This is a genomic window from Arthrobacter sp. MP_M4, assembly GCF_035984855.1.
In the GTDB taxonomy this organism is placed as follows: Bacteria; Actinomycetota; Actinomycetes; order Actinomycetales; family Micrococcaceae; genus Arthrobacter.
Map to the genome: position 1 here is coordinate 1 of NZ_JAXCHX010000013.1, position 57671 is coordinate 57671.

General features: G+C 65.7%; 51 protein-coding genes, 4 tRNA genes, 1 pseudogene and 1 riboswitch (1 of these 57 running past the window's edge). Of the genes and pseudogenes, 32 read left to right on the top strand and 24 right to left on the bottom strand.

The window, feature by feature from the left end; all coding sequences use genetic code 11:
* Positions 1–89: 89 nt before the first annotated feature.
* From RCH15_RS11030 to RCH15_RS11060, 7 genes are all read right to left on the bottom strand, one after another.
* Positions 90–935 (bottom strand): aldo/keto reductase, encoded by an 846-nt coding sequence (locus RCH15_RS11030; RefSeq protein WP_326960711.1) that lies wholly within the window; start codon positions 933–935, stop codon positions 90–92.
* Positions 936–1054: 119 nt separating this feature from the next.
* Complete coding sequence (locus tag RCH15_RS11035) at positions 1055–1510, bottom strand: hypothetical protein (RefSeq protein ID WP_326960712.1); 456 nt, start codon at positions 1508–1510, stop codon at positions 1055–1057.
* Between the two features lie 7 nt (positions 1511–1517).
* A complete protein-coding gene (locus RCH15_RS11040) occupies positions 1518–2096 on the bottom strand; it encodes a bacterial proteasome activator family protein (RefSeq protein ID WP_326960713.1) in 579 nt (192 codons plus the stop codon).
* A gap of 118 nt (positions 2097–2214) precedes the next feature.
* The gene (locus RCH15_RS11045) at positions 2215–2406 is read right to left on the bottom strand and encodes a YbdD/YjiX family protein (RefSeq protein ID WP_326960788.1); all 192 of its coding nucleotides are present in this window, start codon (positions 2404–2406) and stop codon (positions 2215–2217) included.
* Positions 2407–2420: 14 nt separating this feature from the next.
* Positions 2421–4721: a carbon starvation CstA family protein gene (locus RCH15_RS11050; protein ID WP_409017138.1), complete on the bottom strand. Its 2301-nt coding sequence runs from the start codon at positions 4719–4721 to the stop codon at positions 2421–2423.
* A 135-nt stretch (positions 4722–4856) separates the two neighbouring features.
* The gene (locus RCH15_RS11055) at positions 4857–5393 is read right to left on the bottom strand and encodes a PadR family transcriptional regulator (RefSeq protein WP_326960714.1); all 537 of its coding nucleotides are present in this window, start codon (positions 5391–5393) and stop codon (positions 4857–4859) included.
* A 145-nt stretch (positions 5394–5538) separates the two neighbouring features.
* A complete protein-coding gene (locus RCH15_RS11060) occupies positions 5539–6522 on the bottom strand; it encodes an NAD(P)H-quinone oxidoreductase (protein WP_326960715.1) in 984 nt (327 codons plus the stop codon).
* Positions 6523–6693: 171 nt separating this feature from the next.
* Here RCH15_RS11060 and RCH15_RS11065 point away from each other — a divergent pair.
* From RCH15_RS11065 to RCH15_RS11075, 3 genes are all read left to right on the top strand, one after another.
* Positions 6694–6781: transfer RNA gene (locus tag RCH15_RS11065), tRNA-Ser, on the top strand.
* A gap of 401 nt (positions 6782–7182) precedes the next feature.
* On the top strand, positions 7183–7971 hold the full coding sequence (locus RCH15_RS11070) for a VOC family protein (protein WP_326960716.1): 789 nt from the start codon (positions 7183–7185) through the stop codon (positions 7969–7971).
* 391 nt (positions 7972–8362) lie between these two features.
* Positions 8363–12946: an ExeM/NucH family extracellular endonuclease gene (locus tag RCH15_RS11075; RefSeq protein WP_326960717.1), complete on the top strand. Its 4584-nt coding sequence runs from the start codon at positions 8363–8365 to the stop codon at positions 12944–12946.
* Positions 12947–13043: 97 nt separating this feature from the next.
* On the opposite strand, the gene RCH15_RS11080 is transcribed toward RCH15_RS11075, so the two are convergent.
* Positions 13044–15044: an FAD/NAD(P)-binding protein gene (locus tag RCH15_RS11080; RefSeq protein WP_326960718.1), complete on the bottom strand. Its 2001-nt coding sequence runs from the start codon at positions 15042–15044 to the stop codon at positions 13044–13046.
* 118 nt (positions 15045–15162) lie between these two features.
* Between RCH15_RS11080 and RCH15_RS11085 the strand changes: the two genes are divergently transcribed.
* The 3 genes and pseudogenes from RCH15_RS11085 (at position 15163) to RCH15_RS11095 (ending at position 19562) form a co-directional block, all read left to right on the top strand.
* Complete coding sequence (locus RCH15_RS11085) at positions 15163–17427, top strand: prolyl oligopeptidase family serine peptidase (RefSeq protein WP_326960719.1); 2265 nt, start codon at positions 15163–15165, stop codon at positions 17425–17427.
* 142 nt (positions 17428–17569) lie between these two features.
* A tRNA-Ser gene (locus RCH15_RS11090) sits at positions 17570–17657 on the top strand.
* A gap of 244 nt (positions 17658–17901) precedes the next feature.
* A pseudogene (locus RCH15_RS11095) lies at positions 17902–19562 on the top strand (phytoene desaturase family protein).
* Positions 19563–19574: 12 nt separating this feature from the next.
* On the opposite strand, the gene RCH15_RS11100 reads toward RCH15_RS11095, so the two are convergent.
* Entirely contained in the window at positions 19575–21764 is a 2190-nt protein-coding gene (locus RCH15_RS11100) for a RecQ family ATP-dependent DNA helicase (RefSeq protein ID WP_326960720.1), read from the bottom strand.
* 139 nt (positions 21765–21903) lie between these two features.
* Between RCH15_RS11100 and RCH15_RS11105 the strand changes: the two genes are divergently transcribed.
* The 4 genes from RCH15_RS11105 to RCH15_RS11120 all read left to right on the top strand — a co-directional run bounded on the left by RCH15_RS11105 (position 21904) and on the right by RCH15_RS11120 (position 25613).
* Positions 21904–23322 carry a phosphomannomutase/phosphoglucomutase gene (locus tag RCH15_RS11105; RefSeq protein ID WP_326960721.1) on the top strand — a complete coding sequence of 473 codons (1419 nt, stop codon included), beginning with the start codon at positions 21904–21906 and terminating at the stop codon, positions 23320–23322.
* Between the two features lie 13 nt (positions 23323–23335).
* On the top strand, positions 23336–23824 hold the full coding sequence (locus RCH15_RS11110) for a hypothetical protein (protein ID WP_326960790.1): 489 nt from the start codon (positions 23336–23338) through the stop codon (positions 23822–23824).
* Positions 23825–23843: 19 nt separating this feature from the next.
* Positions 23844–24308, top strand: coding sequence for an RrF2 family transcriptional regulator (locus RCH15_RS11115; RefSeq protein WP_326960722.1), 465 nt, complete (start codon positions 23844–23846; stop codon positions 24306–24308).
* Between the two features lie 144 nt (positions 24309–24452).
* Positions 24453–25613: a globin domain-containing protein gene (locus RCH15_RS11120; RefSeq protein ID WP_326960723.1), complete on the top strand. Its 1161-nt coding sequence runs from the start codon at positions 24453–24455 to the stop codon at positions 25611–25613.
* A gap of 184 nt (positions 25614–25797) precedes the next feature.
* On the opposite strand, the gene RCH15_RS11125 is transcribed toward RCH15_RS11120, so the two are convergent.
* On the bottom strand, positions 25798–27630 hold the full coding sequence (locus tag RCH15_RS11125; protein WP_326960724.1) for a phosphoenolpyruvate carboxykinase (GTP): 1833 nt from the start codon (positions 27628–27630) through the stop codon (positions 25798–25800).
* Between the two features lie 274 nt (positions 27631–27904).
* On the opposite strand from RCH15_RS11125, the gene RCH15_RS11130 reads away from it, so the two are divergent.
* From RCH15_RS11130 to RCH15_RS11155, 6 genes are all read left to right on the top strand, one after another.
* Positions 27905–27978: transfer RNA gene (locus RCH15_RS11130), tRNA-Arg, on the top strand.
* A gap of 207 nt (positions 27979–28185) precedes the next feature.
* Entirely contained in the window at positions 28186–29643 is a 1458-nt protein-coding gene (locus RCH15_RS11135; RefSeq protein ID WP_326960725.1) for a dihydrolipoyl dehydrogenase family protein, read from the top strand.
* Between the two features lie 93 nt (positions 29644–29736).
* Positions 29737–30450 carry an ABC transporter ATP-binding protein gene (locus tag RCH15_RS11140; protein ID WP_326960726.1) on the top strand — a complete coding sequence of 238 codons (714 nt, stop codon included), beginning with the start codon at positions 29737–29739 and terminating at the stop codon, positions 30448–30450.
* Entirely contained in the window at positions 30447–32495 is a 2049-nt protein-coding gene (locus RCH15_RS11145) for a YhgE/Pip family protein (RefSeq protein ID WP_326960727.1), read from the top strand. The genes RCH15_RS11140 and RCH15_RS11145 overlap by 4 nt, the downstream gene beginning before the upstream one ends.
* Complete coding sequence (locus RCH15_RS11150; protein WP_326960728.1) at positions 32492–33109, top strand: TetR/AcrR family transcriptional regulator; 618 nt, start codon at positions 32492–32494, stop codon at positions 33107–33109. Before RCH15_RS11145 ends, RCH15_RS11150 begins: the two co-directional genes overlap by 4 nt.
* A gap of 24 nt (positions 33110–33133) precedes the next feature.
* Complete coding sequence (locus RCH15_RS11155) at positions 33134–33751, top strand: hypothetical protein (protein ID WP_326960729.1); 618 nt, start codon at positions 33134–33136, stop codon at positions 33749–33751.
* A gap of 4 nt (positions 33752–33755) precedes the next feature.
* Here RCH15_RS11155 and RCH15_RS11160 read toward each other — a convergent pair whose 3' ends face one another.
* From RCH15_RS11160 to RCH15_RS11170, 3 genes are all read right to left on the bottom strand, one after another.
* Positions 33756–34334: a hypothetical protein gene (locus RCH15_RS11160; protein WP_326960730.1), complete on the bottom strand. Its 579-nt coding sequence runs from the start codon at positions 34332–34334 to the stop codon at positions 33756–33758.
* A 96-nt stretch (positions 34335–34430) separates the two neighbouring features.
* The gene (locus RCH15_RS11165; RefSeq protein WP_326960731.1) at positions 34431–34958 is read right to left on the bottom strand and encodes a SixA phosphatase family protein; all 528 of its coding nucleotides are present in this window, start codon (positions 34956–34958) and stop codon (positions 34431–34433) included.
* A 106-nt stretch (positions 34959–35064) separates the two neighbouring features.
* A complete protein-coding gene (locus tag RCH15_RS11170) occupies positions 35065–35928 on the bottom strand; it encodes a winged helix-turn-helix domain-containing protein (RefSeq protein ID WP_326960732.1) in 864 nt (287 codons plus the stop codon).
* A gap of 620 nt (positions 35929–36548) precedes the next feature.
* Here RCH15_RS11170 and RCH15_RS11175 point away from each other — a divergent pair.
* The 3 genes from RCH15_RS11175 (at position 36549) to RCH15_RS11185 (ending at position 40013) form a co-directional block, all read left to right on the top strand.
* Positions 36549–37289 (top strand): response regulator transcription factor, encoded by a 741-nt coding sequence (locus RCH15_RS11175; protein WP_326960733.1) that lies wholly within the window; start codon positions 36549–36551, stop codon positions 37287–37289.
* Between the two features lie 3 nt (positions 37290–37292).
* Entirely contained in the window at positions 37293–38906 is a 1614-nt protein-coding gene (locus RCH15_RS11180; protein ID WP_326960734.1) for a sensor histidine kinase, read from the top strand.
* Between the two features lie 198 nt (positions 38907–39104).
* Positions 39105–39265: riboswitch (cyclic di-AMP (ydaO/yuaA leader) on the top strand.
* Positions 39264–40013, top strand: a complete 750-nt coding sequence (locus tag RCH15_RS11185; RefSeq protein ID WP_326960735.1) for a hypothetical protein — start codon at positions 39264–39266, stop codon at positions 40011–40013. It overlaps the preceding riboswitch by 2 nt.
* Positions 40014–40040: 27 nt before the next feature.
* Here the strand turns inward: RCH15_RS11185 and RCH15_RS11190 are convergent, their stop codons facing one another.
* From RCH15_RS11190 to RCH15_RS11200, 3 genes are all read right to left on the bottom strand, one after another.
* A complete protein-coding gene (locus RCH15_RS11190; RefSeq protein ID WP_326960736.1) occupies positions 40041–40421 on the bottom strand; it encodes a glyoxalase superfamily protein in 381 nt (126 codons plus the stop codon).
* Positions 40422–40515: 94 nt separating this feature from the next.
* Positions 40516–41151 (bottom strand): uracil phosphoribosyltransferase, encoded by a 636-nt coding sequence (gene upp / locus RCH15_RS11195; RefSeq protein ID WP_224048511.1) that lies wholly within the window; start codon positions 41149–41151, stop codon positions 40516–40518.
* A 12-nt stretch (positions 41152–41163) separates the two neighbouring features.
* Entirely contained in the window at positions 41164–42006 is an 843-nt protein-coding gene (locus RCH15_RS11200) for a phosphatase PAP2 family protein (protein ID WP_326960737.1), read from the bottom strand.
* Positions 42007–42093: 87 nt separating this feature from the next.
* Here RCH15_RS11200 and RCH15_RS11205 point away from each other — a divergent pair, with 87 nt between their 5' ends.
* Entirely contained in the window at positions 42094–42597 is a 504-nt protein-coding gene (locus RCH15_RS11205; protein WP_326960738.1) for a nucleoside deaminase, read from the top strand.
* 167 nt (positions 42598–42764) lie between these two features.
* Here RCH15_RS11205 and RCH15_RS11210 read toward each other — a convergent pair whose 3' ends face one another.
* Together RCH15_RS11210 and RCH15_RS11215 are read right to left on the bottom strand one after the other, a co-directional pair.
* On the bottom strand, positions 42765–43163 hold the full coding sequence (locus tag RCH15_RS11210) for a 6-pyruvoyl trahydropterin synthase family protein (RefSeq protein WP_326960739.1): 399 nt from the start codon (positions 43161–43163) through the stop codon (positions 42765–42767).
* Between the two features lie 4 nt (positions 43164–43167).
* Positions 43168–44208 (bottom strand): zinc-dependent alcohol dehydrogenase, encoded by a 1041-nt coding sequence (locus RCH15_RS11215; RefSeq protein ID WP_326960740.1) that lies wholly within the window; start codon positions 44206–44208, stop codon positions 43168–43170.
* 158 nt (positions 44209–44366) lie between these two features.
* On the opposite strand from RCH15_RS11215, the gene RCH15_RS11220 reads away from it, so the two are divergent.
* The 8 genes from RCH15_RS11220 (at position 44367) to RCH15_RS11255 (ending at position 48332) form a co-directional block, all read left to right on the top strand.
* A tRNA-Ser gene (locus tag RCH15_RS11220) sits at positions 44367–44454 on the top strand.
* 148 nt (positions 44455–44602) lie between these two features.
* Positions 44603–45046: a hypothetical protein gene (locus RCH15_RS11225; protein ID WP_326960741.1), complete on the top strand. Its 444-nt coding sequence runs from the start codon at positions 44603–44605 to the stop codon at positions 45044–45046.
* The gene (locus RCH15_RS11230) at positions 45043–45378 is read left to right on the top strand and encodes a hypothetical protein (protein ID WP_326960742.1); all 336 of its coding nucleotides are present in this window, start codon (positions 45043–45045) and stop codon (positions 45376–45378) included. Before RCH15_RS11225 ends, RCH15_RS11230 begins: the two co-directional genes overlap by 4 nt.
* A 128-nt stretch (positions 45379–45506) precedes the next feature.
* Complete coding sequence (locus tag RCH15_RS11235; RefSeq protein WP_326960743.1) at positions 45507–45926, top strand: hypothetical protein; 420 nt, start codon at positions 45507–45509, stop codon at positions 45924–45926.
* Between the two features lie 330 nt (positions 45927–46256).
* Positions 46257–46673 carry a hypothetical protein gene (locus RCH15_RS11240; protein WP_326960744.1) on the top strand — a complete coding sequence of 139 codons (417 nt, stop codon included), beginning with the start codon at positions 46257–46259 and terminating at the stop codon, positions 46671–46673.
* A 282-nt stretch (positions 46674–46955) separates the two neighbouring features.
* A complete protein-coding gene (locus tag RCH15_RS11245; RefSeq protein ID WP_326960745.1) occupies positions 46956–47204 on the top strand; it encodes a type II toxin-antitoxin system Phd/YefM family antitoxin in 249 nt (82 codons plus the stop codon).
* A gap of 168 nt (positions 47205–47372) precedes the next feature.
* The gene (locus RCH15_RS11250; protein ID WP_326960746.1) at positions 47373–47495 is read left to right on the top strand and encodes a hypothetical protein; all 123 of its coding nucleotides are present in this window, start codon (positions 47373–47375) and stop codon (positions 47493–47495) included.
* Positions 47496–48032: 537 nt separating this feature from the next.
* Entirely contained in the window at positions 48033–48332 is a 300-nt protein-coding gene (locus RCH15_RS11255) for a DUF4193 domain-containing protein (RefSeq protein ID WP_326960791.1), read from the top strand.
* Between the two features lie 123 nt (positions 48333–48455).
* Here the strand turns inward: RCH15_RS11255 and RCH15_RS11260 are convergent, their stop codons facing one another.
* From RCH15_RS11260 to RCH15_RS11275, 4 genes are all read right to left on the bottom strand, one after another.
* On the bottom strand, positions 48456–48683 hold the full coding sequence (locus tag RCH15_RS11260; RefSeq protein ID WP_326960747.1) for a helix-turn-helix domain-containing protein: 228 nt from the start codon (positions 48681–48683) through the stop codon (positions 48456–48458).
* The gene (locus RCH15_RS11265) at positions 48683–49294 is read right to left on the bottom strand and encodes a hypothetical protein (RefSeq protein WP_326960748.1); all 612 of its coding nucleotides are present in this window, start codon (positions 49292–49294) and stop codon (positions 48683–48685) included. The genes RCH15_RS11260 and RCH15_RS11265 overlap by 1 nt, the downstream gene beginning before the upstream one ends.
* Positions 49295–49936: 642 nt before the next feature.
* A complete protein-coding gene (locus RCH15_RS11270; protein ID WP_326960749.1) occupies positions 49937–50572 on the bottom strand; it encodes a hypothetical protein in 636 nt (211 codons plus the stop codon).
* Positions 50559–52631, bottom strand: a complete 2073-nt coding sequence (locus RCH15_RS11275; protein WP_326960750.1) for an alpha/beta hydrolase — start codon at positions 52629–52631, stop codon at positions 50559–50561. Before RCH15_RS11275 ends, RCH15_RS11270 begins: the two co-directional genes overlap by 14 nt.
* Before the next feature lie 463 nt (positions 52632–53094).
* Here RCH15_RS11275 and RCH15_RS11280 point away from each other — a divergent pair, with 463 nt between their 5' ends.
* Both RCH15_RS11280 and RCH15_RS11285 read left to right on the top strand, forming a co-directional pair.
* Positions 53095–53616: a hypothetical protein gene (locus tag RCH15_RS11280; protein WP_326960751.1), complete on the top strand. Its 522-nt coding sequence runs from the start codon at positions 53095–53097 to the stop codon at positions 53614–53616.
* Positions 53617–53962: 346 nt separating this feature from the next.
* Positions 53963–54487: a DUF3592 domain-containing protein gene (locus RCH15_RS11285; RefSeq protein ID WP_326960752.1), complete on the top strand. Its 525-nt coding sequence runs from the start codon at positions 53963–53965 to the stop codon at positions 54485–54487.
* Here RCH15_RS11285 and RCH15_RS11290 read toward each other — a convergent pair.
* Both RCH15_RS11290 and RCH15_RS11295 read right to left on the bottom strand, forming a co-directional pair.
* On the bottom strand, positions 54464–54685 hold the full coding sequence (locus RCH15_RS11290) for a three-helix bundle dimerization domain-containing protein (RefSeq protein WP_326960753.1): 222 nt from the start codon (positions 54683–54685) through the stop codon (positions 54464–54466). The genes RCH15_RS11285 and RCH15_RS11290 overlap by 24 nt on opposite strands.
* 120 nt (positions 54686–54805) lie before the next feature.
* Positions 54806–55009: a hypothetical protein gene (locus RCH15_RS11295; protein ID WP_326960754.1), complete on the bottom strand. Its 204-nt coding sequence runs from the start codon at positions 55007–55009 to the stop codon at positions 54806–54808.
* A 116-nt stretch (positions 55010–55125) separates the two neighbouring features.
* Here RCH15_RS11295 and RCH15_RS11300 point away from each other — a divergent pair, with 116 nt between their 5' ends.
* Entirely contained in the window at positions 55126–55944 is an 819-nt protein-coding gene (locus RCH15_RS11300) for a pyruvate, water dikinase regulatory protein (protein ID WP_326960755.1), read from the top strand.
* A 151-nt stretch (positions 55945–56095) separates the two neighbouring features.
* Positions 56096–57671: the 5' portion of a phosphoenolpyruvate synthase gene (ppsA, locus tag RCH15_RS11305; RefSeq protein WP_326960756.1), read on the top strand. Its footprint extends 848 nt past the window's final position; the window shows 1576 of its 2424 coding nt (coding positions 1–1576); it begins with the start codon at positions 56096–56098; its stop codon lies off the right edge, out of view.

Sequence of the window (57671 nt, forward strand, 5' to 3'; positions counted from 1 at the left end):
ACCCGTTACGACAAACTCGCACTGACCTACCGTGCCGGTGTTGTCCTCTACGCCGTCGTCATCTGGCTACGCCAATAAGGAGACACGCCCTAGGCGAAGTCGGAGACTGCCGGGTCCGCGCCGATGCGGCCGGCACCTTCCGCTGAGTTGTCGAGGCCGTTGATGGCCTGCACGTCGGTTTCGTCCAGGCTGACATCCAGCGCGGCGTAGTTCTCGCGGATTCGTGATTCAGTCACGGACTTGGGGATGACCACGTTGCCGACGGCCAGGTGCCAGGCGATGACCACCTGCGCCGGAGTGGCGTTGTGCTTGGCCGCAATCTGGCCGATGACAGCGCTTTCCAGCAGCTCGCCACCCTGGCCCAGGGGGGACCACGCCTGGGTGAGGATGCCCTTGGAGGCATTGAACTCGCGCAGGTCAGCCTGGTTGAAGAAGGGGTGCAGTTCCACCTGGTTGATGGCCGGTACCACGCCGGTCTCGTCGATCAGGCGTTGCAGTCCTTCCTTGGTGAAGTTGGAGACGCCGATGGTCTTGACCCGTCCCTGCTTCTGCAGCTCGATCAGGGCCTTCCAGGTGTCCACGTACTTGTCCTGCTTCGGCTGCATCCAGTGGATCAGGTACAGATCAAGGGTCTCCAAGCCCAGGCGCTCCATGGATTCGTCAAACGCCTTCAGCGTGGACTCATAGCCCTGGTCCGCGTTCCACAGTTTGGTGGTGATGAAGATTTCTTCAGGCTTGAGCCCGGAGCGCTTGATCGCCCGGCCCACCCCGGCTTCGTTGCCGTAGATCTTGGCGGTGTCGATGTGGCGGTATCCGGCTTCAAAAGCCTGGGCAACCACCTTTTCGGCGACGTCGTCTTCGACCTGCCACACTCCATAGCCCAGCTGGGGGATGGTGTTGCCGTCATTGAAAGTCAGTACCGGTGAAAAAGTCATATAACTATCCTTGCAACCGCTCCGGCATACCGCCAGTGCAAACGGCGCAGCTAAGCTAGGCGCTTAACCGGGAATTTTAGCCCCGCCCCCCGGACACCGAAGCCCCTGGCCGCAGCAAATTAGTCATTGACACCGGCCTCGGCGAGCCGGCGCTCCGCGTCGTTGACGTGCTCCACCACGGTCCGGGCACGGCGCCGCACCGATTCCGCCCCCGCCGGAACCGGGTTAAGCGCGAGTCGGAGCATAGCTGCTGCCTCGGCCGTAGTAGCCAGGGAATTCCCGGCCGTGGACAGGGCCCGGTGGACTCCGGCCAGGCGTCCCGGGATATCGAGGCCGTCGCTGGGCGATCGCCGCTGGGCCTCCGCGCAGATGGACCGGACCCGGCCCGAGAGCGCGGAGAGATCATCGGCAATGGCCACGAGCTCACCATAGAGTGCCTCGTCCTCCACTCCCTCAAGAATCTGGTGGTAGCGGTCGAGGCCCCGGATGAAGCGGTCGTGGGCGCGCCGCCAGAGACCCTTGCCGAGCTCAACGTCGTCTTTGCGGCCCTGGCGGGCAGCGCTGAAGAATCCCACAAGTGCCCTAAAGGTACTGGCCGGGACCGTGGTCCGGGTCCGCGAGGGCGGGAGACCGCGGCGTCTCCGCGCCGGGCCTGGGCACTTCGGCGCGTTGCGGCTCGCCGTTCTCTCCGATAATCACCCCGGGGGCGATCACCGTTCCGGGCGGCAGCTGGCGGAGCTGCGCCTGGGCCGCGGCGTGCTCCCGGGAGGCATGCTGGGCCGCGAGGGCAGTCTGGATGCCGTGGAAGAGGCCCTCCAGCCAACCGACCAGCTGGGCCTGGGCGATCCGCAGTTCCGCGTCCGACGGGGTGCCGTCCGCAGGAAAGGGGAGGGTGATCCGTTCCAGCTCCTCAACCAGTTCCGGCGCCAGACCGTCCTCGAGTTCCTTGATGGAGCGTTCGTGGATCTCCGCCAGCCGGATGCGCGCTGCGTCGTCGAGCGGGGCTGTCTTAACTTCATCAAGGAGCTGCTTCATCATGGTCCCGATCCGCATGACCTTCGCAGGCTGGTCCACGAGGTCCTGGAGCTGGCCGGACCTGGGCCGCGCGGTGCCTTCCAGGGGAACACCGCCGTCGGGTTCTGTTTGGTGCGGATCGCTCATGCGTTCATACTCTCACGTGCCCGGAACCACGTGCCGCACAACCGCAGAGGGCGCCGCGGGGCACTTTCGTACCCTGCGGCGCCCTCCGGTAAAGGCCGCGCCGATCAGCTCAAACTGATCAGCAGCACCTGCCCTGCGGATTGGCTTCCTGACGGTCCGTCTGGTCCCGCCAGAACTCCTTTTCAGTCATCGGCGCGGAACCGTGCCCGGCGCCGGCGTGGTGGGCCAGGTACTTTGCGTACGCATCCTCGCCCATCACCCCGCCCAGGTACCGGGCGAATCCCCGGAAGCCCGCCATGACGGCATTCATCGGACCCTCGCGCATCAGTGGTGGGCGGCCTTGGCGGTCCGCTTCTCCGCCGGCAGCTGGTCCCACTTTGACTTGAGCTCACGCTCCGCCGCGGTGGGGATCGGTCCGGCCGGAGCGAAGACGCGGGACGGCAGAGCAGGATCCTCATTGTCGCTGTTGACTACTCCGGCCTTGACGTTGCGGAACGCCTTGTACGTGGCGATGAGTGATGCGGCGATGACGATGATACTGAGCACCACGAAGATCACTGAGAGCCAGCCCTGGATAGCGGTATTGCGGATCACTGCCTCCATGGCCGGGACGGTCTTGGCTGTGCCGAAGGAGGTCTTGCCGTCCGCGAGCGCCTTGGAGAAGGCCGCGTTGTTGGCGAAGTAGCCGACCGCCGGAGTGGAAGAGAAGATCTTCTGGTAGCTGGCCGTGATGGTGACGACGGCCGCGAACGCCATCGGCAGGGCGATGATCCAGAGGTACTTGAAGGATCCCTTCTTGGCCGCAATGGCCATGCAGACGGAAAGGGCGATGGCGGCCAGCAGCTGGTTGGCGATTCCGAACAACGGGAACAGCGTGTTGATGCCACCCAGCGGGTCCGTGACGCCCATGATCAGCACAGCCCCCCAGGCCGCGACCATCACGGCGGTGGCGAGCCAGGCGCCGGGGCGCCAGGAGTGGTCCTTGAACCTGGGGACGAAGTTGCCAATCGAGTCCTGCAGCATGAAGCGCGCCACCCGGGTGCCGGCGTCGACCGCGGTCAGGATGAACAGGGCCTCGAACATGATGGCGAAGTGGTACCAGAAGCCCATCAACGCCGTGCCGCCGATGAATTGCTGCATGATGTGGGCAAGGCCAACGGCGAGGGTGGGCGCCCCGCCGGTGCGGGACACGACAGTGTTTTCGCCGACGTTCGCGGCCGTCTCGGACAGCAGGCTCGGGCTGATGTTGACGCCGGACAGTCCCAGGCTGTTGACCCAGGCGGCCGCCGTTTCCACCGTGGTGCCGGTGAGGGCGGCCGGGGCATTCATGGCGAAGTAAAGCCCGCGGTCAATGGAGATCGCTGCCACGAGGGCCATGATGGCCACGAAGGACTCCATCAGCATTCCGCCGTAGCCGATGTAGCGGGACTGGCGTTCCTTCTCGATCAGCTTCGGCGTCGTGCCGGAGGCGATCAGGGCGTGGAACCCGGAAAGAGCGCCGCAGGCGATGGTGACGAAGAGGAACGGGAACACGGCGCCAGGGAAGACCGGACCGTTGTCGCGGCTGGCGAATTCGCTGAAGGCCGGGACGGAGATTTCCGGCCGGACAACGATCACGGCGAGGGCCAGCATCACGATGACGCCGATCTTCATGAAGGTGGAGAGGTAGTCACGCGGAGCCAGCAGCAGCCAGACCGGCAGGATGGCGGCGATGAAACCGTAGATGATGAGGGCCCAGGCGATGGTGACCTTATCCAGGGTGAAGAAGGCGTCGCCCCACTCGGTGGCGGCGACGGCACCGCCGCCAATGATGGCCGCCATCAGCAGCACGAAGCCGATCAGGGAGACTTCCAGGATCTTGCCGGGGCGGAGGAAGCGCAGGTAGATGCCCATGAAGAGGGCAATCGGAATGGTCATGCCGACGGAGAAGACGCCCCACGGGCTCTCCGCCAGCGCGTTGACGACGACGAGGGCCAGGATGGCGACGATGATGACCATGATCAGCAGGGTGGCGATCAGCGCGGCGGTGCCGCCGATGACGCCGAGTTCCTCGCGGGCCATCTGGCCCAGCGAGCGCCCGCCGCGGCGCATGGAGAAGAACAGGACCACGTAGTCCTGGACGGCGCCGGCAAACACGACGCCGAAGATAATCCAGATGGTGCCCGGGAGGTAACCCATCTGGGCGGCGAGGATCGGGCCGACGAGGGGCCCGGCGCCGGCAATGGCGGCGAAGTGGTGGCCGAACAGGACGTTGCGGTCCGTCCGGACGTAGTCCTTGCCGTCGGCTTTGTACTCCGCAGGCGTGGCCCGGCGGTCATTGGGCTTGAGCAGATACCGCTCGATGACCTTCGAGTAGAAGCGGTAGCCGATCAGGTAGGTGCACACCGCGGCGAACACGAACCAGATGGCGTTGACCGTTTCGCCGCGGACGATTGCCAGCATGAACCAGGCAACGGCACCCAACAGGGAAATCGCCGCCCAGAGCGCAATTTTCGCGGGCGTCCATTTGCGGTCCTCGGCGTCGAGCACCGTCACATCCACCGCGGTGGGCGGAAGGGCCGGGTCCGGCGTGATGCCGTCGTCGACCAGTACATTCTTTGGCGTGCTATCCGGCATTGTGCCCATGTCTCCTCCTTGAGAAACCCCAGCGGGGCAAGTCCACGAACAGAAGTGCCCCAAGGCACCCTACCAAGCACGGCGATGCCTGGGTATGGCCTTGCGCCGGGCGGTCTGGAAGTGGCGACGAACGGCGCGGAAAATTCAGGCGGGCGGGCCGGTCAACTGCATGAGCCGTGCCTCGCAAAGGTCCAGCCAGCGCACCTCGGCCTCGGTTTGAAAAATCAGCGAATCCAGCACCAAAAGCCGGGCGGTGTCGGTCGGGTGCTGCTGGGACGCCATGTCACGCCGGGCCTTGGTGTACTCCTGCAGTGCCCGGATGGACACGGCACGCTGGGCGTGGATCGCGGCGCCGACGTTCACGCCGGGCAGCGTCAGCCCCAGGGCAAGTTTGATCGCCAGTTCATTGCGCGGCGGGCTGGCCCGCGGCACCGGGGAGCCGAACCAGCTGCCGACTTCTTCCCGGCCGGCGGTCGTGATGCTGTAGATCACGTGGCCTTCACCGTCCGCACCGTCCTTGCTGACCAGGCCGTCGCGTTCAAGGCGGTCGAGCGTGGTGTAGACCTGCCCGATGTTCAGTGGCCAGGATGATCCGGTGCGGTCTTCGAATTCGAGCCTGAGCTGGTAGCCATAGCGCGGCCGGTCCTGCAGGAGTGCCAGAAGGCTGTAACGGATGGACATGCTGCTCCCGGTGGGTGGCGGGACGCCAGCATACACGCGCCCCAGGACGCGTGTATACCGCGTATGGAATGACATTACCGCCACTCTCCATCGCCGGGTAATTTCGGTATGCCGCCGATGGACGACGTCGACGCCCCCGGGCGGACTACAGGGCGAGCAATACCTTGCCCACGTGGTCCCCTGAATCGAAGTAGGTGTGCGCGGCCGCGACCTGGTCCAGCGGAAACGTTTTGGCTACGAGCGGGCGGATCCGGCCGTCTGCCAGCATCGGCCAGACTGCGTCCCGGACGGCGTCCATGATCACGGCCTTCTCCTCCACGGGCCGGGGGCGCAAGGCAGTGGCAATGATTGCCGCGCGCTTGGCCAGGAGTTTGCCGAGGTCCAGCTCACCTGTGGCGCCGCCCTGCAACCCGATCACCACGAGGCGCCCATAGACTGCCAGGGCGTCCACGTTCTGCGCGAGGTATTTGGCGCCGACGACGTCGAGAATGACGTCGGCTCCCTTACCCCCGTTCTGTGCGCGCAGGCTTTCCGGGAAGTCTTCCTCGACGTAGTTGATCGCAATGTCCGCGCCGAGGAACGCCTTGGCGGTGCTGACCTTCTCCACGGTGCCCGCCGTGGTGGCCACCGTGGCACCGTAGGCCTTGGCCAGCTGGATGGCCATGGTGCCGATGCCGCCGGTGGCCCCGTGAATCAGGACCGTCTCCCCCGGCTGCAGCTGCGCCGTCATGATCAGGTTGGAGTACACCGTCGCCGCCACTTCCGGTAGCGATGCTGCCGTGACGAGGTCCACGCCATCGGGAATCCTCAGGACCTGACCCGCAGCAACGGCCACCTGCTGGGCGTAGCCGCCACCGGCCAGCAGGGCCACCACTTTGTCACCCACGGAGAACGGCTTGCTGACATTGGGGCCAAAGCCGGCGATCCGGCCGGAGACTTCCAGCCCGGGAACCTCCGAAGCGCCGGGCGGGGGCGGGTAGTATCCCTTCCGCTGCTGGACGTCGGCGCGGTTGAGGCCGGCGGCGACGACGTCGATCAGCACTTCACCGGGACCGGGCACCGGGGGCGGAACCTCGCGGACCTCCAGGACCTCGGGTCCGCCCGGCTTTGCGATGTAGACGGCCTTCATGGAGAACTCCCGATTTCTAGCGAACGTGTTACAGCCTGCGGCAGGGGGGCGCCTGTGGCACCCGGAATCTGCAACGCTTCCTTCCACAGTATGCGAAAGCAGGAACCCCGGTCCGCGGGCGCGGCCGCGGTTTTTGTCGCTGCCGACTGCCTATGAAACACTACTCGGTAGGGAAGGTTGTCCGAGCGGCCGATGGAGCTGGTCTTGAAAACCAGTGTGCGGTGACCCCGTACCAAGAGTTCGAATCTCTTACCTTCCGCGAATAATGCCCCCGGGTCAGCGCTCAGCGCGGAACCGGGGGCATTTTTGCAGGCCGGAACGCTCGAATAGCAGGCGGAGCCTTCTTTCCGGGGGCGAATCACCCCCGACGCGGACATGCCCCCGAGAGGCACGCAACAATCGAAGACCAGCCACGGGCCGTTGACGTGCGGCGTATTCCAGGAATGCCCCAAGGGTCAGGCGGGCGGTCTGGGGTAGTGGCAGCGCACATGCCCGCTCATGGCCGCTCATGGCCGCGAAAAGGACGCGCCGGCGGGTGCGGCGGCCCGGACCCCTTGAAACCGCGGCCGCTCCGGCCTACGCTTCCGGTGTTTCCTCGACAACCCACCCCGTGCGGACCGTCAGCCTCAGGCCCGCCGCAGCAGAGAAAAGGAGCCCGCAATGCCATCACCTGAGCACGCCAATGGAGCGCCGTGCTGGATCGACCTGATGACCTCCGACACGGAAACAGCGAAAGCCTTCTACGGGACACTGTTTGGCTGGACATTTGAGACCGGGGACCAGGAGAAATACGGCGGATACATCACGGCACTGAAGAACGGCCAGCCGATCGCCGGCATTATGCAGAAACAGGAGGCCCAGGCCGGGTTCCCGGACGTATGGTCCACCTACCTGCGCACGGATGACGCCAGGACGGCGGTTAAGAGCGCCGCCGAGCACGGCGGACAGGTCTACCTTGAGCCCATGGATGTGCCCGGCCAAGGCACCATGGCGATGATCGGCGACGCCACCGGCGCGGCAATCGGACTGTGGCAACCTGGCGCCATGAAGGGCTACGGCCTCGCCGCGGAACCCGGCGCCCCGGCATGGCACGAACTTTCCGCCAGGGATTATGCCGCCGCCGTGAAGTTCTATCAGGACGTGTTCGGGTGGGACACGTCCGTTCTGAGCGACACTCCTGAGTTCCGTTACACCACGCTGGGAGCCGGGGAGGCGGCGAAGGCCGGAATCATGGACGCCGCCGGCGACCTGCCTGCGGGGGTACCGTCCCATTGGGAGGTTTACTTCGCCGTGGAAAACACAGATGCCGCCGCCGATGCGGCCGTGGCCATGGGCGGCCAGGTGATCGAGGCCCCCGCTGATACGCCGCACGGGCGGCTTGCCAGCCTTGTTGACCCCACCGGAGCCATGCTCAAAATCATCGCCGGGACGGTACCGGCAGCCCCCTGACATACCGTCACTCAAGGCCGCCGGAACCCCGGCAGCCTTGGGAAAAAATGCGCAAAAAAATTACCGGCCGGGCCCTTCCCTCGGGGCTACCGGCCGGTATTCTTTTGGAGTGCCTGGCCGGGTATGGGGCCCGGCACGGTAAACCCGGCTTGCGCCGGGTGCTGCACCCATTCCGTTGCCGGGATGCCCTGTTGGTGCCCCGGCTCCGGCTGTGACGCGTTCCGCTGGGGGACGTCTCGCCGAATGCACGCCCAAGACACATCGTGTTCATTCACTCCTGTTTTGATGTGCCGGTAACTGCTTGACCAGGAGCAGGACCGGCCGGTCCGTGGCATCACCGGACACCCTCCACCCAGCCCTTACCCGGGCGCCCCAATGAGAGTTAGAGCGGATGAAACACATACCTTGGAAAACCGCGCTGGGCACAGCGCTGTCAGCGGGGCTCATCGCAGCACCGCTGGCCGCTGTGCCGGCGTTCGCCGCGGAGGTCTCCCCGGCAGCGGCTGGCACCTCGCCAGTCATTATCAACGAGGCATACCTCAGCGGCGGCAGCGCCGGCGCAACCTACAAGAACAAGTTCATTGAGCTGTACAACACCTCGGATGCACCGGTCGCCCTGGACGGCTGGTCCCTGCAGTACCGCCCCGGAACCGGCAGCACGGCACCGAGCGGCCCCGTTCCACTGAGCGGAAGCATCCCGGCCAAGGGCTACTTCCTGATTAAGGGCGGAACCAACTCCAGCGCATCGACGGCCGCTGACCTGCCGGCGGCCGATCTCACGGCCACCGGCTTCAACCCGAGCGGTACCACCGGGACGATCGTCCTGGCCAAACAGACGGCGGCGTTGAACCCCCTGGGCACCGGCTCAGTGATCGAACCGGCCAATGTCGCTGATCTGCTCGGCTATGGAACGTCCAACACCTTTGAAACGCAGGCCGCAGCGGCGCCGTCGGGCAACGCCGACGTCAAGAGCCTGAACCGCAGCAACGGCGTGGACAGCAACAACAACTCCGCAGATTTCGCCCTGAACGCGACCATCACCCCCACGGCCGCCAACGGCGGTGCCGCCCCTGTCGATCCGCCGGTTGATCCGCCCGCCGATCCCGGCCCCGTCACTCCCCCGACGGTCAAGACCATCGCCGAGATCCAGGGCAACGGCGCTGCCAGTCCCCTCGTCGGGAGCTCCGTCACCACGCGCGGCAAGGTCACCGCGGCATTCCCCACCGGAGGGTTCGCCGGCTACTACATCCAGACCCCCGGCACCGGCGGCGACCTGACCCCGGCCAGCCACTCGGCGTCGGACGCCGTCTTCGTCTTCTCGTCCGCAACGGCCGGATCCGTCCAGATCGGCGACTACGTCGAGGTAACAGGCGCGGTCAGCGAATACTTCGGCATGACCCAGGTGACCGTTGCCGCCGCGGCAGATCTGAAAAAGCTCACCGAGGCCGCGCCGGAAGTCAAGGCCACCGGCTTTGCGCTCCCGGCTGAGGAAGCCTTCCGGGAATCCCTCGAAGGCATGCTGCTTACCCCGCAGGGGCCCGTGACGGTTGCCGACAACTTCTCCCTGAACCAGTACGGCGAAATCGGCCTGGCCGGCGGAAGCACCCCGCTGGAGCAGCCCACCGCCGTCGCGCCCTTTGGTTCAGCCGAGTACACCGCCACCGTCGCCGCCAACGCCGCCCGCGGCATCAAGCTCGACGACGGCGCCACCACCAACTTCCTCAAGGACGCCACCACCAAGGCCCTGCCGCTGCCGTATCTGACGCCCGCGGAACCCGTCCGCGTCGGATCACCGGTGAGCTTCAAAACCAATGTGGTGCTCAGCTACACGAACAACTCCTGGAAGTTCCAGCCGCTGACCCAGCTGACCCCCGCCAACGCGGACGCGGTCCAGCCGATCAGTTTTGGTGCCACCCGCACGGACGCCCCGGCGGCCGTGGGCGGCAACCTCAAGCTCGCATCTTTCAACGTGCTGAACTACTTCCCCACGACCGGTGACCAGATTGCGAGCTGCAGGTTCTACACCGACCGTGAAGGCAACCCCATCACCGTCAAGGACGGCTGCAACCTCCGGGGGGCCGCCAATGCGGAAAACTTCAAGCGCCAGCAGGACAAGATCGTCACCGCCATCACCAAGTCCGGCGCCGACATCGTTACCCTGATGGAGGTCGAGAACTCGGCTCAGTTCGGCAAGAACCGTGATGATGCCCTCGCGAAGCTCGTGGAGTCGCTGAATATCGCGACACCCGGCATCTGGGATTACGTCCGCACCCCCGCCAACGCACCCCCGATGTCTGATGAAGACATGATCCGCACCGCCTTCATCTTCAAGAAAGCAGCAGCAGAGCCGGTGGGCGAATCCATCATCCACAACGACACTGCCGCGTTCGCCAGCGCCCGCAAGCCGCTGGCCCAGGTCTTCCAGCCGGTCGGCGCAAGCGAGGACAAGAAGTTCATCGCGATCGCCAACCACTTCAAGTCCAAGGGCTCAGCCGCGACCCCCGCCGACACGGACAAGGGACAAGGCGCCTCAAACCTCGCCCGCATTGCCCAGGCCCAGTCCCTGCTGGCGTTCTCCGATGAACTGCAGAAATCCAAGGACACCGACAAGGTCTTCCTGATTGGCGACTTCAACTCCTACGCCAAGGAAGACCCGATCAACGTCCTCACGGCCGCCGGATACGTCAACCAGGACGAGAAAGCCAAGAACGCCGACGGATCCGCCAAGCACTCCTACCTCTTCGGCGGTTTGGTGGGCTCACTCGATCACATCCTCGCCTCACCGGGCGCCAACGCCATCGCCACCGGCGCGGACATCTGGAACATCAACTCCGTGGAATCCGTGGCGCTGGAGTACAGCCGCTACAACAGCAACGTCACCAACTACTACGTCCCGGACCAGTTCCGGGCGAGCGACCACGATCCGGTGGTGGTGGGGCTGGATCTGCCCGTCACCCCGGCCCTCCCGGCCAGTGTGGAGCTGAACCTCCTCAACATCAACGATTTCCATGGCCGGATGGATTCGAACACCGTGTTTTTCGCGGGAACCGTCGAGAAGCTGCGGGCGGCTGCCGCTCCCGGCGCCACGGCGTTCCTGTCCGCAGGTGACAACATTGGCGCCTCATTGTTCGCCTCGGCCGTTGCCAAGGACCAGCCGACCATCGATGTGCTGAACGCCCTGGAGCTGCGCACCTCGGCCGTCGGCAACCACGAGTTCGACGGCGGCTGGGCTGACCTGCGCGACCGCATCATCGCGGGCGGAGCCAACGCCAAGTTCCCGTACCTGGGCGCCAACGTTTACAAGAAGGGCACCACCGAGCCGGTCCTGCCGGAATACACGGTGCTCGACCTGAACGGCATCAAGGTCGCCGTGATCGGAACTGTCACCCAGGAAGTGCCCTCACTGGTCACCCCCGCCGGCATCGCCGACCTTGAGTTCGGTGACCCTGTCGCGGCCATCAACCGCGTCGCCGCGAAGATCAAGACGGACAAACTGGCCGACGTGATCATCGTGGAAAACCACGACGGCGCCGGCTCCGGCACGCCCGAGGGCTCCACCCTGGCACAGGAAGTCGCTGCCGGCGGCCCCTTCGCCAAGCTGGTCACCGAGGTCACCCCGGACGTTGCGGCGATCTTCAACGGCCACACCCACAAGCAGTACTCCTGGGACGCACCGGTCCCCGGTGTTGAGGGCAAGACCCGCCCGATCGTCCAGACCGGCAACTACGGCGAGTTCATCGGCCAGATCCAGCTGACCATCGACACGAAGACCATGTCGGTGACCGGCTACAAGGCCGGCAACGTCAAGCGCACCACCACCGCGGACCAGCCGGCCGCCGACCTCGTGGCCACATATCCCCGGGTCGCAGCCGTCAAGACCATCGTCGATAAAGCCCTGGCCGACGCGGCGGTCGTCGGCAACCAGCCGGTTGGCAAGGTGAGCGCTGATATCACCACCGCCTTTACCCCTGCCACCGCCACCACCCCGGCAACACGCGATGACCGCGGCAGCGAGTCCACCCTGGGCAACCTCGTCGCCGACTCCCTGGTCGACTCGCTCAAGGCGACGGAACTGGGCGGCGCCGAGATCGGCGTCGTCAACCCGGGCGGACTGCGCAACGAGCTCTACTACGCGCCGGACGGCACCATCACCTACGCCGAGGCCAACGCGGTCCTGCCGTTCGTGAACAACCTATGGACCACCTCGCTGACCGGCGGGCAGTTCAAGACGCTCCTCGAGCAGCAGTGGCAGACCAACCCGGACGGCACGGTTCCCAGCCGCGCCTACCAGCAGCTCGGCCTGTCCAAGAACGTCAACTACACCTACGACGCCGCCCGCGCCGCCGGTGACCGGATCACCTCGATCCGGGTCAACGGCGCATTGATCGACCCGGCAAAGTCCTACCGGATCGGAACGTTCAGCTTCCTGGCCACAGGCGGCGACAACTTCCGCATCTTCACCTCCGGAACCGGCACGAAGGACTCCGGACTCGTGGACCGCGACGCCTGGATCAAGTACCTGCAGGCGCACAGCCCGGTCGCCCCGGACTTCGCCCGCCGCTCCGTCGCTGTGGTGAACTCCACCGCCGCCGAGGTCAAGCCCGGGGAGGCCATCACCCTGGCCGTCTCCAAACTGGACCTCACCTCCCTTGGCAGCCCCGTGAACACCGCGCTGCGCGCCGAGTTCACGGCCGCCAACGGCACCGTCACGGCACTAGGCACGGTGCCGGTTACCGCCGGCGCCGCCACGGTGAGCGTTCCGGTTCCGGCCGGCGCCGCTGCCGGTACGGGCACCCTGGTGCTCACCGCCGTCGAATCCGGCACCGTCATCAAGGCAGCCGTAAAGGTCGCAGCCAGCGTCCCTGTCCCGCCGAAGTGCACCGCACCGGTTCCGCCGAAGAAGTGGTACGACGTCTTTGGGTGGATCAAGTACTCGATCGCCTGGATCCAGTACCAGAAGTGCCTGAAGGGCTAGTTTCCCGGCCCTGACCCAGTGAGCATGCCCTCCCCCGGGCCGCAGCAGTGGACATATAGCCAATATGTCCGTTGCCCGGCCCGGGCGGAGGGCATGCTCATTTGTTGGCGAGGCCTTCGCACCCAAGGACGGCCCGGGCGATCTCGTCGGCGTCCCGCAGGGTCCGCTGGCCGCTGCGGTACACCGGTCCGTTCTTTGGCCGGGCCTCGGCCGCGATCGCGATGCCCCACTGCACGGCGGACAGCTGCAGCCCCAGGACGTACAGGCCGTCGGTCACCGCGCCGGTGGCGTCCAGGGGCCGGTAGGGGTGGGATGCCACATCCAGCCCGGACGCCGGAACTGGCGTTCCTTCCGCCGTCATCATGAGCCGCGGCCGGAGCAGGCCTTCGGCGATCAGCTGTTCCAGCAGGGCTGATTCGTTGACCGCCACCCGGTTCGCGGGCGCCAGCGCCTCAACCATGGCCCCGGCAGCCACCACGTCCCCGCCGCCATCCGCGCTGTTGCCCACCCAGGGTGAGACGGCCGTGAACGTCCCGGCGCTGCGGTCCACGCCGAACTTCGGGTCCGGCCCGACGAACCGGACGACGCCGGCGCTGACCAGCGCCGCGAGCTGTTCGGCCCGCAGTGCCGGCGGCCCGCTGGCCAGGCCTTCCACGAATGCTTCGAACCAGCCCCGGAGCCCGGCGACCCACGATGCGTCGGTAATGCCCCCGTCCGCGACGACGGTCTTCAGCACCGCCCTGCCGTGGTGCAGCGCCCCGATGGTCATCTTCACCGGGTCATCTTCGCCCTGGGCGGACCGTCGGGCATCGTCGAGCAGGTAGTCGACGACGGCGTGGTCGAGTTCCGCGCGGGAGCTAAAGGACCGGCCGGCCAGCGGCGCCGCCAGACCCAGGAGATTGAGCCGGTGGGAGGGGCGGAGATGGACCGCCAGGACGGAATCCACCTGGTCCTCCCACTTCACGGCGGAATGCGCGTGCGGGCGCAGGGCCTCCTCCAGCGCTTTCAGGAATTCCCCCGGATCCGTCAGGATCGCGCCCGGTTGCGAGCGCGCCAGCGTCGAATAGTAAGCCCAGAGGGCATCGCGGTGCAGGAGGGGCCAAAGATCGTGGTCGAAGCCCGGCCGGATACCGGCTTTTTCAAATCTTGCCAGGGCACTTTCGGTGCAGTACTTCAGGACCACGGCGTCGGGGTAGTAGCCGGTGAGGGTTGCTTTCGCGCGGTACGGTGTGCCACGCCGTGACGCTGCAAAGATCAGCGGTTCACGGCCGGAAGGCAGATAGCGTAGGCCGCCGTCCTCGTTGGGCACGAACTGCCCGCCGCGGCCCTCGGTCAACTGGCCCATGGCATCGAAGAAGTTCAAACCCATCCCGCGCACCAGCACCGGCTTGACGGCCGGCACCAGCGACCAGTCGACGTCGGCAGGAACGGCCGGCGGCAGGTACAGCAGCCCCAGGTCCGCCGCCGCCGCCGCCAGTTCGCGCTGTTCGGGGTTGAGCCGGGATGCCAGGTGGCCCAGAGCGAGCACCACGGAATCAACGGTGAGCACGGCGCCGTCGGCAAGTCCGACGTCGAACCGCACGCGGGGCTCGTCCGCTTCCTCCGGGGCGGGGGCGCCGGCATGGCGGACGGACACGGCCTCCACGGCGTGGAAATCCACGGTGGCCCCGGCGGGCAGGCGGGACAGCAGCTCCTCGAGCGTGCAGCGCAGGTAGCGGCCATACAGGGCCCGGCTGGGAAAGTCGGCGGATCCAAGCCCGGACAGTTCGGCGCGCTCCTCCGCGGTGAGCGAGGGCAGGGGCTGCTCGCGCTGCTGCTCGCGCCAGCAGTCGAAGGTGGAGCCGGCCAGCGGCGCGGCGAGGTCCGGGTCCTCCGGGATAACGGTGGGGTAGAAGGACTGCGTGTTCATCAGATAGAGCCGGGACTGCCCTGGCTGCCACACGTGCCCCGGACCGGCGGGGTAGGGATCGATGACGTCGATGTGCAGGGTGCTTCCCGGACCGGAGGGCGACCAGTTGGCCAGCAGCCGCTCCAGGACGCTGGTTCCCCGGGGACCGGCGCCAATCACTGCCGTCCGGATGCTCTGCGATATGCCCACGGCATCCAGCGTATCCGCAACGGACCCGCTGCCCGGACCCGATGGATTCGGCCGGAACCGTCCCCGGGCACTTCGGCGTGACTTGCTACTGCCGCGCCGATGTTGCTTGGATGGAAAAATGACCACCGCTGAAGCTGCTCCCCCGCCCGCGCCCGACCGCCCCACCGCAAACGCTGCAGAAGGCTCCGCCTCCGAACCCGTCGACGAGAACATCTGGCTCGAGGAGATCTACGGCGAGGAACAGCTCGCCTGGGTCCGGGAACAAAACGCCCGCACCGAGGAGCTGTTAGAGGATCCGGAGTACACCGCCCTGGAAAACAGCATCCTCGACGTGCTCGATTCCACCAACCGGATCGCCATGGTGGGCAAGCACGGCGACTGGTACTACAACTTCTGGAAGGACCGCGAGAACCCCAAGGGCCTCTGGCGCCGGACCAGCTGGACCAGCTACCGGGGCGGGTCCCCGGAGTGGGACGTTCTGCTGGACGTGGATGCCCTGGCCGCGGCGGAGGGTGAGGAGTGGGTCTTCCACGGCGCCAGTTTCCTGCGCCCCGCCGCGGGGGAGCCGCACCGGCGTGCACTGCTGGCCTTGTCCCCCGACGGCGGCGACGCGAACCGGTACCGGGAGTTCGACGTCGAGTCCCGCAGCTTCGTGGACCCGGCGGCCGGCGGCTTCGACCTGCCCACAGCTAAGGGCAACGCCTCCTGGCTGGACGCGGACACCCTGCTGGTCGCGTCCACGGCCGAGGGGCTGCCCAGCACCACGTCCTCCTACGCCCGGACCGGCGTCTCGCTGCGCCGCGGCGGGTCCCTGGCCACGGCCGAGCGGCTGTTCGACATCCCGGCCGAACACATGATGGCGCTGGTGGCGCATGACTCCACACCGGGCTTCGAGCGGACCTTCGCCGTGGACTGGATCAGTTTCTTCGAAAAGACCACCTCCGTGCTGCGCGACGGGGAATGGGTAACCATCGACGTACCGGCCGATGTAAACATCAGTTCACACCGCGACTGGCTGCTGTTCCGGCCGCAGCAGGACTGGACCGTGGGCACCGCCACCTATCCGGCCGGCTCGCTGCTGGCCGCCGGGTTCGAAGCCTTCCTGGCCGGCAGCCGGGACCTGTCCGTGCTGTTCGCTCCGGACGGGCACACCTCCCTCCAATCCTGGAGTTGGACCCGGGACTTCCTGCTGCTGAACCTGCTCCACGATGTCTCCTCGGAGATCCGGGTCCTCGATCCGCAGCAGCCCGGAACGGACACCGCCTGGGCGTCCACCGTGCTTGATGCCTGCCCGCCGCTGCACGATGTCAACGCGTTTGCCGTCGACGACGAGGACACCGCCAGCGGCTCGGACGACGCCCCTGCCACCGGGAACGCATCCCCCGGTGCGGGAAACGACTTCTGGCTCCTCGCGACCGGCTTCACCACGCCGAGCACCCTGACCCGCGGAACCCTGAAGCGCGCCCCCGGCGGCGCCGGTGTGGAGAGCACCCACGAGGTGATCCGGTCCTCCCCCTCGTTCTTCAACGAGGCGGCCTATGAGGTCCAGCAGCACTTTGCCATCTCAGAGGACGGCACCCGGGTACCGTATTTCCAGGTGGCGTCCAGGGATCTGGTGCTGGACGGCCAGAACCCCACACAGCTCTCCGGCTACGGCGGCTTCGAGATCTCCCGGACCCCCGCCTACAGCGGCGCGGTGGGCCGGGCCTGGTTGGAACGCCGCACCGAGGAATCGGCCGGGCACGACGGGGACGCCCCGCATAGCCGGGGCGGGGTCTACGCGGTGGCCAACATCCGCGGCGGCGGGGAATACGGACCCTCCTGGCACCGCGCGGCTCTGCAGGAGAAGCGGCACCGGGCCTACGAGGACTTCGCCGCGGTGGCGGCGGATCTGATTTCCCGCGGCGTGACGTCCCGCGAGCGGCTCGGCTGCGTGGGCGGCTCCAACGGCGGCCTGCTGGTGGGGAACATGCTCACCCGGTACCCGGACCTTTTCGGCGCCGTGTCCTGCGGGGTCCCGCTGCTGGACATGCGCCGCTACACCAAACTGTCCGCCGGCTACTCCTGGATTGCCGAGTACGGCGACCCGGACGATCCCGGTCAGTGGGAGTTCATCAAGACGTTCTCCCCTTACCATCTGCTCAAGGACGGGGTGGAGTACCCGGAGACGTTTATCTGGACGGCCACGTCGGATGACCGGGTGGGACCGGTCCAGGCACGGAAGATGGCCGCGCGCATGCAGGCGATGGGCATCCCCAACGTCTGGTTCCACGAGGCGCTCGAAGGCGGTCACGCCGGAGCCTCGGACAACCGGCAGGCCGCGGCGCTGCAGAGCCGCAGCCAGCACTTCCTGTGGCGGGCGCTGGCCGGGCGCGGCGCCTGATCCCGGACCGCCCAAGGGAACACCGCGGGGTCACGTCGGGCCCATCCGGGGCCCCACCATGGGCCGGAAGTGACCCCGGGGTGGCCGTTTTGCCTTGCATGGCACCTTCTGCGTATCCTTGGTTGGCTAGTTAATAGCAATTGGAGACGTGCCAGAGCGGCCGAATGGGCTTCACTGCTAATGAAGTGTGGGGCACAACTCCACCGGGGGTTCAAATCCCCCCGTCTCCGCGTTTGGCCCCGGTCCCTGGACCGGGGTCTTTTGCGTTTCCGGGCATGGCGTTACCTGACATGGCGTTACCTGACATGGCATTTCCGGACATGGCATTCCGGGCATGGCATTTCGGGCATTGCATTTCCGGACAGGGCGTTTTCGGGCATTGCCCGGAGTCCCGGGTGTGTTCGCAGGTTGGGGCGCAGGTCCGGGTACCGGACACCCGGCGCCGTCCGGGAACCGGGGTGGCAGGATGGGGCCATGGTGAGCAACCCCGTGCCCGGAGGCAGCGCGTATGACGCGATCATCGTCGGCGGCGGCCACAACGGCCTGGCCGCGGCAGCGTATCTGGCCAAAGCCGGCCGGAGTGTCCTGCTGCTGGAACGACTCGAGCAATCCGGCGGCGCGGCGGTGTCCGCCCAGGCGTTCGCCGGCGTCGATGCGCGCCTCTCGCGCTACTCCTACCTTGTAAGCCTGCTCCCGCAGCAAATCATTGACGACCTTGGCCTGCGCATCCGGCTGGAGCGGCGCCGGTATTCCTCCTACACCCCCGACCCGCTCGACAGCCGCCGCGGCCTGCTGATTGACAACGCGGACGCGGATGCAACCGCGGCGTCCTTTGCGGCCGTCGGGGCCCCGGAGGACGATTACCGCGCGTTCACCGGGTTCTACGCCGGCTGACCGAGGCCCTCTGGCCCACCCTCACCGCTCCGCTGCCGACCCGCTCCGAAGCCCGGATCCTCGCATTGCGCGCCGGGGCGGAGGAGGTGTGGAACGCCATGGTCGAGCACCCCGTCGGGGAGGCCATCGCCGGCTCGCTCCGGCACGACCTGGTCCGGGGCGTGGTGCTGACCGACGCCCTGATCGGCACCTTCGCCCGCGCCGGCGACGCCGACCTGCAGCAGAACATCTGCTTCCTCTACCACCTGATCGGCGGCGGATCCGGGAACTGGGATGTGCCCGTCGGCGGAATGGGGGCGGTGTCCGGCGAGCTTGACCGGGCGGCCCGGGAAGCCGGGGCGGTGATTCGGACGTCCGCGGAAGTCACCGCTGTCGGCCCGGAAGGAGTGGTCAGTTACCAGCACGACGGAACGGAACACACCGCTACCGCCACCTGGGTCCTGGCCAACGTGGCCCCCGTGGTCCTGGACCGGCTCCGGGACCCGGCGGCTGCCGGCGTCGTCACCTCCGGTGCCGGCCGTAACCCCAACCATCTTCGGGAGGGTGCGCAGGTCAAAGTGAACTTACTCCTGACCCGGCTTCCCCGGCTGCTGGATCCGGCGGTCAGCCCGGAAGCTGCATTCGGCGGGACCTTCCACATCAACGAGACCTGGTCCCAGCTGGACGCCGCCTACCTCGCCGCTGCAGCCGGAACCATACCGGACCCGCTCCCCTGTGAGATCTACTGCCACTCGCTGACGGACCCCAGCATCCTGTCCCCGGAACTGCAGGCCGCCGGCGTGCACACCCTGACCGTGTTCGGCCTGCACGTCCCGGACCGGCTGATCACAGCGGATAACAACGAACGACGCCGTGCCGAACTGCAGGCGGCCGTCCTGAAGTCCCTGAACTCGGTCCTCGCCGAGCCCATTCAGGACCTGCTGCTGACCGGTCCGGACGGGCAGCCGTGCATTGAGACGAAGACCACCCTGGACATTGAACGGGCCGTGGGCATGCCGCGGGGCAACATCTTCCACGGCGGCCTCGACTGGCCGTTCGTGGAGGACACCGCTCCGCTGGACACTCCGGCCCGGCGCTGGGGTGTCCAGACGGATGACCCGCGGATCCTGATCTGCGGGTCGGGTGCCCGGCGCGGCGGTGCAGTCAGCGGCATTGGAGGGCACAACGCGGCGATGGCAGTGCTCGAATCCGGACCGCCGGACGCCGGCACCCTCGCAACATGGCGGACTCCGCAGGGCTGAGCCCGGCGGTGGTCAGCCGGCCTGGCCGAGCACCAACGGCAGCACCGCGCCTGCGCCGGCAAGCCGGAGGGCCCGGCCGGCAACCGTTACGGTCCAGCGGCTGTCGACCAGATCATCAATCAACATCACGCTCTGGCCTTGGATTCCGGCCAGGGCCGCTTCGAGCTCCGGTCCCACCACGAGGCGGTCCCAGACCCCGGCAAGCCGGTAGGCGCTGTTGCCGCCGCGCCCGCCGGTGGGTCCGCCGTGCTCCAGCTGCAACTGCCCGAGATAGGGGATCCGGCCGATCTCGGAGATGCCCCGCGCCAGGGAGTCCACCAGTGCGGGTTTGCCGCGGGACGGGACGCTGATGATGGCGGCGGGCCGGCCTGCCCCGCTCCAGCCGGGTGTGCGGGGGTCACCGGCGCCCCATTCGCGGAGGACCTGGACGCACGCCTGAAGCATGCCCGGATCCACGGCGCGGTCTGGAGCTCCCGCGCCGAAGGCTTCGCGCAGGGCACCGCCCCAGCCGAGGTCGGTGAGCCGGGCCAGGGCACGGCCTGCGGCGACGCTTTCGTCGGGCTTGATCTTGCCTTTCACCGGCACGCCCAGCCGGTCCATGCCGCTGGGCCACTGCAGCCGGGGTTCCAGCGGCACACCGGCGCGGCTCAGCGTCTGGCCGGCGGCTTCGGTGGCCGACGCGGCGATATCTGCCGGAAACCACTGGCCGGCGCAGTTATCGCAACGGCCGCAGGCCCGGGCCGTTTCGTCGTCCAGAACGGAGGTGATGTATTCCATCCGGCAACCGGCGGTGTCCTGGTAGATCACCATCGAGTCCTGCTCGTCCACGCGGGCCTCGGCGATCCGGCCGTACCGCTCGGCGTCGTACGTCCACTGCTGCCCGGTGGACCGCCAGCCGCCACCCACGCGCTCCACGGCCCCGTCCACCGCCAGGACCTTCAACAGCAACTCCAGCGGGGTCCGGCGCAGATCCACGCGCGCCTCCAGCGCCACGGTGGACACTGCCGTTCCGGCGTCGGCGAGGGCGCTGAGGACGGCGCCGGCTTTCTCTTCCGAGGGCATGGACGCCGTGGCGAAGTACTGCCAGATATCCCGGTCCTCGGACCCGGGCAGCAGCAGGACATCGGCGTTGGCAGCGCCGCGGCCGGCACGGCCGACCTGCTGGTAGTACGCCACCGGCGAGGACGGCGCCCCCAGGTGCACCACGAACCCGAGGTCCGGCTTGTCAAAGCCCATGCCCAGGGCGGAGGTGGCCACGAGCGCCTTAACCTGGTTGTCCTTAAGGAGCTGCTCCGCGCGTTCGCGGTCCGCGGGGTCGGTGCGCCCGGTGTAGGCGAGCACCTCGTGTCCGGCTTCGGCGAGGAGCCGGGCGGTATCCTCGGCGGCGGAGACGGTCAGTGTGTAGATGATGCCGCTGCCCGGCAGGTCTTTCAAATGCGTCAGCAACCAGCCGAGGCGGTCCCGGGAATCCGGCAGACGCAGCACGCCCAGCCGGAGCGACTCACGTCCCAGGGCGCCGCGAATGGTGAGCACCCCGGCACCCAGCTGCTCCTCGATGTCGTGGACCACCCGGGAGTTGGCGGTGGCGGTGGTGGCCAGCACCGGAATGGAGTCCGGCAACTGGGTGATCAGGTCCGCGATGCGCCGGTAATCCGGCCGGAAATCGTGGCCCCAGTCGGAGATGCAGTGGGCCTCATCGATGACCAGCAGCCCGGTGCGGCGGATCAGTTCCGGCAGCTGGTTTTCCCGGAAGGAGGGATTGGTGAGCCGCTCGGGCGAAACCAGCAGGACATCGACCTCGTCCGCGGCGAGTTGTTCACGGACGGTGTCCCATTCCAGCTGGTTGGCGGAGTTGATGGCCACTGCACGGACCCCGGCCCGCGCCGCGGCGGCCACCTGGTCACGCATGAGCGCCAGCAGCGGCGAGACAATCAGGGTGGGCCCGGCACCGCGGCGCCGGAGCAGCAGGGACGAGACGAAGTAAACCGCCGACTTGCCCCACCCGGTGCGCTGGACCACGAGGGCCCGCCGGCCGCCGTCGACGAGCGCCTCGATCGCCTCAAACTGGCCGTCGTGGAACTCCGCCTGGGGGTGCCCGACGAGTTCTCGCAGCACCTCCTGCGCCTGCTCCCGGGTCCCGCCCAGCCCTGCTGGGACAGCGGGGGAAGCGGACAGGACTGCAGCGTTCTCGGAATTAGCCATTGGTTCAGTATCCCAGCCCCCTCCGACAGGCGCGAAGCCGCCGGCTCCGCCGTGTGGACAATTCCGGCGGATCCGGGATAAAACGAAACCACCGGAGTACCTCCACCCCCTGATTGGGCTGCGACGTAGGATAAGACGCGTGACTACGGACCAGACGAAGACATTTGACCTTTCGGCCTCCTTCAAGGCCTACGACGTGCGCGGCATAGTCGGCGAATCAATCACCGCGGAGATCGTCGAGGCCGTGGGTGCTGCCTTCGTCGATATCCTGCAGCTGGAAGGCCAAACGGTCCTGGTCGGCGGAGACATGCGCCCCTCCTCCCCCGAATTCAGCAAGGCCTTCGCCAACGGCGCCGCCCGGCGCGGAGCCAACGTCCAGCTGCTCGACCTCATCTCCACCGATGAGCTCTACTACGCCTGCGGTGCGCTCAATGCAGCCGGCGCCACGTTCACGGCCAGCCACAACCCCGCCGAATACAACGGCATCAAAATGTCAAAGGCCGGCGCCGAACCCATTTCGTCCGAAACCGGGCTCAAGGAAATCCAGGCCCGCGCCGAGGAATACCTCAACGCCGGCTCCATTCCCGCCGCTGCCACCCGCGGCCTGATCGGGGTCCACGACGTCCTCAAGGGCTACGCCGAGTACCTGCGCAGCCTCGTGGACCTGCGCGGCTCCCGCCCGCTGAAGGTGGTAGTGGACGCCGGCAACGGCATGGCCGGCCTCACCACGCCGGCAGTGCTCGGCGACGTCCTGCTGCCCAAGCTCCCCCTGGAGATCGTTCCGCTGTACTTCGAGCTGGACGGATCCTTCCCGAACCACCCCGCCAACCCGCTCGAGCCGGAGAACCTGCGCGACCTGCAGGCGGCCGTCGTCGAACACGGCGCGGACATCGGACTGGCGTTCGACGGCGACGCGGACCGCTGCTTCGTCATTGACGAAAAGGGCGAACCCGTCTCGCCGTCCGCGATCACGGGGATGGTGGCCCGCCGCGAGATTGCCCGCGCCCAGGCACTCGGCGAAGCCACTCCCGCCGTCATTCACAACCTGCTGACGTCCCGCGCCGTCCCGGAACTGGTAGCCCGCCACGGCGGCCGGGCCGTACGCACCCGCGTGGGGCATTCCTTCATCAAGGCCGAAATGGCGGCAGAGGGTGCCATCTTCGGCGGCGAACACTCCGCCCACTTCTACTTCCGCGACTTTTGGAACGCAGACACCGGCATGCTTGCCGCGATGCACGTCCTTGCCGCCCTCGGTGAGCAGGCCGGTCAGCTGTCCGATCTTGGCCGCGAGTACGAGCCCTACGTATCCTCCGGCGAGATCAACTCGGAAATCGATGACAAGGCCGGCGCCGTGGAACGGGTCCGGCTGGACTTCCGCTCCGAGGACGTCACGGTGGATCACCTCGACGGCAGTACCTTCACCGCCACGGACGGCAGCTACTGGTTCAACCTGCGCCCTTCCAACACCGAGCCGTTCCTCCGCCTGAACGTCGAGGCCACGGACAAAGCCACCATGGAGCGGGTCCGCGACCGCGTCCTGGCACTGGTCCGAGGCTAGGGCCGTGACGGAACTGCCAGCGCAGGCCGGCGCGGTTTCCGCGGCAAACGGTTCGTGGCGGGACAGCGTCCCGGAGGCCAGCGCCACAGACCTGGAGAACCTGCTGGGCACCGGAGTCGGCGCCGCCCAGGAACAACTCGAGCGCAACGGCGGGTTCCTGCCGTTCGCCCTCGTCGTAGAGATCGACGGCGAGGTCCGACTGGTCGCCGTCACCCCCGCCGACGCGGCCGAGGGCACCGGCGCCGACTTCGATGCGGACTCGATGATCAATGATCTTACGGAACTGCTGCGCCAGCACAGGGACGAATTCCGCGCCGCAGCGATTGTCTGCGACATCACCTTGCTGGAGGAGGCCTCGGACGCGATCCATGTGGCCGCCGAACACCGGGACGGCTCGCTGTTCGCCGCGGTCCTGCCCTACGCAGCGAACCCCGCGACGCGTGAGCTGGAGTTCGGCGAGCTCTCCGCTGATACCAACGAACCAGGCGTGTGGGTGGACTAGACCGCCGTATGCTGGTGGTATGAAGATTAACGCCTTCGCGGATGTCAGCCTGCGTGCCATGATGGTGCTCGCGGCGGCGCCCGGCGGTGCACTCCTCACCACCCAAAGCATCGCCGACGCCGTCGGGACGCCGTACAACCACGTCAGCAAGGCGATGGCGAAGCTGCGCGAGCTGGGCATGATCGACGTCGAGCGCGGCCGGCACGGCGGTGCCCGGCTCAGCAGTGCCGGGCAGGTCGCCACCGTGGGCCAGCTCCTGCGCCAACTGGACACCCGCACGGACCCTGCCGACTGCATCGCTACCGGCGGGGTGTGCCCGCTGATCAATGAGTGCCGCCTCCGCGGAGCCCTCTCCCGCGCCCGGGAGGCGTTTTACAGCGAGCTCGATGGTCTCGTCGTCGCGTCCCTGCCGACCGAACGGCAAATGGAGCCGGTGTTCCAGGCGATCGGCCTGCGCCCCGGCCTGCTCAGCCCCAGCCTCTGACCTGTCCCGCCGCGCCCGGGAATCCTACCGATTTGGTGTTACTTTCTACGCCCTGTAGAACTGAGATATAAATACTCGCATTTTCAATACAAGTATTTTCACCGGTCCGGCTGACAGACGCGGACCACTATCTCAGGAGTCAACATGCTCTCGGACAAGTCCTTCCCCGTCATCGAGGCCACCCTCCCCCTGGTGGGGTCCCGGATCGGTGAGATCACGCCCAAGTTCTACGCCAGCCTTTTCGCAGCGCACCCGGAACTGCTGGACGGGCTCTTTAGCCGCTCCAACCAGCGCAACGGCAACCAGCAGCAGGCCCTGGCCGGAAGCATCGCCGCTTTCGCCACCCATCTGGTGAACAATCCCGGAACCCTGCCGGAGACGGTGCTCGCGCGCATCGCGCACCGCCACACGTCCCTCGGGATTACCGAACCGCAGTACCAGGTGGTTTACGAACACCTCTTCGCCGCCATCGCCGATGACCTCGCCGACGTCATCACCCCCGAAATCGCCGAAGCCTGGACCGAGGTCTACTGGCTGATGGCCGACGCATTGATCAAGCTCGAAAAGGGGCTGTACGCTGCACAGGCGAACGACTCCATGTGGAGCCCGTGGCGGGTTGCCGCGAAGACCCCTGCCGGCACCGGCTCCCTGACGTTCATCCTGGAACCGGCCGACGACACCCCCATCACCCCCGCCCTCCCGGGCCAGTACGTCAGCGTCAAGGTCGCCCTCCCGGACGGACTCCGCCAGGTCCGCCAGTACTCGCTCTCCGGCGACGCCGGAACGAGCCGCAGCTTCACCACCAAGAAGGACGACGGCGGCGAAGTCTCCCCCGTCCTGCACAACGACGTCCAGGTGGGCGACATCCTGGAGATCTCCAACCCCTACGGCGAGATCACCCTTCAGGAAGGCGACGGCCCCGTGGTTCTGGCCTCGGCCGGCATCGGCTGCACTCCCACTGCCTCCATCCTGCGTTCCCTTGCCGCGTCGGGCTCCGACCGCCAGGTCCTGGTGCTGCACGCGGAGAGCGACCTGGACAGCTGGGCGCTGCGCAGCCAGATGACGGACGACGTCGCACGTCTCGACGGCGCCGACCTCCAGCTGTGGCTCGAACGCCCCGTAGCCGGCACGAAGGAAGGGTTCATGAGCCTGCGGGAGGTTGATCTCCCGGCGAACGCGTCCCTGTACCTGTGCGGGCCGCTGCCGTTCATGAAGAACATCCGGAACGAGGCCATCAACGCCGGAATTCCCGCCACCAAGATCCACTACGAGGTCTTCGGCCCGGACATCTGGCTGGCCAGCTGACTCACCACCGCATCCCTGCTGGCGGTTCTTGCCTTAGCGCGCCGGCGGGCAGCTCAGGGCGGATGACGGCCTGCCAGCCGCCCCGATCTGCCCACGAAACGCGCAACCCACAACTGCGGTGACCAACGACGGCGGCCCCGCACCTTTCGCAAGGTGCGGGGCCGCCGTCGTTTGATCCGGGCTGTCAGTGCTCGGCCATACGTTCCTTCAGACCGTCAAGCTCGGAGCGCAGCGCGTCCGGCAGCGAGTCGCCGAACCTCGCGTACCACTCTTCGATGGAGGCCAGCTCTTCATCCCACTCCGCACGGTCCACGCGGACAGCGTCTTCGACGTGCGCGTGCGTGAGGTCCAGGCCGGAGAGGTCCAGCGAGTTCCCGGCCGGCACGAAGCCAATGGGGGTCTCGACGGCGTCCGCCTTGCCTTCGATGCGTTCGATGGCCCACTTCAGCACGCGGGCGTTGTCGCCGAAGCCAGGCCACGCGAAATCGCCGTCGGCCGTACGCCGGAACCAGTTGACCAGGAAGATGTGCGGCAGACGTTCCGGATTTGCCTTACCCGAGACACTGATCCAGTGCTTCAGGTAGTCGCCGGCGTCGTAACCGATGAACGGCAGCATGGCCATCGGGTCACGCCGCAGCACGCCGATCTGGCCGGCGGCGGCCGCCGTCGTCTCGGAGGAGAGGGTGGAGCCCATGAAGATGCCGTTGGTCCAGTTGCGGGCCTGGGTGACCAGCGGCACCGTGGTCTTGCGGCGTCCGCCGAACAGGATTGCAGAGAGCTCCACGCCGTCGGGGCTGAAGTACTCCTCGGCCAGCATGTCCACCTGCGAGATGGGGGTGCAGAAGCGGGAGTTCGGGTGGGCTGCCGGCTTGTCCGAATCAGGAGTCCAGGAATTGCCCTGCCAGTCCGTCAGGTGGGCGGGAACCTCATCGGTCATGCCCTCCCACCACACGCCGCCCTCATCCGTGAGCGCAACGTTCGTGAAGATGCTGTGGCCCTTGGCTATGGCGCGCATGGCGTTGGGGTTGGTGCCCCAGCCGGTGCCGGGGGCGACGCCGAACAGGCCGGCCTCCGGGTTGGTGGCGCGCAGTTCGCCTTCCTTGCCGATCCGCATCCAGGTGATGTCGTCACCCAGGGTCTCGACCTTCCAGCCCTCGATGGTCGGGTCCAGCAGGGCGAGGTTGGTTTTGCCGCAGGCGGACGGGAACGCGGCGGAGATGTAGTAGTTCTTCTTCTCCGGCGAGGTCAGCTTGAGGATGAGCATGTGCTCCGCGAGCCAGCCTTCATCCCGGGCCATCACGGACGCGATGCGCAGGGCGTAGCACTTTTTGCCCAGCAGGGCGTTGCCGCCGTAGCCGGAGCCGAAGGACCAGATGGAGCGCTCCTCGGGGAAGTGCACGATCCACTTGTCCGGGTTGCAGGGCCAGGTGACGTCAGCCTGGCCGGGGGCGAGCGGTGCGCCCAGGGAGTGCAGTGCCGGGACAAAGAAGGCGCTGGTGGCGGTGATCTTCTCCAGCACCGCGGTGCCGATGGTGGCCATGATGCGCATGGAGGCGACAACGTAGGCGCTGTCGGTGATCTCCACACCAAACTTGGGATCCTCGGCATCGAGGTGGCCCATGACGAACGGGATGACGTACATGGTGCGGCCGCGCATGGAGCCGCTGAACAATCCGCGCAGCTTCTCCTTCATTTCCGCCGGGGCCATCCAGTTATTGGTGAAGCCGGCATCGCGTTCGTTCTCGGAGCAGATAAAGGTCTGCTCCTCGACGCGGGCCACATCGGCGGGGTCGGAGAAAGCCGCAAAGGAATTGGGGAACAGCTTCTCGTTCAGGCGGGTCAACGTGCCCGCTGCGACAAGTTCGTCCGTAAGCCGGGTGTTCTCCTCCTCGGAGCCGTCCACCCAGTGGATCCGGTCCGGCTGGGTCAGTTCAGCAACCTCTTCGACCCATGCCAGCAGTCCGGCATGTGTGGTGGGTGCTTTTTCAAGCAACGGCAGTCGCGCCAGATCTCCCATTACGGTTCCCTTCCTCGGGTTCAGTCGTGTGTCCTAAATGTAGGGCTAGATCACCCCCTAAAAAGGGGGCCAGATATGGGATGTCCGGGCAGCAGGAAATTGAAAACCCCGGGAATTCAAGGAATCCGCCCCGTCCAAAGCCCGCAATTTGTGACTAAGGTCACGTAGACCGGTCTAGTCATCCATATTACACCCGCTCCGATTTGTCAGTACGGCCCCACCTCGCGTAAAGTAATTCGAGGTTCGGGGAGCAAGAAGTTCCGGACCGGCATATGCGCCCATAGCTCAGCTGGATAGAGCGTCTGTCTACGGAACAGAAGGTCAGGGGTTCGAATCCCTTTGGGCGCACTGTGAAAACACAGTGAAGACAATCAAAAAATCACAGTGAAAAAGATCCGCACCGGTCCACCGGTGCGGATCTTTTGGTTTAACCCCAGCCGAGGTCGGGGGCCGGCGGTCCGGGCGCGACGGCCAGCGTGGCGCCCCGCAAGGGGCCGGCGGCGGCGCCACCCGGCGCCACCCGGAACCGGGCCGGGCCGGGCGTAGGCTTTTGCCATGACGGCTCAGGTGAAACGGGAATTTGATGTCATCGTGATCGGTGCGGGCGCCGTGGGCGAGAACGTGGCGGACCGCGCGGTGCAAGGCGGACTGACGGCGGTGCTGGTCGAAGCCGAACTTGTCGGCGGCGAATGCTCCTACTGGGCCTGCATGCCATCCAAGGCGCTGCTGCGCCCGGGCACCGCCCTGCACGGCGCCCAGACGGTGCCCGGTGCCAAGGAGGCCATTACCCAGACCCTGGACACGGCCGCCGTCCTGAAACGCCGCGACTACTTCACCTCCAACTGGCAGGATGACAGTCAGGTCACCTGGGTCGAGGACACAGGGATCGAACTCATCCGGGGCCACGGCTGGATTACCGGCACGAGGGAAGTTGAAGTTGCCGGGCTGGACGGCAACAGTTACGCGCTCACGGCACGGCACGCCGTCGTGGTGGCCACCGGGTCCGCGCCCGCCGTGCCGCCCGTTGATGGCCTGTCCGACGTCGACTACTGGACCACGCGTGAAGCGACCTCCGCGCAAGCCATTCCGGACAGACTGGCGGTCCTTGGCGGGGGCGTGGCCGGCACAGAGCTTGCCCAAGCCTTCGCCCGGCTGGGCTCCACGGTCACGGTGGTTGCCCGCGGCGGCCTGTTGGGCGCCTTTCCGGAGGAGGCCAGTGCCCTGGTGGCGGCCGGTCTGCGGGCGGACGGGGTCAGTCTCCGTCTTCACACCGGAACCACGGGCGTCCGCGCGAACAAGGACGGCTCCCTCACTCTTGAGCTGGAGGGCGGCAGCACCGTGACGGCGGACAAGCTCCTGGTCACCACCGGCCGGCATCCAGCCCTGGAAGGACTGGGGCTGGAACGTGTGGGCCTCACCGCCCCGGAGGGCCAGCACCTGCGGCTCAGCACGGACGCCACCGGCCTGGTGGCGGAGGTTCCCGGGAACGACGCCGACCCGTGGCTGTACGCTGCCGGCGACGCCGCCGGGAAAGTCATGTTGACCCATCAGGGCAAGTACGAGGCCCGCACCACAGGAGACGCGATCGCGGCCCGGGCCAAGGGCGAACTTGGCGCGACGGCGGCGCCGTGGAGCCGGTATGCCCGGACAGCTGATGACCACGCGGTGCCCAGCGTCGTGTTCACGGATCCGGAACTGGCGAACGTGGGCCGGACGGTGCAGCAGGCGGAAAGGGATGGCTACAAGGTGTCCTCCGTGGAGTTGCCCATCCAGGTGGCCGGATCCTCGCTGCACGCCGAACGGTACGAGGGGTGGGCGCAACTGGTGGTCGACGAGGACCGGAAGGTGCTGCTGGGCGCCACCTTTGCCGGCCCGGATGTGGCCGAACTTCTGCACGCCGCAACCATAGCCGTCGTCGGAGAGGTCCCGCTTGACCGGTTATGGCACGCCGTGCCGGCCTACCCGACCATCAGTGAAGTCTGGCTGCGGCTCCTCGAGGAATACGGGCTCTGAACTCCGGCCGCAGCGACACCGCCGGCTTCTATTTGAACTGACCAGTCAGTTCGGTTAGCCTTGTCGTAGACATTCATCTGCGAAAGGCTTCCCGTGCTCCGCGTGCAACAGCTCTCCGTGGACGGCAGACGCGACGAACTTCTGCCGGCCACCTCCCTTCAGGTCCGGCGCGGGGAGCTCCTGCTCGTCACCGGGAAGCGCCAGGACCAGCGCACCACACTGGCGCTGGCCCTGAGCGGACGGTTCAAACCCGCCGGCGGCCACTTCGAGTGGGACGGCACGCGGTGGAACGGAAGCACCAAAATCAAGGCGTTGCGGCAGGCGAGCGCCGTCGTCGACTCCCCGGGGGTGAACGAACCCGAGCAGCACCTCAGCGTCCGTGACCTCGTCACTGAAGACCTTGCCCTGGTCCCGCGCCGCTACCGGGGGTCCCTGCTCAGCAAGCCGTGGCTCAAAATCAACCGGTTCGAGGACATCGCGGACCTCTGGACCGAACAACTTCCGGCGGCCCGGCGGATAGAACTGCTCACTGCCCTCGCCCTGGCGAACCCCAACACGGATCTGCTCGTGGTGGATTCCCCGGACCGTCACGGCGATCCCAACGACTGGTTGCCGCGGCTCCAGGAACTGGCCTACGACGCCGGGCGCCCGCTCGCCGTCGTCGCCACCGTCCTGCATCTCCCCGACGGCTGGACCGGACCGGCAGCAGAAATCGGCAACGCGGCCACTCCCGCCGACACCGCCACCGAACCCGAACCCGAACCCCTCGAAGCTCCCACCACCTCCGAAACTGAGGACGCAAAGTGACTGTGCTGCGGCTTGCCCGCTCTGAACTCAAACGCATGACCGGCGGCCTGCTGCCCAAGCTCACCATTCTGGCGCTGACCATGGTTCCCCTGCTCTACGGCGCCGTGTACCTGTACGCCAACTGGGATCCTTACGGAAAGCTGAACCAGATCGATGCGGCCCTGGTGGTGGAGGACACAGGCGCCACATCCGCCGACGGCACCAGGCTCGAGGCCGGACGGAAAGTCGCCGACAGCCTCGTGGACGCGCACACCTTCAACTGGCAGACAGTTACTGACACCGCAGAAGCGGACGAGGGCGTGAGCACGGGCAAGTACGCCTTCGCGTTGAAGATTCCCCAGGACTTCTCAGCAAACCTCGTCTCCCCCGGCAGCTTCGACGCCGCCAACCAGGCCATGCTCAATGTCACCACCAATGACGCGAACAACTACCTGCTGAGCACCATTGTGGACAAACTCACCACCGCCGTGCACGCCACCGTGGCCACCGAGGTGGGCGAGGAAACCGCCAACCAGCTCCTCACCGGATTCGGAACCATCCACGCCCAGATGCTCAAAGCCTCCGACGGAGCCAAGGAGCTCGCCGACGGCGTCGGGAGCCTCCACGAAGGGACCGTCACCCTTCACCAGGGCACCGGCGAACTCAGGACCGGCACCGCCGATCTCTACAACGGCCAGCTCAAGCTCCGGGACGGTGCCACCTCCCTCAGTACGGGAGCCAGCAAACTCGGGGGCGGCCTGACCCAGCTTCAGAACAAAACCGCCACCCTGCCGGCTGATTCCCAGACGCTCGCGGACGGCGCAGCGCAAGTCGCGGCAGGCAACGCCACGCTCAACACCAAGGTGCAGGCCCTCGCCGGCCAGCTCACCGCGGCCGAACAGGCCGCTGCCCAGGCACGGCGCGGCCTGGTGGTCGCCTCCAACAACCGGCTCGTCGCCGCCGGGACCATCACCCCGGTCCAGGCGGAGGCGATCCTCGCGGACTTCGACGCGGCTGCTGCCCCGCCCGCAGCCGCGGGTCCCGCCGCTGCGTTGAAGACCGCGGCGGGCCAGATCCAACAGCTGGCCGACGGTTCCGCCGCCGTCAGTGCCGGAGCTGCCAAACTTGCTAAAGCCACCCCCGCCCTCACCACTGCCATCGCCCAGGCCTCCACCGGCGCGGACCAGCTGGCCGCTGGGGCCGCCACTCTCGCCGCGGGGCAGCAGAGCGCCCTCGACGGCGCCGGGAAACTCTCCGCAGGCGCGCAGAAGCTCGACGACGGCACGGCCCAGCTGGAGAGCGGCGCGGCAACAGCCGCCGACGGCGCCGGAACGCTGGCAACCGAGCTCGCCAAGGGCGCCGGCCAGGTTCCCAACCCCGATGACACCCAGAAGAACAGCATCGCCAAGGTGATCGCCGATCCGGTCGCCGTCAGCAACGTCTCGCAAGCCAAGGCCGGTTCCTACGGCGCGGGCCTGGCTCCATTCTTCCTCACCCTGGCCCTGTGGATCGGCATCTTCATGCTGGTCCAGGCGATGCGGCCCGTCACCCAGCGGGCCCTGGCCTCGAACGCCCCGGCGTGGAAAATCGCCGTCGGCGGCTGGCTTCCCTTCCTGGCCGTCTCGGCCGTCCAGGCAAGCCTGCTCACCCTGGTGGTCGACGTGGGACTCGGACTCAATCCTGCCCACCCCTGGCTCATGTGGTTCCTGATGCTGGCCGCTGCGATGGCGTTCAGCGCCATCATCCAGGGCGTCGTGGCGCTGCTTGGTACACCGGGCAAACTCGTGGTGCTCATCCTGCTCGTGCTGCAGCTGGTCTCCTCCGGCGGCACCTTCCCCTGGCAGACCACGCCGGAGCCGCTGCACGTGGTGCACCAGATCCTTCCGATGGGATACGTGGTCAACGGCATGCGGCACCTGATCTACGGAGCCGACCTCGCCGTCATCCTGCCCACCGTGCTGGGTTTGCTTGGCTACACTTTGCTGGGCACAGCCATGTCAACCCTCGCCGTCCGGAAACACAAGTTCTGGACCCTCAAGTCCCTGAAGCCGGAGATCGCCGTATGAGCAGCCCCACGGACACCACGAAGAAGCTCAGACCGGCGCGCACCAACGCGACCAAGCAGAAGCTTTTTGAGGCCTCGATGGAACTGATTGGCGAGCGCGGCGTGGCCGGCGTGACCGTCGATGAAATTGCCGCGGCGGCCGGAGTGTCCAAGGGCACGGTCTATTACAACTTCGGCAGCAAATCGGATCTGATCGCCCAGCTGCTGCACCATGGCGTGGACATCCTGTTGGCCCGGCTGCTGAGCGTCAGGGACGATTCGGTGGACCCGCTCATGGCCATGGACGAAATGATCGGACAGGCCATGGACTTCATGGACGAGTACCCGTCCTTCGCCCGGTTGTGGGTCAGCGAGAACTGGCGGACCCACAGTGAATGGCAGGACACCTTCACCGAGCTCCGCGGACGACTGCTGACCGTAGTGGGAGCAGCGATTGACGCCGTCGCTGCCGTCTACCCCGTGGACCCTGCCGTGTCCAGGGGCAGCCTGGAGACCGCCATTTTCGGCGCGTGCTTCGTGGTGGGCCTGGATCGGCAGACCTACAACCCGGAGCGCACGCGGGAGCAAAGCGTTACGGCAATCATGGCCTCCATGCGCGGCTACGTCGTGAAGTAGTCCCGCTCGGGGATGATTGTCTTCATGGGCCACCTGGGTAACTGCGGCAAGTTCGCCATCGGAGCGTTTGTCACTGCGCTGGCACTGCTGGTGCTGGCCGGGATCACACTGCACGAAACGGTGTTCGCGTGGTTCCTTACGGCCTCCGCCGCAGCGTACGTGGCCTGCGTCTCGGAGGTGGTCATCCGCCGGCGGCACCGCACCCTGGTGGCCAGCGGAATCGGGAGCACCCTCTTCACCGCGTTCAGCATCGCGTTCCTGCGCCAATGGGGCCTGGCTTTCAACGCAGACCCGGCCGCGCTGTCGTCCCCCGTGGATTCAATCCATCCGGACTTGTACTTCTACCTCGCCGCCGCCGCCGGCGCGGCCACCTTGCTGTTGTTGCTGGCCGGAACCGTCCTGCCGGGCAAGAGGGGGCGTCCGCGCAGGGGAAGCACCGGTGCTCCCCTGCGCCGCCCGGCGGCAACCGCGCGGGGCCCGGTGTCGGCCACAAGGGGACCGGCGTCGGCCACGCGGCGCCCGGCGGCCCAAACTGCCCGCCGAACGCCGCCACGCGCGCCGTCCCGGGCAGCGGCCCCCCGCCCGGCTGCCCGGTCCACGACGCAAAACACGACCCGCCAGCGCGGCGGTGCCAGCAGGTAAGTCCTCAGAGATTCCGGGGAGGATCGCTGCGGGGTTCGCCGGTGTGGCCTTGCTCAGGTGGAAGCTCACTGCCGGGGACCTCAGTGCGGTGGGCTTGCTCGCCCGCCAGGGGGGAGGCCTGCTCGCCTTGGCCGGGGTTGCGGTCGCTGCGGTCTCGGCGCAGCTCCTCCGTGCCTGCAGCGTCCCGGGACACATGGTCCTGTCCGTGGCCGCGTTTGCCGGTTGCGACATCGGGGTCCAGCTCATCGGCCTTCCGCAGCTGGTCCTGCACGCCGGAGCGGACCTGCTCGGCTTCCTGCTGCCGGCCGCGGGCCTCCTCCCGGAGCCGCTCGGCCTCCACTTCCGCCTGTTTGGCATCCGCCTCGGCGCGTGCTGCCTTCGCCTCGCGCTCCCTCGCGCCGATCTCCTCGGTCCTGGCCTGGTCCCGCATTTCCACCGCCTTGGTGCGGTTTGCCGCTGCCTTGCGTTTGCGGCCGAGCATGATGGCCACGATCACGATCGCCAGCACCACCACGATGCCGATGATGAGTCCAATAAGCTGTCCTGAATCCACGATGATTCCGCCTTCTCTCTCGATCGCCATACGTCCGCGAGTGAACAGCATCAGTAAACCGCAGAATGGGGCGCCTGACTATGCACCCGGACAGCGGACCTGAACGGGGCAGGCGTGGCCGGAAAGCTACGTGGCCCGTGGAACCTTGAAACGCGTGAGTTTCGCGTCCTGGCCGTCCAGTTCAGCCCAGGATTTCTCGGTCTCCAGAATGGTCAGCGCGCTGGTGGGGTACCGTGTGGCGGCGTCCATGTACGCATCGTGGCTGGAGTCGCGGGAGGCCAGGTGCATGGCAAGGTCCTGCACGCCGGGCATGTGCGAAATGACCAGGAGGGTGGTCACGGTGTCCGGAACGTGGTTAATGACAGCCAGCATCCGCGATGCGGAGGCCGCATAAAGCCCCTGCTCCAGTTTCGGCGTCGGTGCCTTGTCTCCGAGCTCGTGGCAGACCCAGGTGCACGTCTGCCGCGTGCGCAAGGCACTGGAACAAAGAATGAAGTCGGGGACCACGCCGTGCTTCAACAGCCATCTGCCGGCTTGCGGGGCGTCACGGTGGCCGCGTTCTTCCAGCGGCCGGTCGTGGTCGGCGACGCCGCCGGGCCAGTCCGCCTTGGCATGGCGCATGATCACCAGCCGTCTCATGTGATGCGCGCTCATGGAACCAATCCTAGTGGCGCACGGGCGGGTCGCCGCGCGTGCGAATGGCGTTAACGCCCAGGCGCCCGCCCCGCGTGCGGGACAGGCGCCTGGGCCGGGCTGAACGTTAGATCGAGTATTCCGGCGCGGCCCAGACCACAACTTCGGGATGCTCGTAGAACCGGTAGCCCTGGCCGCGAACGGTCCGGACTGTGTTGGCGAGGCGGCCCAGCTTGGAACGTAGACGGCGGATGTGGACGTCGATGGTCCGCTCATTGGGGACTTCTTCGGCGTTCCGCCACAGCCCTTCGAGCAGTTCATCACGGCCTACGGTCCGGGTGCCGTTCTCCACCAGGTAATTGAGGAGCTCGAACTCCTTGAAGGTGAGGTTCAGGGATTCCCCGTCGAGTGCCACTTCCCGGCGGGCGAGGTCGATCAGCACGCCGGAGGGCCGCGGGTCCTGCGGCTGCTGCAGGCGGGCGGCGTCCGAGCGCTGGCGGGCACCCACCGTGGGGTCACCGAAGGTGGAACGGACGACGTCGAGCGCGGAACCGGTTGCGCCGGCCGGGGCGACGGCGACGGCCGCATAGCTTTCAGCGCCGGAAACCAGGGACTGGGCGTAGGCGCGGATCTCCTGGGCGAGCTTGGCGATGGACGTGCCGGCAGCCGCGGCGGTTTCCTCATCGATCCCCATGTAAAGCACAAAACCGCGGGCAACGTTGTCGTTCGGAACGGGACGGACGGGGCTTCCGGTCCCGGGAGCGATCACAGGAGTCGGTGCCGTGGCCGGTGCCGGCGGAACAGCGCGGAGCTGGCCGTAGGAGGTGGGGTTGTATCCCTGCGGCGCGAAGCCGGCTGCGGGGAAGCTGTTGCCGGACCCTGCAGGGGCCAAAGGTGCCCGGCCGCCGAAGCCCTGGCGGATCCCGGAGGCCTGGCCGGCCTTGCTGGCGTTTCGGACGGAGATGTGGACGTATCCGGATGCAACTGACATGGAATGCTTACCTCAATGTGAATGGCCGTCATCGCGGCTCGAATGCTACTTTTCCCGCAATGAAACTGGGGAGGGCGCCCGACGCCGGGCTGGGGCGAATGCCTAGAAACTCTTGGGGTGTAAAAGTTAGGCGTGCATTCGACAACAGCGCTTCCGGGTACCAGCGGGTGCGCTGATCCAGGAAACTGCGGCTGCAGGTGCTGTTGAGTACTTGTTCACAGTTGAAGTGTGCAACGTAACAATGAAAACTTGCAAGTAACAATGGACGCCAATGTCCGGTATGTGAGACGAAATCCGCAAGTGTAGTGCACATCACAATTCTGCCGGCCGTCCGATCCTTCGTCGCCTCCACTGCAGTGGTTTGCAAATCACCCGGCAGCCCGAACAAAGTTCGATCAGGGGGACTTTTTTTCCGCAGGTGTTCACTGTAGGCCGATAGGGCCAAACCGTTCGCCTACTTACTATCGGTTGTCCAGCAGTCCACAGAGTGGTCGCCGGAAAAGTGCGGAATCGGGCCCGCCCGCCGCTCCTCACCGTGCCCAGCTCGCTAGGCTGGGATTCACAGGCGCCGCACAGGATCCCCAAAGCCGCACCTAACCGGCAGATCGGAGAGTTGTCCCATGGCCACCTCGCACTCCATGACCAACAACCTCCCCCAGCTCACCCATCCGGACGGTTCCCCCATCCGAGCCCTGGTGGTGGACGATGAGCCGAGCCTGTCCGAGCTGATGAGCATGGGGCTCCGGATGGCGGGCTGGTCGGTGGCTGTCGCCGCCGACGGACCCGAGGCCATGAAGCTCGCCAAGGATTTCCGCCCCGATGTGCTGGTGCTGGATGTGATGCTTCCCGGCTTCGACGGCGTGGAGCTGCTGGGCAGGATCCGCGCCTTCGCTCCCGAGGTGCCGGCGTTGTTCCTGACCGCAAAGGACGCCGTCCAGGACCGCATTACCGGGCTGGCTGCCGGCGGGGACGACTACGTAACCAAGCCCTTCAGCATGGAAGAGGTGCTCCTGCGGCTGCACCGGCTGGTCCAGCGCTCCGGGGTGGCTGCCATGGACACCGCCGAACTTGTGGTCGGGGACCTCGTCCTGAACGTCGATACACGCGAAGTGAAGCGTGCGGGTGCGGAACTGCATCTCACGGCCACCCAGTTCGAGTTGCTGCGCTATCTCATGGAAAACCCGAAGCGCGTTGTCAGCAAGGCCCAGATCCTGGACCGGGTCTGGGACTACGACTTTGGCGGGCAGGCCAACATTGTGGAGCTGTACATCTCCTACCTGCGCAAGAAGGTCGATGCCAACCACCCGCCCATGATCCATACGGTCCGCGGCGCCGGCTACGTCCTCAAACCGGCGGACTGATCGGTGCCTGAACGTTTCCGCCCGCTGCGCCCCTCCGGGCTCAACTGGCGCAACCCGTCCACCTGGCATCTGCGCACCCGGCTTGTTCTTGTCACCATGGCCCTGCTCGTGGCGATTTGTGGTGCTGTCGGGATTGTCAGTTACGCCTCGATGGACTCGTTCCTGACCAAGCAGCTCGACAACCAGCTGGTGCAGGCCGCCGACCGGACCCGCGAGTTTGGCCGCTCCGGCGGACGGGGCGATCCCCTGGAGGCGCGCGGCCAGGGGATCGGTACCCTGAACGCCAGGATCGTGGACGATTCGGTCCGCAGCGCCGGCTTCCTTGCCGAGGACGCCACCCCGAAGTCGCTCACCGATGAGGACGACGAGATTCTTCTGAAGCTCTCCACCCGGCGCGATCCTGTGAACCGGACGCTCTCCGCCGGAGCCTACCGGCTGGTGGCGGCCAGCACCCCGGACGGCGACGTGATCGTCACCGGGCTGCCGCTCGCCGAGAAGCACAAAACGCTGGCGTCCCTGGTCTGGACCATGGTTTTGGTCTCCGCGGGCGGTCTAGTGGTGATTGGACTGGCCGGCACCGCGCTGATCCGCCGCACCATGAAGCCCCTGGACCAGCTCTCCGGGGTGGCCACGCAGGTATCGCGTTTGCCGCTCGATGCCGGCGAAGTGGGCCTCGCCATGCGTGTACCGGCCTCCGCGGCGCATCCCGGAACAGAGGTGGGCAGCGTCGGCCACGCCCTGAACCTGATGTTGGACAACGTGTCCAGCGCCCTGGAGGCCCGGCAGAAAAGTGAAATGAAGGTCCGGCAGTTCGTGGCGGATGCCTCCCATGAACTGCGCACTCCCCTGACCGCCATCCGTGGCTATACCGAACTGATGCGGATGACCGAGCACTTCACGCCCGACGGCGCAAAGTCCCTCGCACGGGTGCAGAGCCAGTCCGAACGCATGACCACCCTGGTGGAGGACCTGCTGCTGCTGGCGCGCCTGGACGAGGGCCAACCGCTGAAGCTCACCGAGGTGGATCTCACACAGCTTGCCGTGGAGACGGTGAGTGACGAGAAAGTCATGGCCCCGGACCGCATCTGGCATCTGGAACTTCCGGAAGAGCCGGTGGTGGTCCGCGGGGACGCGACCCAGCTCCACCAGGTGCTGGCCAACCTGCTATCCAACGCGCGTAAGCACACCGGCCCGGGCACCATGGTGGTGACTGGAGTGCAGCGCGCCGCTGACGGGGGTGCCGTTCTGACCGTGACGGACAACGGCCCGGGGATCGCCCCCGGGTTCGTGGACCGCATCTTCGCACGGTTTACGCGGGCCGACGCGTCCCGGAAGAATCCGCTGACCGGTGCGGCGCCGCCACCCGGCCGGACCCCTCTCCCGCACCTCCCTGCCCACCCGCCCCGTGCGGTCCCGGGGCCCCCCGCTGCCGCAGCTGCTACGGCCGCGTCGGCCGAGGGAACCAGCGGGCTGGGGTTGTCGATTGTGCAGTCGATTGTCGAGGCCCACGGCGGCACCGTCAGCGTGACCTCAGCGCCGGGCCGGACCGAGTTCACGGTACGCCTTCCGCCGACTCCTCCTCCGGAGAACACCGGCCACCCGGGAGCGAGCCGCTAAAGCCACGGCCCCGCCCTGAGTGGAACCACCGAGGACATCGGGGAGCATGCCACGCAGACCGGGGCGGCCAGCAAGCCGCCGCGCCGCCACCAGGGACAGCCGTTATCGAAATGTGACTTGACGGCTCATATCCTGTACCGTTTTAGGGTGCGGCCATCAACGGGCCGCATATCCGGATGCACGCCAAGCTCTGCCGCCTCCCGGATTCCGCTGGACCAGGCAGAGGCGGGGGACCCAGAGTTCCCGGGCATTTGCGCAGATTGCCCCCACGGGGTGAAGCCGACACGTGAGATTCCGTGCGGCCGGGTGACCTCATCCGAACCCGACAGCTAACTCCGCAGGCGTTGAGAGGCGATCATGACCACATCCGAGGCACAAACGCGCCCTGACGGCGCTGCAAATACCCGTTCCGAAGCTTCGCGCCACCGCGCCGAGCCGGCAAAACCAGCATCTGCCCTGTCCCGGTTCGCCGGCCCCGCGGGTTCCCCCGGACGCCGCGTGGCGGCCATCGCTGCAGCGTGCGCGGTGCTGGTGGGGGGCGCCGCCGCCGGCCAGGCGTCCCAACCCGCAGCCCCCACAGTTACCGCCGGCAGCGCCACGCAGTCGGCCGTCACGGCCGATCCCCTGCCGCGCCTCAATTTTGAGCATGTACTGGTGGGGACCCAGGCCAATATCCCTCCCAGTGTCGTCGCAGCGCAGTCGGCCGAGGTAAAGCCCGCCGACACACCGGCTGCGGCGCCGGTTCCTGCCCCCGTACCTGCTCCCGCTCCGGTCCCCGCACCTGCTCCCGTTGCCGTGGACGACCCCGCCGGTGCGCAGGCCTACGCTGCCAGCCAGTTGGGCTCCCGCGGCTGGGCCGCCAACGAGATGCAGTGCCTGATGAAACTCTGGACGAAGGAGTCGGATTGGAAGACCACTGCCACCAACCCGAGCAGCGGCGCCTACGGTGTGGTCCAGTCCCTGCCGGCCGAGAAGATGGCCAGCGCAGGCGCCGATTACCGCACCAATTACCGAACCCAAATCAATTGGGGCCTGCAGTACGTCAAGGACCGCTATGGATCACCGTGCGGTGCCCTGAACTTCCACTACGCCCACAACTGGTACTAAACCTGAGGCCGACGCACTGCCGGTAGGTCATTGACCGCCGGCACGGCTGGGGATGAACTGCAGCGCCCACTTGTTGCCGTCGGGGTCGGCGAAGTAGACGAAGTGTCCCCAGTCCTGGACATCAATGTCACTGGCGTCCACGCCGGCGTCCTTCAATTGCCTGTGGGCCTGTTGGATGTCGCTAACCACCACCTGCAGGCTGGGGGCGGTGCCGGGAGGCGCGTCGGTCAGGCCCTCTCCTATGGCGATCGAGCACGCCGAGCCGGGCGGGGTCAGTTGAACGAAACGGATGCCGTCCGAGGGCCGCTCGTCGAAGTCTGCGTTGAAACCCACCTTGTTGACGTAGAAATCCTTGGCGCGGTCCACATCGGACACGGGGACAAAGACCAGTTCAAGTTTCCAATCCATGCGGCTCAGGCTAGTCCCCGGGGCACGCTTTGCGGTAGCCCCAAACAGCCTGCCTTAGGGGTACTCCGGGGCCGCGGCCGGCCGGGTGGCTGGGCTAACCAGCGACGCCGTAAAGTCGGTCGCCGGCGTCGCCCAGGCCCGGAACGATATAAGACTTCTCGTTCAGCTTCTCGTCGATGGAGGCGAGCACGATCGTGACGTTGGCGTCCGAGAGTTCTTCCTCCAGCTTCGCCAGTCCCTCCGGGGCGGCCAGCAGGCAGATGCAGGTGACGTCGGAGGCTCCGCGTTTGAAGAGGAACTTGATGGCCTCCCGCAACGTCCCGCCCGTAGCCAGCATGGGGTCCAGCACAAAGATCTGCCGGTCCGTCAGGTCCTCCGGCAGGCGCTCGGCGTACGTGATGATGTCCAGGGTCTCTTCATCCCGGGCCATGCCGAGGAACCCGACCTCGGCGGTGGGGACCAGCTTGGTCATGCCCTCGAGCATGCCCAGGCCGGCACGCAGGATAGGGACCACCAGCGGCGTGGGCTTGGTGAACGCCGTGCCGATGGTGGTGCTGACCGGCGTCTCGATGGTCACCGGTTCGGTGCGGACCTCGCGGGTGGCCTCGTACGCCAGCAGCGTGACGAGCTCCTCGGTGAGCTGGCGGAACACCGGAGACGGGGTGTTCTTGTCCCGGAGAACGGTGAGCTTATGGGCGACCAGCGGGTGGTCCACAACGAAAGTGCGCATGGGTCAAAACTATCATCCGGCGGCGGGGGGCCGGCCCGTGGGACTGCGGGCGCCGGCGTCGTTCCTGGCCTTGGGAGCAGCATCGCCGGGGACGCCGTCGCGCAAGTGGACCTCGTTGTCGAAGGTGGGCGCGGGCCCGGCCTGTTCCCGGTGCCGCAGGACGTGGAAAAGCCGGTGGGCGAGGATCACGATCCCTACCCAGGCCAGCCCCAGCACCCACCCGATGATGACGTCAGTCATCCAGTGGTGGCCGAGATAGACCCTGCTCATGCCCATCGCGAAAATGAACGCCGCACCTGCCGCGATCAGGCCCACCCGGGCCAGTGTGCGGGTGATCTGCAGGCATGCGAGGTAGACCACCAGGCCAATCACCACGGTGGTGTTGAGCGTGTGGCCACTCGGGAACGACGGTGAGGATTCGTAGGGCGGGACAGCGTCGGCGTGATCCGGGCGTGCCCTGCCGATCAGTTTCTTGCCCAAGGACGTCGCCGTCACGGAGACTGCGGCGGCACCACCAATCAGGATCAGCGGACGCCAGGTGCGGCTGGCCCAGATGAGCCACGCGGTGAGAATACTGGCCAGGATGGGCATTCCGATCCCGCCGCCGATGTTCGTGAAGCCCGTGACGAACGCGTCGAGTCCGGGGCTGCGGAACTGCTCCATCATTCCCAGCGTGGGTTTGTCCAGGTTCGCCAGGCCGGCGTCGTCCACGACGTTGTCGTAGACCTCGGCGCTGAGCAACGCCAGCACCACCACTATCACGCCTCCGATGAGCATCGTGGCCCACAGCGCCGCGTACGGCACCACCCACCTGCCCCAGCGTTGCGTCAGCCAGCTCTCTGTTCCGGTGTTCACGGCTTCTCCCGATATATCGTTGCCGGTGGTTCATTGCCGGGCAGCCGGGCTGCGCAGCGTGCTTACCGTCGAAACTATCATTGACCCATGACTTCCCCCGAGCCCCGCCATGCTGAATGGATGGGCCTGGCCCTCGTCGAGGCCCGTGCCGCCCTCACGACGGCGGACGTGCCGATCGGCGCCGTCGTAGTGGGCCCTGACGGTTCGGTGCTCGGCTGCGGGCGCAACGAACGCGAGGCACTCGGGGACCCGACGGCGCACGCTGAGATGGTGGCCATCCGTGCGGCCGCTGCGCGGCTGAAGCAGCTCAGCGCCCGGAACGGGACCGCCGGCGACGGCTGGCGCTTGGCAGACTGCACCCTGGTGGTGACGCTGGAGCCCTGCGCCATGTGCGCCGGAGCCGTGGTTTTGGCCCGGATTCCACGGGTGGTATTCGGGGCCTGGGATGAGAAAGCGGGGGCAGCAGGCTCCGTGTTCGACGTCCTCCGCGAGCGCCGGCTGAACCACTGGGTGGAAGTATACGGCGGAGTCCGGGAACGGGAGTGCGCGGAGCTGTTGCGCGAGTTCTTTGCCGTGCACCGCGGCCCTTGAGCCGGAGCTGCGGTGCGGCCGCGACCTCCTCAGTGGCCCCGCATGCGAGAAGCCCGTCGACGAGGGTGGCGGCGTGCCCGGCCCGGCGGTGGCCCTTACGCAGCACGGCGCCCAGCCGCTGCCGGTCCTCGGCGCTGCCGGCCGGGCTTGTGGCTTACACCAAGGTCCTAGCGGGCCTCGAAGTCGAGCGAGTAGCTGGCCCACGCGTCGGGCGTCTCGCGCAGGGTGACGTCCAGTCCCGCCAGTTCCTGCCCGTCCACGCCCGTGCGGATCCTGGCGGCGACGGCGTCGGCGATGTACTGGGCGAGGGCCTCGGTGGTGCTGAGCCGGGCCGTAAAGTCCGGGTGCTCGTCGAGGTTCTTATAGTTCAGACCTTCCAGGATGGCGTCGAGCACGTCCCCGGCCTCGCCGATGTCCAGGACGATCGAATCCTCATTCAGTGTCCGGCGTCGGAAGGACACCTCCGTGACAAAGGTGGCGCCGTGCATGCCCTGGGCCGGGCCAAAAGCGGGGCGCGGGAGGCTGTGGGCGATCATGAAGTTGCGGCGGACGGTCAAGCTGAACACGGATTTACCTCGTGGCTTCTGTGGTGGTTTTGGTGGCGGGGTCTTCGCTCACCGGGTATTCGATGACGTGGCAGAGCGCGTCCAGGCGGCCGTCGGAGAGCCGCTGGACGACGTCGGGAAGCTCGGCGAGCGGGGACGTACCGGTGAGGAAAACCTCGAACCCCGGATCGCGCAGCAGGGACACGGCGAGCTGAAGCCGGTCGGCATTGGTGCGGCGGTGGCGGCGGGCCCGGGCCACGGCGCCCACCTGGCTGGCGCGGATGGACAACCGGCGCGCATGGAAGTCCTCGCCCAGTGGCACAGATGCGTTGCGGTCGGCGTACCAGGACATTTCGATGATGTCGCTGTCGTCGCCTGCGAGCTGCAGGGCGCGGGCCAGGCCTGCCTCCGAGGCGGAGCAGTGGATCACGATGTCGCAGTCCCCCAGGGCGTCGTCGGGGTGGGTGAAGGCCACGCCGAGCGCATCGGCGAACTCCTGCTTGGCCGGGTCGATGTCGATCAGCTGCAGCCGGCCGAGCGGAAAGGTGCTGAGGAGTTTGGCCACCATGCCGCCGACGAGGCCGGCGCCGATTACCGCGACGCGGTCGCCCAGGCGGGGGCCGGCCTCCCAGATCCCGTTGACTGCCGTTTCCACCGTGCCGGTCAGCACGGCGCGGCGGGCCGGCACGTCCAGGGGAACCACCGTGAGCTTTTCCACCGGAACGATATAGCGGTCCTGGTGCGGGTACAGGCAGAAGACGGTCTTGCCCAGCCAGTCGGCTGGTCCGTCCTCGACGACGCCTACAGAGAGGTAACCGAACTTCACCGGCGAGGGGAAAGTGCCCTCCTGGTTCGGGGCGGCCATCCGATCCGCCACGCAGTCCGGAACGCGGGCGTTGTGGACCACCATTTCGGTGCCCTTGCTGATCCCCGAATACAGCGTCCGCACCAGTGCTTCACCCGGGCCGGCGGCGGGCAGGTCCCCGCGCCGGAGCTCGCCCTTACCGGGGCCCACGGTCCAATAGGCGGTGGCATGCTGTGCTGGCGGTGTGTTCGAGTTAGTCATCTTGCTGTCGAATCTAGTCGCCTGCCGATGCGCGGGAAAGTCCGGAACGCCGCCGGGCGTGCCGCGGTCCGCCGTGGGCCGCAGCCTGCGGACCGCCGGGGCCCCCGTTTCCCGCCGTTTTGTGGAAGAGCGCCCGGCTCCGGTAGCCTAGTCAGGTTGGTGACGTGTCCGAGCGGCCGAAGGTGCAACACTCGAAATGTTGTTTGGTGAAAGCCAACGTGGGTTCAAATCCCACCGTCACCGCCATTGAAGACCCCCGGGAAACCGGGGGTTTTCTGCATTCTGGGGGTCTTCGTGGTGCATCCATGGCGCATATACCAGTGGTCCCACATCGGAAACAGCCCGGAAGTTGTCGGGGATCGGGCAAGCCCACCACGACCCGAACCGAACGAAAATGCTGCAAAATGAGGTGGCATACCTGAAGCAGGTGGAAGCCGGGGACGTACAGCTTTACCTCTATGACCGGGATCGGTCCCGGATTGTGGAAATGATCGGCACTCCAGACCCCAAGACACGGCACGTGATCACCTATGGTCCGGGGACGTTCACCGGAATGAACACCTTCTACAGAGGCGGGGTACAGCAGGTCTCGAAATACCTCAGCGGCGAGGTGTCGGGGACGGTGGCTTTCGTCTTTAGGGATGGGCGGTTCCCCGGAGAGGAGAACACCGCCGGCGGTCCCAACCTGGGGAGAATCAGTGAAGCGAACGATGAGAACCTTGCACCCACGTCCGGGCAGCAACTGGCATCCTTCGAGTCCGGGATGCGCACTGACCCAGCTGGGGCTTGGCAAACGTCACCAGCTCCGAGGTCGCCGGAGCCCGATATGACAAGGTGAGTTCCCTCGCCGGGGCCGGGATGCTCCCGGACTGGAAACCACAGCCAACTACGGAATACTCGAACCTGTTCTACTATGATCTGCTCGTCCATGGTCAGGGAGTTACCAACCCCATCACGAATAAAGGGGTTCTGTCGGATGGAAACAACCCAATTCATCGCGATGAGTTCGAACAGCACTACCTCCGCGGTCCCGACGACGACAAATTCAACGGAGCGATCAACACCGTCGAAGAAGGGAACATCCTCATGAACAGCTACAACCTCATCGCTTCCAACAGCGAGGACAATCAGAAGGCACTCGACGACATGCTGGGAATTGTGACTCGATGAGGGCACGACGTGGTGCCACGGCGTTGTTGCTGGTGACTTTGGTAGGGCTCGCCGGTTGCGCCGGAAACCCAAACGCGAGTTCGATCGAGCCGGCTGCGCCAGTTGCTGCTCAAACAGAGGAGGAACCGATGAAAGCTGAACTGACGTGGCAGGAAGCGAAGGCCAAAGCCCAGGCCATGGAGCTGGAGATCGCCGCCCTGATCCCCAAAGGCACTGTTACCTCGATTGATCAGAAGAAGACGGGCGTGCTTCTGTCCTGTAACAAGACCCAGCACAACTGGAATGGTTCAACCACGGTCACGGTTGCTGAAGGAACCAAAATTGAGCCGATCGTGAAGGACATCGAAGCCCATTACCAGAGCGGCGCATTCGGAGTCAGGAACAGGCTTGATATCGGTGGATACTACGAAGTCCAAATGATCGCTCGCAGCGGAAGCGGTGAGAACTATATTGTCGCCGAAGGGTTAGCCCCAAACGAGATTCGCATTGATTCGGGTTCGCTGTGCTTCACATTGCCGGAGGACATCTACCCAGGTGGGGATTTCTAAACCGGGTCATGTGGAACGGCAGCATTCCCGTCTTTCGCGATGAGTACGAACCGTACGCCTTTCAAGGCCCCACGACGAACCCAACCGCATGATCAATAGTGAAGAATTTAGCATCCTCATGAACAACCACTACCTCATCGCCTCCAACAATGAGGACAACAAGAAAGCACCCAAGGACATGAAGAAGTTGGTGAAGCAATGAGGGTCCCGCACCATGCTGTGCTGTTGCTGCTGGCGGGTTCGATGGTTCTGGCCGGTTGCGCCGGAAGCCCCGGAGGGTCTCCCATCGAACCACCGGTACCCACCGCAACAAAGACGCAGGAGGAACCGATGAGTGATGAACTGACGTGGCAGGAAGCGAAGGCCAAAGCCCAGGCTATGGAACTGGAGATCGCCGCCCTGATCCCAACAGCCACTGTTGTCTCGATCGATCAGAAGAAGAAGGGCGTGCTTCTGTCCTGCAACAAGACCCAGCACAAATGGAAGGGTTCCACGACCGTCACGGTCGCCGAAGGAACCAAAATTGAGCCGATCGTGAAGGACATCGAAGCCCACTACCGGGCGGATGGACTCAAGGTGTCCGTTGACATGGATGTAGACGAGAAGTATCTTGTCCAAATTGATCCACCTGGTCTTGGGGAGAATTACCTCGTTGGTGGAGGCGTTGAGCCTAATGAGATTTGGATCGATTCGGGTTCGCCGTGCTTCACATTGCCCGAGGGTACTTACCCGGGTGGGGATTTCTAAAGCCCGGGTTCGAGTGGGATGAAGCAACCCCATCTACGCGACGAGTTCGAAGTTAGCTGCCGCTCACGCTCCGCGCGCTTGCCCTCGGGAATCGTGGTCACTTCATGCGCCAGCTCGGCCACTTCGGCATTCCATCTCCCTTCCAAGTCCCGACCAGGCTCGCGACCACCTGACGGACAGGAATAAACCATTGATTGCGGCTGGCTACGGTCATTCCTGCTCCGGAGAGCCTCGGCGCGAAAGGCCAAGGACTAGCATGTTTCGTACAACCAGGAGCCAGTGATGGCCTTAACAACGAGCGAGGCTCGCCGCGATCTTGTCCGTCTCATCGAGCGGGTCAACGTCGAGTGCGCCGAGGTGGAGATCACGTCGAAGCGTGGATCCGCGGTTTTGGTGTTGAAGGATGAGTCCGACGCATTGGTGGAAGCAAGCTACCTGCTGAGCTCACCGACGAAGGCACCCCGCGTCATGTCGGCTCTGGAATCCGTCCGCGAAGTCGAACCAGCCCAGCACAAGCGTTTAGAACCGTGATCGGACACACCTTAGCTTGAACCATGTGGCCTGCAGACTGCCCGCACGGGAAGAGCCGGCTTTGAACACCGGCGGAACCTCGCGCTGACCGTCATGGCTTCAACCAATCGTCTACTTCTACTCCGAGGCAGTTGTGCATTCCTGGCCGTTGCGATCGCCATGAAGTTTATGGGCACCACGGCTTGGATTGCGTTCTTCTCTGTGGGCATCACGTTCCTCATCCTCGGAATGCAGAAGGCCGCCGACAAAAATAAGCGCCCGCCCAGCGAGCTTCGCAGGACTGACGGATGACTCAGACAACAGAGTCGCGCCTGGTTAGTTGGCACCCTAGGACACTCCTGAATCGCCGCCCCGTACCCTCTCTCTGATGTCCGGCGGCGAGGTCGGGACTTGCCAGCACTAAAGCGCAGGGCTTCGCTTCCAAGCACGTTCACCCGAAAGGTGGCCGCATGGCCAACAAGATTCCGGATCCTTGGATAAGCGCCTCGTTCTTCGCCTGGGCGGTCCTGTTTGCATTGTGGCAGCCCTTTGTCTGGTGGCGTGGTGTTGCATCCGTATTCGGAGTGGTCCTCGGATTCTGGGGCCTTTACCTGTGGTGGCACGACAGGGTGAAGAATTCGAGCACCGTGCCTCCGAAACCCTAAGAGGAATATCCACAGAAGACAGGCCGCAGCCGCCGACGGCGTCGTCGTCGTCGCTGCGGCCGAGGGCGGCGCCGGTCAGGCCGCTGTTGGGAAACTCACAGTGGTTGGCTGGGAAGTTCCTAGGGCGCGTGGTGTACCTTGCTTGGCAGACACCCCCAAGAAACCAGAAATGAGACGGTCCTCCGTGGCAACCGATTACGACGAACTTCGCTCCGACGTCAAAGAATCCCAGCACAACTCCCTGGAGGCGCTGCGTTCGGCCAACTCCCCTGACGCCCGCAGCGTGGTCCTGGAGCTGGACGAAGCAGACACAGTCGACGGGGTTGATCTTCCAGGGGACTTCATCGCCGAGGAACTGATCGTTCAGGTCATACCCCAGGCGGACGACGAGTTCACCTGCTACTCATGCTTTCTTGTCCGCCACCGCTCCCAAGTGGCCCGCCAAAAGAACGGCCACGCCTACTGCGTCGACTGTGAAGGCTGAACGAGAGGACCTCCGGCTCCAGCACGCGTGGTCCACCGTTTCCACAAACTATCCCGGGAATGTGGTGGGCTCAGCCGGGCAGCTGGATAAGGTCCGAGCCGTCGCTCGACGTGTTAGCTGTCGCTAGGGGCGCACCTCAAGCAATTCACCGACCGCACAGTCGAGAACATCGCAGATCGCGGTCAGCGTGGAAAAGCGGATCGCACGCGCCCGGTCATTTTTCAGCACAGACAGGTTGACGATGCTGACACCTACCCGCTGGCTCAGCTCGGTCAGGGTCATGTCCCGGGCCGCGAGGAGCTCATCGAGCCTGCAATGTATCCGCTGCTCTTCATCTGACGCGGAAGCCATCAGATGAGCCCGTCAAGTTCCAGCTGCTGACGCCGGCCCGTCTCGAATATGCTCGCGAGAACGGCAGCGCCGAGTCCAACCGCGACCGGCCACACGTTCAGTTCCATGAGGAAGAACTCACTTGTTCCCTGTTGCGGAAGCAAGGCGATCCGATCCAGGACCGAGTGATGGGCCATCGCCTCCATGAACGGCCCCAGAAGCCCCCAGGCCATCACAGCGAGGCCCGAGATGCCGACGGCGAGGGCCAGCTGCTTGCCGAAGCCTGTGCCGCGGTAGACGGACCAACTGATGAGGCCCAGAGTCGCCGCGGACAACATGCCGGCAAGCCCGCCCAGAAGTCCTGATCCGAGGAGCAAAGAGCGTTCGGTCGAGGTGAGGCTGGCTGGCTGCACATCGGCTGCGGAATACGCGGCCTGGAGGACTTCACTGTTGCCCTCACCCAGCGCGGGTGGCAGCAGGTTTGTGAGCGGCACATCCAGCAGCGGCGTGCTCGCCAGCCCTGTGAGAACAGCCACGATCGCGGAAACAGCGATGCCGAGCGCGGCCAGTCCAAAGACGATCGCAAACACCAACGCGCCCTTGCGGTCCAAATAAGCCAATGTGTTCGCCATAGTCCATCCCCAATCCAAGAGAAAGTTTATCGTTTGTCGTTAATATAACGACAAACGATAAACACTTCAAGGCTGCCGCTTGGTGGTGCCTGTTGAGGGACTGGTTTAGCCGGCGGCCGAGCCACGTCGAAGATGCGCCCTGGATGCCAACATCCACATCAGCACCGCACCGGACCCAAAACCAAGCCAATAGCAATAAGAGGTGTTGGTGCGGCACTCAACGCACCTGCCAGGGACAAGAGGGCCACGAGGGACAGAACAAACCTGGCCCAATGTTCGCCTCGCCGAAGCCTGAACGCAGCCCAGCATTGGAGCACCGTCAGCAGGAGAAGCAACCCCATGGCGAGGGCGAATCTAGTTCAGCGGAGAAACTAGGAGCACCCAGAATCGCCTGAGAAGCCATCAGTGCGGTTCTGAGGGCCGTGGGGGGTAAGCGATACGCGCTCTACGACCCGCCCTTCTCTGGCGCTGATCGTCTGGTCCGGAGTCGCCTTCTCCGACATTGTCGTCCCGTGCTCCTTCTCAGCGCATGCGGTTATTGTCATTCCCATCATGAGCACGACCATCGCGGCTGTGAAAGTACGGAGGGTGCCCGTGATTGAGGCAGTAAGCACGGGCAGAGGGAGGGGCGTCTGCCCAGACTTACCCTGCGGGCGGAGTCGGCGTCGTCGATGTGTCCCGCGGATCGGCTTTCAGCATTACCCCTTCGTCTCCGGGGAGTACTTTGCCTTGATTCCGCTCTGCTTCGTCCTCGTCGTTCAATGCAACCGCGTCGCCCGGTGAGCAGGGGGCAGTAGCGCCAATACTGTACGACTTGTCAGATGCATCAGTATCGAACTCAGCCCGGAGGACGGGACCGCCCTCCGCAAAGACGGTCGGGTGTGTTGTCGGATTTACGGTGCGTACGGTCATGCCGAGGGACTTCCAATACTCGGCGACGCGTTTGGCGTCCTCAATATGGTCAGTCCCTTGAGGCGCCCAGCGGTCGTACCCGTAGCTGGCTCCCTCCTCACGATTTCCGAGGGAGCACTCTTGAGCCCAAGCTACGCCGTTGCGGGGCCACCACCCGGTGACGTCGAGCTGTTTGGTTGTGTTGATGACGAGTTCGACCACCCGGTCCCGCCCTTCTCTGGCAGTAATAGTCTTTTTTTCCGGCGTAGTAGTCTCTGACATTGTCGTGTTTGGCTCCTTCTCAGCGCATGCGGTTATTGTCATTCCCATCATGAGCACCACCATCGCGGCCGTGAGTGTCCTCAAAGGCGTTTTAGCGGCCGGCATTGGACATTCCTTCCAGTAAAGCTTTCTGCAGATCCGTCGGCCCCAGCGGTACATACGGGGTGATCTTCTCCGCTTCTCCCTTGATTGCCCAGGCCGTGTTTTTTAGGGATTCGGTTCTTTCGTCGAAATACCCTACTTGTTCGCCGTCCGCAGGCATGAGCGCGTTGTGGTCGGCGACGGCTCGCCCGGCGTCGCCGCCGGTGTCGGTGCCGAAAGCGTGGGAACCGAACTCAGGTCTAATCGGGTTCACGTGGTGGTCGCGGCTGTTTTCCCGGCCAGTCCAGGCCCACTGGTCCCCGCTTTCGGTTTCACCAGGAATCTTGTCGCGCGCATGTCCGGAGTATACGTGTCCGGCGTTGAGGTCAGCTGCGGTGTGGACGTTGTCGGGCAGGCCTGCTGAGCCGAGAGTGATGAAGTTATACACCTTGATACCCGGCTGTGTCAGGGCTACCGCGGCGGTGGTTGTGCCGTAGGAGTGAGCGACAATATTGAGTTGCGGCGCGGACTCACCGCGGACTGCGGACAGGCCACCGAGGGCCCCGGCGAGTTTCTGTCCGCCCGCTACTGCTCGATTCACATCAAGAACGCCGACGTTGATGTTGTTTTCCAGTGCGGGCACGGGCGGGGTTTCGTACCCGATCCAGGCCACCACGGCGCTACCCTCGGGAAGCAGGTCCTGCAGGTTTTGGGCAGCTTTGGTCCACCCTGTCATGTCGCCGGCGGTGGTCCCCATTCCCGGAACCGCGTAGGTGACACTGCCAGCGGTATCGAGATCACCGACCGACACCGCAGCCAAGGGAGGATTGTCCTGGGTCAGGGAGATCAATTGCCGCCTCGCTGCGCTACCGCGTGGACCTTTGAGCGCGTCTTGGATATTGCGCAGCACGTCGAGTTGCTTCTGCACGGCAGTGAGTGATTTTCTCAACGCGGCCGCCATCGGGGGCATCCCGCCGTAGCCCACGGTCGTGTCGTCGAGGAGGGCCTGTATTTGCGCGAGCTGGGCCTCCACATCGGCTACCGCCCCCTTGAGTCCGGTTTGGTTTGCGTGGTCCCGGGCTTTGTACGGTAGTCCTTCCAGGTTCCCGAAGACCACCGGGAACTTTGTCAGCAAGAGGTCCTGCCGGGTCGAGAACGGGGTTTCGGTGCCCGTTTGCGGGTTCAGGCCCGTCCACCACGAGTGGATCTCGGCAGGGTTCATCATCTGAAGCTGCGAGACCAGCGCAGGAGAGGCCGTCAGCATTGCGGCGAGTTCCTTCGCGGGCAGGGACGAGAACACATGCAACAGCTCCTGGTCGCTCAACGGCGTGAGACCAGTACCGGCCAGATCGAGCGCACCATGTGAGAGTGATCCTCCGCCGGCGGCGGCGAATGCATCAGCGATGTGTTCAATCCAATAAGCATCTGTCTCGTTTTCGCCCAGGAGCCGCTCAAAACCGCCAGGGAACGAGTTCGATCCGAGCAGAACCCAGGAGCACGAAGAGGTGAATGACACCCATGCCTTGCCCAGCTGCATGAGGTCCTGCTGCATGCCTGTGTTACCCGCTCTGGCCTGAGCCACGAAGGTGCGGAGATGGTCCGGAACGGCAGAACTTTTCCCGTTCGAAGACCCACCGCCTGAGGTGCGGTTGCGTTGGCGGGGAGAGAAGACCGCCGAGATGGTTGGAGGCGCGACCGGCGTCTCAGAGGGTTTTGGATCAAAGATGCCCTCTACCGCGGTGCCGATGTCTCCAATGAAGTCCTCGCGCCTGCTCTCACGCTCGGCCTCCCGCTCCCGCCAATCCGCCAGCCGCGATTGGCGCTCACGTTCCTCCCGCGCTTTTTGTTGTGCTTCCTCGACCTGCCCGGCAAGATTGTCAAGCACCGCGGCCAACTTCCCGCGATCCTCAGTCTCAATGGACGCAGCCTCTTTGAACAAGTCCGCATACCCACCAGAGAAGTCCTCCAGCGCAGTCTCTACCGCGCCACGACGCAACACACCTTCATCACGAAGCCGCCCATCCACGTCACGGGCGACCCTGACCAACGACGTGGCAGAATCATCGTCAAACGAAACAGCCAATGCTTACTCCTTCAACGAAGACACTTCCGACGGCTCGGGAAGGGCTGCCGGGCCTTTCCACCTATGGCAGTTACGCGCCGCCGCCAGCTGAGAAAATATCCTGCGAGATCGACTGGACCTGACCAATCAGCCTTGGCATGTTCAGTAGACAGCACGCGCGACCTACAAAACCTTCAGAGTGACAACAAGAAACCGCCGGCGGGAATACCCCGAGGGCCGAACATGCCCGACACTACCAACACCAAACAATAAATCCAACAAATAGGGAAATCGCCTACATTTGGTGAATCTCAGTCATTTCGCGGGTCGGCGGCCGATGAAGGACTTGAGGATCAAGGCCAGTCCGATCGGCACGAAGACGATGGCAGTGACCAGACGCAGGGTATCGACCGGCGCCCACGTCAGAAAGATTGAGCAGCAGCCTAGTCATCGGTTTGAGGACAGGTGCCCCTAAGCTCGGTCCATGCCCGAAACCGCAGATCAGCCCGTCGCCGTGCGCGCGACGGCTTTCGTCCGACCCTCAAGGTGGTTGCACCGCCCGGTACGCCTGGTCCGCTACGACGCCCGCTGGTCAGATGGTCGCGTGGCCTTCGATGTGAGCCTTTCGAAGATGATGTACCGGGGATTCCCAGCGGACTTCGCAGCCATCGACGAGAGCGTGAACGCCCACTGCCCGGAAGTAGGGACCGGCCAATGGGTGGACGACTTCGGCCGGGTCGTCGAGGGTCCCACTGAGATTAATCCGAACCAGCCAGGAAACCGTGGAGGAGAGCGGCGGAATTATGGGGTTTCGAGATACGAGTCGAACCCGAAGGTGAAGCGCGCGTGGCGTCTCGGCCGCGGAGTAGCCGGCCTCGGAATCGGCGTTTTTCTCCTCACCGGACCGGTAAGTCACGGGATCGGCGGTTTCATGGGAGTTCTACTCGTCATCGGCGGTTCGGCTTCGCTCGCGGGCCTGATTCCTGAGAAACACCGGCCATGGTGAGTCGACGTCGGAAATGACCGCCGACGACCTTGACGCGCAGTTCGCCGTCATCACGGATGCGCGTGCCATCCGTGCGGCGGCCGCCGGCGCACTTCCTTGCACGACGGGAATGGGTGGTTCTCAGACGTCGGAGCCGCGGAGTCATACCAAACACTAAATAATCTGAGAGCATCGCCGCGTTGAGGCCGTGCCTGGTTCCTGCGCAACTCGTGACGGGTCGTCCGTACTGGATTCCACCGGCGGCCGGGCTTCGGAACTCCCGCTGAAGAGCCTGGGCCATTGACGTAACCGTGCCCGCAGGACTCCCGTCCACTTCATCATGCAGCCGGTCCGGCACAATGGGGACGTGACTTCTAGAAGAGCTGCCGTTAAGCGGCGACCGAAACCGCGGGTCTCGCTGCCCAAGGTGTTGAACCTGGCGGTAACAGTTGCGGTCCTTTGCCTGGGGCCGGTATTGATCGGCGTCGGCAACCACCTGATCAATGTGGACGAGGAGCTGACGCGGACCGGGACGCACGCCAGCGGCACCATTGTCGACTTCGATGACGTCAGCAAAGCATCGGAGCGCAGGATGGAAGTGGACTTTGTTTCCGCCGACGGGACGCTCCACCGCACCTGGGCCGCGGTGGACCACGACCAGCACCCCGTCATTGGTGAGGATGTCACCGTGGTGTACCGGGAGCACAGCCCGGGCAACGCCGTGGTCCTCGGATTCGAAAGCGACGGTGTCTGGTTCCGCGGGGTAGGGGTGCTCCTGACCTCCATCTTCGGCGGGCTGGGCGTCATCGCGGGTGTTGCCCTGTTGATCGGCTGCCTGAGGAAAGGCAGGACCGCAAGGGGACGGGCTTCAGATTCCTTCTACGGCCCGTGAAGCGAACTCGCTTCTGATTCTGTTCCGGGCCCCGTGTTCGATCAGAGTCGGGATGTAGGTCCGGATCCGGCTGGACGCCAACTGGTCATACTCTTCAGAGACGACTCTGTCGACCAGGGTCCGGGGAGCGTCGGGATGCCGAGCGAGGATCCGGGCCGTGACTTTGTCGATGGTTTCCTGCCTGTCCGCGTCATCCATGGATTCAGTCTGGGGCCGGCCGGCGGCAGTGTCCATCAGCTTGCTTACGACCCCGGCGGGGCACGATCCGTAAACACCACAGCGGCAGCAGCCACGGGAGACGCGGCTGCCTGCCTTCCCTTAGCCGGCCGGGGTCGCGACGTCCTCCAGGACCTTCCGGTCGAAGAAGCGGATCTCACCGGTTTCTTCGAAGAACACGGGCACAACTGAAGTACTCGGATCCTTTGAGGTTTCGTAGATCTCGGGGGCGCCCCCGTGCCTGCGGGCAATGGTGCCGACCAGGTCCGTGCCGCGGACCTTCACGGTCCGGTATTTATAGCTCATGCGGGCTCCTTTGGTGACGTGGAACACAGCCTACTCCCCGAGGCCGGCGCTGAGCTGTCCGCCCATCGGGGTGCGTCATGGACGAGCGCCGGCCCGCACTGGTGGACAATGCGTTCATGACCAATGACGCTCCCCGCCCGGTCTACTTCCTTTCGGACAGTACGGGCATCACCGCAGAAACACTCGGCAACACCTTGTTGACGCAATTTCCGGAGAACGAATTTGATCGGATCACGGTCCCCTTCATCACCACAGTCGATCAGGCGCGCGCCGTCGTCCGGGTGATCGACAACCGTGCAGCAGCCGGACTGCAGCCGATTGTCTTCTCCACCGCCGTCGGCAGCGACATCCGCCAGACCCTGGGTACCTGCACGGGCATCATCGTGGACCTCATCGGCACCCATGTCGGCCAGCTGGAGCTCGCCCTGGGCGTCGAGGCCAGCGGCGAACCGGGCCGGGCGCACGGACTCGGCAACGCCGCCCGCTACCAGTCGCGGATGGCCGCGGTGGAATATGCCATGGAACACGACGACGGCCAGAGCCTGCGCGCGCTCGAAAAGGCCCAGGTCATCCTGGTTGCCCCGTCGCGCTGCGGCAAGACGCCCACCACCATGTATCTGGCGCTCCAGCACGGCATCTTCGCCGCGAACTTCCCGCTGGTGGACGAGGACTTTGAACGCGAAGGACTCCCCAAGCCGCTGCGGCCCTTCGTTTCAAAGTGTTTCGGCCTCACCACCAATCCTCTGCGCCTGAGCCAGGTCCGCACCGAACGCCGCCGCGGATCGCCCTACGCATCACTGCGCCAGTGCGGCTTTGAGCTGCGCAGCGCCGAACGGCTGTACGTCCAGCACGGAATCCCCTACCTGAATTCGGCCAGCGTCTCCGTCGAGGAAATGGCCGCCACCATTCTGCAGAAAATGAACCTCAAACACTGAGGCAATCGACTCCTGCGTGTTGCGTGGACCACATCATGTGGTAACACCGGCCCGGACCTGTCAGTGTGGACAGGACTTGCGCCCATCATCCGGCGATCGCCCCGCTCGGGGTGCGATATCTCATGCCATCATCTGCAAAGGAGCAGCAACCATGACGACAGACATCCTGTGGTTCTCAGAACTCGGCCTCAAGGACCTGGACCGGGTGGGCGGCAAAAACGCCTCCCTCGGCGAGATGGTGCAGAACCTGACCTCTGCCGGCGTCCAGGTACCGGATGGCTTCGCCACCACTGCAGACGCCTACCGCAGTTTCCTCGCCGATTCCGGCCTGGACCAGAGAATTGCCGACCGGCTGGTGGGCCTGGACACCGACGACGTGACGGCCCTGGCGGCAGCGGGCCTGGAAATCCGCAAGCTCATGCGCGAGACGCCCTTCCTGCCGGACTTCGAATCCCAGATCCGGGCCTCGTACCAGACGCTGGTGGACAAGCACGGCGGCTCCGATGACCTCTCCTGGGCCGTCCGGTCCAGCGCGACCGCCGAGGACCTGCCCGATGCTTCCTTCGCCGGGCAGCAGGAAACCTTCCTGAACGTCCGCGGCATCGAGAACATCCTGGTCGCCATCAAGGACGTCTTCGCCTCCCTCTACAACGACCGCGCCATCGCCTACCGCGTGCACCACAAATTCGAGCACGCTGAAGTGGCGCTCTCGGCGGGCGTCCAGCGCATGGTGCGTTCCGACGTCGGCGCCTCGGGGGTCATGTTCACCATGGACACCGAATCGGGGTTCCAGGACGCCGTCTTCGTCACGTCCTCCTACGGCCTTGGCGAGGCCGTTGTCCAGGGTGCGGTCAACCCCGACGAGTTCTACGTCTACAAGCCTGCCCTGGAAGCAGGCCGCCCGGCCATCCTCAAGCGCGGACTGGGCGAGAAAGCCCTCCAGATGACCTACACCAGCAACCGCGAAATCGGGCACACCATTGATTTCGTGCCGGTTGAGGCTTCGCTGCGGAACCGCTTCAGCCTCACCGACGACGACGTCGAGCAGCTCGCCCGGCACGCCGTCGCCATCGAAAACCATTACGGACGCCCCATGGACATTGAATGGGGCAAGGACGGGATCGACGGCGGCCTGTACATTCTGCAGGCCCGCCCGGAGACCGTCCAGTCCCGCCGAACCTCCGGGAGCCTGAGCCGGTTCCGCCTCAACGGCTCCGGCAAGGTCCTGGTCGAGGGCCGTGCGATCGGCCAGCGCATCGGCGCCGGCAGCGTGCGGATCCTCACCGCGATCGACCAGATGGCCGCCTTTAAGACCGGCGACGTCCTCGTCGCGGATATGACCGACCCGGACTGGGAACCGATCATGAAGCGCGCGTCCGCCATCGTGACCAACCGCGGCGGACGGACCTGCCACGCGGCGATCATCGCCCGTGAACTGGGGATCCCCGCCGTCGTCGGCACCGGGTCCGCCACGGACGTCCTCTCCGACGGGCGCGAGGTGACTGTTTCCTGCGCCGACGGCGAAACCGGCGTCATCTACGAGGGACTCCTGGACTTCAGCGTCGAGGAAACTGAAATCACCCAGCTGCCGGAGGCCCCGGTCAAGGTCATGATGAATGTTGGCACCCCCGAACAGGCCTTCACCTTTGCCCAGCTGCCCAACCACGGCGTGGGCCTGGCCCGGCTGGAATTCATCATCAACCGGCAGATCGGAATCCACCCCAAGG

Excerpts from the sequence above, each read along its gene's own strand:
- RCH15_RS11290 (WP_326960753.1), bottom strand. The coding sequence starts at position 54,685 with ATGGATGACGCGGACAGGCAGGAAACCATCGACAAAGTCACGGCCCGG.
- RCH15_RS11205 (WP_326960738.1), top strand. The coding sequence starts at position 42,094 with ATGACTTCCCCCGAGCCCCGCCATGCTGAATGGATGGGCCTGGCCCTC.
- RCH15_RS11075 (WP_326960717.1), top strand. The coding sequence starts at position 8,363 with ATGAAACACATACCTTGGAAAACCGCGCTGGGCACAGCGCTGTCAGCG.
- RCH15_RS11165 (WP_326960731.1), bottom strand. The coding sequence starts at position 34,958 with ATGAGCGCGCATCACATGAGACGGCTGGTGATCATGCGCCATGCCAAG.
- RCH15_RS11245 (WP_326960745.1), top strand. The coding sequence starts at position 46,956 with ATGGCCTTAACAACGAGCGAGGCTCGCCGCGATCTTGTCCGTCTCATC.
- RCH15_RS11085 (WP_326960719.1), top strand. The coding sequence starts at position 15,163 with ATGACCACCGCTGAAGCTGCTCCCCCGCCCGCGCCCGACCGCCCCACC.
- RCH15_RS11300 (WP_326960755.1), top strand. The coding sequence starts at position 55,126 with ATGACCAATGACGCTCCCCGCCCGGTCTACTTCCTTTCGGACAGTACG.
- RCH15_RS11125 (WP_326960724.1), bottom strand. The coding sequence starts at position 27,630 with ATGGGAGATCTGGCGCGACTGCCGTTGCTTGAAAAAGCACCCACCACA.
- RCH15_RS11295 (WP_326960754.1), bottom strand. The coding sequence starts at position 55,009 with ATGAGCTATAAATACCGGACCGTGAAGGTCCGCGGCACGGACCTGGTC.
- RCH15_RS11115 (WP_326960722.1), top strand. The coding sequence starts at position 23,844 with ATGAAGATTAACGCCTTCGCGGATGTCAGCCTGCGTGCCATGATGGTG.
- RCH15_RS11235 (WP_326960743.1), top strand. The coding sequence starts at position 45,507 with ATGAAAGCTGAACTGACGTGGCAGGAAGCGAAGGCCAAAGCCCAGGCC.
- RCH15_RS11270 (WP_326960749.1), bottom strand. The coding sequence starts at position 50,572 with ATGCCGGCCGCTAAAACGCCTTTGAGGACACTCACGGCCGCGATGGTG.
- RCH15_RS11225 (WP_326960741.1), top strand. The coding sequence starts at position 44,603 with ATGCTGCAAAATGAGGTGGCATACCTGAAGCAGGTGGAAGCCGGGGAC.
- upp (WP_224048511.1), bottom strand. The coding sequence starts at position 41,151 with ATGCGCACTTTCGTTGTGGACCACCCGCTGGTCGCCCATAAGCTCACC.
- RCH15_RS11120 (WP_326960723.1), top strand. The coding sequence starts at position 24,453 with ATGCTCTCGGACAAGTCCTTCCCCGTCATCGAGGCCACCCTCCCCCTG.
- RCH15_RS11055 (WP_326960714.1), bottom strand. The coding sequence starts at position 5,393 with ATGTCCATCCGTTACAGCCTTCTGGCACTCCTGCAGGACCGGCCGCGC.
- RCH15_RS11215 (WP_326960740.1), bottom strand. The coding sequence starts at position 44,208 with ATGACTAACTCGAACACACCGCCAGCACAGCATGCCACCGCCTATTGG.
- RCH15_RS11155 (WP_326960729.1), top strand. The coding sequence starts at position 33,134 with ATGGGCCACCTGGGTAACTGCGGCAAGTTCGCCATCGGAGCGTTTGTC.
- RCH15_RS11250 (WP_326960746.1), top strand. The coding sequence starts at position 47,373 with ATGGGCACCACGGCTTGGATTGCGTTCTTCTCTGTGGGCATCACGTTC.
- RCH15_RS11170 (WP_326960732.1), bottom strand. The coding sequence starts at position 35,928 with ATGTCAGTTGCATCCGGATACGTCCACATCTCCGTCCGAAACGCCAGC.
- RCH15_RS11190 (WP_326960736.1), bottom strand. The coding sequence starts at position 40,421 with ATGGATTGGAAACTTGAACTGGTCTTTGTCCCCGTGTCCGATGTGGAC.
- RCH15_RS11135 (WP_326960725.1), top strand. The coding sequence starts at position 28,186 with ATGACGGCTCAGGTGAAACGGGAATTTGATGTCATCGTGATCGGTGCG.
- RCH15_RS11100 (WP_326960720.1), bottom strand. The coding sequence starts at position 21,764 with ATGGCTAATTCCGAGAACGCTGCAGTCCTGTCCGCTTCCCCCGCTGTC.
- RCH15_RS11060 (WP_326960715.1), bottom strand. The coding sequence starts at position 6,522 with ATGAAGGCCGTCTACATCGCAAAGCCGGGCGGACCCGAGGTCCTGGAG.
- RCH15_RS11280 (WP_326960751.1), top strand. The coding sequence starts at position 53,095 with ATGCCCGAAACCGCAGATCAGCCCGTCGCCGTGCGCGCGACGGCTTTC.
- RCH15_RS11045 (WP_326960788.1), bottom strand. The coding sequence starts at position 2,406 with ATGAATGCCGTCATGGCGGGCTTCCGGGGATTCGCCCGGTACCTGGGC.
- RCH15_RS11240 (WP_326960744.1), top strand. The coding sequence starts at position 46,257 with ATGAGTGATGAACTGACGTGGCAGGAAGCGAAGGCCAAAGCCCAGGCT.
- RCH15_RS11030 (WP_326960711.1), bottom strand. The coding sequence starts at position 935 with ATGACTTTTTCACCGGTACTGACTTTCAATGACGGCAACACCATCCCC.
- RCH15_RS11050 (WP_409017138.1), bottom strand. The coding sequence starts at position 4,721 with ATGGGCACAATGCCGGATAGCACGCCAAAGAATGTACTGGTCGACGAC.
- RCH15_RS11070 (WP_326960716.1), top strand. The coding sequence starts at position 7,183 with ATGCCATCACCTGAGCACGCCAATGGAGCGCCGTGCTGGATCGACCTG.
- RCH15_RS11040 (WP_326960713.1), bottom strand. The coding sequence starts at position 2,096 with ATGAGCGATCCGCACCAAACAGAACCCGACGGCGGTGTTCCCCTGGAA.
- RCH15_RS11150 (WP_326960728.1), top strand. The coding sequence starts at position 32,492 with ATGAGCAGCCCCACGGACACCACGAAGAAGCTCAGACCGGCGCGCACC.
- RCH15_RS11265 (WP_326960748.1), bottom strand. The coding sequence starts at position 49,294 with ATGGCGAACACATTGGCTTATTTGGACCGCAAGGGCGCGTTGGTGTTT.
- RCH15_RS11185 (WP_326960735.1), top strand. The coding sequence starts at position 39,264 with ATGACCACATCCGAGGCACAAACGCGCCCTGACGGCGCTGCAAATACC.
- RCH15_RS11175 (WP_326960733.1), top strand. The coding sequence starts at position 36,549 with ATGGCCACCTCGCACTCCATGACCAACAACCTCCCCCAGCTCACCCAT.
- RCH15_RS11160 (WP_326960730.1), bottom strand. The coding sequence starts at position 34,334 with ATGGCGATCGAGAGAGAAGGCGGAATCATCGTGGATTCAGGACAGCTT.
- RCH15_RS11260 (WP_326960747.1), bottom strand. The coding sequence starts at position 48,683 with ATGGCTTCCGCGTCAGATGAAGAGCAGCGGATACATTGCAGGCTCGAT.